46 protein-coding genes, 1 rRNA gene and 1 riboswitch (1 of these 48 running past the window's edge) are annotated in these 57,671 nt (G+C 72.4%); of the genes, 27 read left to right on the plus strand and 20 right to left on the minus strand.

Going from position 1 to position 57,671, the window contains the following annotated elements; genetic code table 11:
* The 4 genes from rrf to HDG69_RS07790 all read left to right on the plus strand — a co-directional run.
* Positions 1 to 85, plus strand: a 5S ribosomal RNA gene (rrf, locus tag HDG69_RS19675); the annotation flags it as partial.
* Between the two features lie 162 nt (positions 86 to 247).
* The gene (locus HDG69_RS07780; protein ID WP_171783246.1) at positions 248 to 706 is read left to right on the plus strand and encodes an Rrf2 family transcriptional regulator; all 459 of its coding nucleotides are present in this window, start codon (positions 248 to 250) and stop codon (positions 704 to 706) included.
* A gap of 94 nt (positions 707 to 800) precedes the next feature.
* The gene (locus HDG69_RS07785) at positions 801 to 1,718 is read left to right on the plus strand and encodes a TSUP family transporter (RefSeq protein WP_171783247.1); all 918 of its coding nucleotides are present in this window, start codon (positions 801 to 803) and stop codon (positions 1,716 to 1,718) included.
* A 90-nt stretch (positions 1,719 to 1,808) separates the two neighbouring features.
* Positions 1,809 to 2,537, plus strand: coding sequence for a PAS domain-containing protein (locus HDG69_RS07790; protein WP_171783248.1), 729 nt, complete (start codon positions 1,809 to 1,811; stop codon positions 2,535 to 2,537).
* 29 nt (positions 2,538 to 2,566) lie between these two features.
* Here the strand turns inward: HDG69_RS07790 and HDG69_RS07795 are convergent, their stop codons facing one another.
* Positions 2,567 to 2,857: a DUF4235 domain-containing protein gene (locus HDG69_RS07795; RefSeq protein WP_343036336.1), complete on the minus strand. Its 291-nt coding sequence runs from the start codon at positions 2,855 to 2,857 to the stop codon at positions 2,567 to 2,569.
* 84 nt (positions 2,858 to 2,941) lie between these two features.
* A riboswitch (TPP riboswitch) is annotated at positions 2,942 to 3,046 on the plus strand.
* A gap of 55 nt (positions 3,047 to 3,101) precedes the next feature.
* On the opposite strand from HDG69_RS07795, the gene HDG69_RS07800 reads away from it, so the two are divergent.
* From HDG69_RS07800 to HDG69_RS07810, 3 genes are all read left to right on the plus strand, one after another.
* Positions 3,102 to 4,193, plus strand: a complete 1,092-nt coding sequence (locus HDG69_RS07800) for a thiamine ABC transporter substrate-binding protein (protein WP_171783249.1) — start codon at positions 3,102 to 3,104, stop codon at positions 4,191 to 4,193.
* A 266-nt stretch (positions 4,194 to 4,459) separates the two neighbouring features.
* A complete protein-coding gene (locus tag HDG69_RS07805) occupies positions 4,460 to 6,160 on the plus strand; it encodes an ABC transporter permease (protein ID WP_343036337.1) in 1,701 nt (566 codons plus the stop codon).
* Positions 6,160 to 7,167: an ABC transporter ATP-binding protein gene (locus tag HDG69_RS07810; protein WP_171783250.1), complete on the plus strand. Its 1,008-nt coding sequence runs from the start codon at positions 6,160 to 6,162 to the stop codon at positions 7,165 to 7,167. The genes HDG69_RS07805 and HDG69_RS07810 overlap by 1 nt, the downstream gene beginning before the upstream one ends.
* Before the next feature lie 25 nt (positions 7,168 to 7,192).
* On the opposite strand, the gene HDG69_RS18950 is transcribed toward HDG69_RS07810, so the two are convergent.
* Positions 7,193 to 8,800: a LuxR C-terminal-related transcriptional regulator gene (locus tag HDG69_RS18950; protein WP_171783251.1), complete on the minus strand. Its 1,608-nt coding sequence runs from the start codon at positions 8,798 to 8,800 to the stop codon at positions 7,193 to 7,195.
* Between the two features lie 214 nt (positions 8,801 to 9,014).
* On the opposite strand from HDG69_RS18950, the gene HDG69_RS19540 reads away from it, so the two are divergent.
* The 3 genes from HDG69_RS19540 to HDG69_RS07830 all read left to right on the plus strand — a co-directional run bounded on the left by HDG69_RS19540 (position 9,015) and on the right by HDG69_RS07830 (position 19,305).
* Complete coding sequence (locus HDG69_RS19540) at positions 9,015 to 11,483, plus strand: LuxR C-terminal-related transcriptional regulator (RefSeq protein WP_171783252.1); 2,469 nt, start codon at positions 9,015 to 9,017, stop codon at positions 11,481 to 11,483.
* Complete coding sequence (locus HDG69_RS07825; RefSeq protein WP_171783253.1) at positions 11,480 to 12,733, plus strand: MFS transporter; 1,254 nt, start codon at positions 11,480 to 11,482, stop codon at positions 12,731 to 12,733. Before HDG69_RS19540 ends, HDG69_RS07825 begins: the two co-directional genes overlap by 4 nt.
* A gap of 275 nt (positions 12,734 to 13,008) precedes the next feature.
* The gene (locus tag HDG69_RS07830; RefSeq protein WP_171783254.1) at positions 13,009 to 19,305 is read left to right on the plus strand and encodes a DUF7507 domain-containing protein; all 6,297 of its coding nucleotides are present in this window, start codon (positions 13,009 to 13,011) and stop codon (positions 19,303 to 19,305) included.
* 63 nt (positions 19,306 to 19,368) lie between these two features.
* Here HDG69_RS07830 and HDG69_RS07835 read toward each other — a convergent pair whose 3' ends face one another.
* The 3 genes from HDG69_RS07835 to HDG69_RS07845 are packed head-to-tail and all read right to left on the minus strand — an operon-like array spanning position 19,369 to position 23,104.
* Positions 19,369 to 20,484, minus strand: a complete 1,116-nt coding sequence (locus HDG69_RS07835; RefSeq protein WP_171783255.1) for a PrsW family intramembrane metalloprotease — start codon at positions 20,482 to 20,484, stop codon at positions 19,369 to 19,371.
* 11 nt (positions 20,485 to 20,495) lie between these two features.
* Positions 20,496 to 22,205, minus strand: a complete 1,710-nt coding sequence (pgi, locus tag HDG69_RS07840; protein ID WP_171783256.1) for a glucose-6-phosphate isomerase — start codon at positions 22,203 to 22,205, stop codon at positions 20,496 to 20,498.
* 59 nt (positions 22,206 to 22,264) lie between these two features.
* Positions 22,265 to 23,104, minus strand: coding sequence for a helix-turn-helix transcriptional regulator (locus HDG69_RS07845; protein ID WP_171783257.1), 840 nt, complete (start codon positions 23,102 to 23,104; stop codon positions 22,265 to 22,267).
* A gap of 115 nt (positions 23,105 to 23,219) precedes the next feature.
* Between HDG69_RS07845 and HDG69_RS07850 the strand changes: the two genes are divergently transcribed.
* The 3 genes from HDG69_RS07850 (at position 23,220) to HDG69_RS07860 (ending at position 26,071) form a co-directional block, all read left to right on the plus strand.
* Positions 23,220 to 24,158 carry an SDR family oxidoreductase gene (locus HDG69_RS07850; RefSeq protein ID WP_171783258.1) on the plus strand — a complete coding sequence of 313 codons (939 nt, stop codon included), beginning with the start codon at positions 23,220 to 23,222 and terminating at the stop codon, positions 24,156 to 24,158.
* Between the two features lie 118 nt (positions 24,159 to 24,276).
* Positions 24,277 to 24,762, plus strand: a complete 486-nt coding sequence (locus HDG69_RS07855; RefSeq protein WP_171783259.1) for a DUF1269 domain-containing protein — start codon at positions 24,277 to 24,279, stop codon at positions 24,760 to 24,762.
* Between the two features lie 76 nt (positions 24,763 to 24,838).
* Positions 24,839 to 26,071, plus strand: a complete 1,233-nt coding sequence (locus tag HDG69_RS07860) for a phosphotransferase (RefSeq protein WP_246256395.1) — start codon at positions 24,839 to 24,841, stop codon at positions 26,069 to 26,071.
* Here HDG69_RS07860 and HDG69_RS07865 read toward each other — a convergent pair.
* The gene (locus tag HDG69_RS07865) at positions 26,052 to 27,161 is read right to left on the minus strand and encodes a GNAT family N-acetyltransferase (RefSeq protein ID WP_171783261.1); all 1,110 of its coding nucleotides are present in this window, start codon (positions 27,159 to 27,161) and stop codon (positions 26,052 to 26,054) included. The two genes, HDG69_RS07860 and HDG69_RS07865, sit on opposite strands and share 20 nt — an antisense overlap.
* Before the next feature lie 4 nt (positions 27,162 to 27,165).
* Positions 27,166 to 28,203: a substrate-binding domain-containing protein gene (locus HDG69_RS07870; RefSeq protein WP_171783262.1), complete on the minus strand. Its 1,038-nt coding sequence runs from the start codon at positions 28,201 to 28,203 to the stop codon at positions 27,166 to 27,168.
* A gap of 252 nt (positions 28,204 to 28,455) precedes the next feature.
* Between HDG69_RS07870 and HDG69_RS07875 the strand changes: the two genes are divergently transcribed.
* From HDG69_RS07875 to HDG69_RS07900, 6 genes are all read left to right on the plus strand, one after another.
* A complete protein-coding gene (locus tag HDG69_RS07875) occupies positions 28,456 to 29,784 on the plus strand; it encodes an ABC transporter substrate-binding protein (RefSeq protein ID WP_171783263.1) in 1,329 nt (442 codons plus the stop codon).
* Positions 29,785 to 29,789: 5 nt separating this feature from the next.
* Positions 29,790 to 30,800 carry a carbohydrate ABC transporter permease gene (locus HDG69_RS07880; protein WP_171783264.1) on the plus strand — a complete coding sequence of 337 codons (1,011 nt, stop codon included), beginning with the start codon at positions 29,790 to 29,792 and terminating at the stop codon, positions 30,798 to 30,800.
* Positions 30,800 to 31,690 carry a carbohydrate ABC transporter permease gene (locus tag HDG69_RS07885; protein WP_171783265.1) on the plus strand — a complete coding sequence of 297 codons (891 nt, stop codon included), beginning with the start codon at positions 30,800 to 30,802 and terminating at the stop codon, positions 31,688 to 31,690. The genes HDG69_RS07880 and HDG69_RS07885 overlap by 1 nt, the downstream gene beginning before the upstream one ends.
* Positions 31,691 to 31,710: 20 nt before the next feature.
* Positions 31,711 to 34,152 (plus strand): beta-xylosidase/alpha-l-arabinosidase, encoded by a 2,442-nt coding sequence (locus HDG69_RS07890; RefSeq protein WP_171783978.1) that lies wholly within the window; start codon positions 31,711 to 31,713, stop codon positions 34,150 to 34,152.
* A 32-nt stretch (positions 34,153 to 34,184) separates the two neighbouring features.
* On the plus strand, positions 34,185 to 34,544 hold the full coding sequence (locus HDG69_RS07895; protein ID WP_171783266.1) for an RNA-binding S4 domain-containing protein: 360 nt from the start codon (positions 34,185 to 34,187) through the stop codon (positions 34,542 to 34,544).
* Between the two features lie 89 nt (positions 34,545 to 34,633).
* On the plus strand, positions 34,634 to 35,770 hold the full coding sequence (locus HDG69_RS07900; protein ID WP_171783267.1) for a dipeptidase: 1,137 nt from the start codon (positions 34,634 to 34,636) through the stop codon (positions 35,768 to 35,770).
* 48 nt (positions 35,771 to 35,818) lie between these two features.
* On the opposite strand, the gene HDG69_RS07905 is transcribed toward HDG69_RS07900, so the two are convergent.
* Positions 35,819 to 36,079, minus strand: coding sequence for a hypothetical protein (locus tag HDG69_RS07905; protein WP_171783268.1), 261 nt, complete (start codon positions 36,077 to 36,079; stop codon positions 35,819 to 35,821).
* Between the two features lie 161 nt (positions 36,080 to 36,240).
* Between HDG69_RS07905 and HDG69_RS07910 the strand changes: the two genes are divergently transcribed.
* The 3 genes from HDG69_RS07910 to HDG69_RS07920 all read left to right on the plus strand — a co-directional run bounded on the left by HDG69_RS07910 (position 36,241) and on the right by HDG69_RS07920 (position 39,630).
* Positions 36,241 to 38,253 carry a hypothetical protein gene (locus HDG69_RS07910; protein ID WP_171783269.1) on the plus strand — a complete coding sequence of 671 codons (2,013 nt, stop codon included), beginning with the start codon at positions 36,241 to 36,243 and terminating at the stop codon, positions 38,251 to 38,253.
* Between the two features lie 171 nt (positions 38,254 to 38,424).
* Complete coding sequence (locus tag HDG69_RS07915; protein ID WP_171783270.1) at positions 38,425 to 38,967, plus strand: hypothetical protein; 543 nt, start codon at positions 38,425 to 38,427, stop codon at positions 38,965 to 38,967.
* A gap of 18 nt (positions 38,968 to 38,985) precedes the next feature.
* The gene (locus tag HDG69_RS07920; RefSeq protein ID WP_171783271.1) at positions 38,986 to 39,630 is read left to right on the plus strand and encodes a response regulator; all 645 of its coding nucleotides are present in this window, start codon (positions 38,986 to 38,988) and stop codon (positions 39,628 to 39,630) included.
* A 41-nt stretch (positions 39,631 to 39,671) separates the two neighbouring features.
* On the opposite strand, the gene HDG69_RS07925 is transcribed toward HDG69_RS07920, so the two are convergent.
* The gene (locus HDG69_RS07925) at positions 39,672 to 41,291 is read right to left on the minus strand and encodes a GAF domain-containing sensor histidine kinase (protein WP_171783272.1); all 1,620 of its coding nucleotides are present in this window, start codon (positions 41,289 to 41,291) and stop codon (positions 39,672 to 39,674) included.
* A 126-nt stretch (positions 41,292 to 41,417) separates the two neighbouring features.
* Here HDG69_RS07925 and HDG69_RS07930 point away from each other — a divergent pair, with 126 nt between their 5' ends.
* Positions 41,418 to 42,341, plus strand: coding sequence for a universal stress protein (locus HDG69_RS07930; RefSeq protein WP_171783273.1), 924 nt, complete (start codon positions 41,418 to 41,420; stop codon positions 42,339 to 42,341).
* 34 nt (positions 42,342 to 42,375) lie between these two features.
* Here the strand turns inward: HDG69_RS07930 and HDG69_RS07935 are convergent, their stop codons facing one another.
* The 5 genes from HDG69_RS07935 to HDG69_RS07955 form a co-directional block, all read right to left on the minus strand.
* On the minus strand, positions 42,376 to 42,936 hold the full coding sequence (locus tag HDG69_RS07935; RefSeq protein WP_171783274.1) for a GNAT family N-acetyltransferase: 561 nt from the start codon (positions 42,934 to 42,936) through the stop codon (positions 42,376 to 42,378).
* A gap of 51 nt (positions 42,937 to 42,987) precedes the next feature.
* Complete coding sequence (locus tag HDG69_RS07940; RefSeq protein ID WP_171783275.1) at positions 42,988 to 43,569, minus strand: 1-acyl-sn-glycerol-3-phosphate acyltransferase; 582 nt, start codon at positions 43,567 to 43,569, stop codon at positions 42,988 to 42,990.
* Positions 43,570 to 43,578: 9 nt separating this feature from the next.
* A complete protein-coding gene (locus HDG69_RS07945; protein ID WP_171783276.1) occupies positions 43,579 to 44,700 on the minus strand; it encodes an AI-2E family transporter in 1,122 nt (373 codons plus the stop codon).
* 62 nt (positions 44,701 to 44,762) lie between these two features.
* Entirely contained in the window at positions 44,763 to 45,257 is a 495-nt protein-coding gene (locus tag HDG69_RS07950) for an SRPBCC family protein (protein WP_171783277.1), read from the minus strand.
* Positions 45,254 to 45,589 carry an ArsR/SmtB family transcription factor gene (locus HDG69_RS07955; RefSeq protein ID WP_171783278.1) on the minus strand — a complete coding sequence of 112 codons (336 nt, stop codon included), beginning with the start codon at positions 45,587 to 45,589 and terminating at the stop codon, positions 45,254 to 45,256. The genes HDG69_RS07950 and HDG69_RS07955 overlap by 4 nt, the downstream gene beginning before the upstream one ends.
* Before the next feature lie 117 nt (positions 45,590 to 45,706).
* On the opposite strand from HDG69_RS07955, the gene HDG69_RS07960 reads away from it, so the two are divergent.
* Positions 45,707 to 46,375, plus strand: a complete 669-nt coding sequence (locus HDG69_RS07960) for an O-methyltransferase (RefSeq protein ID WP_171783279.1) — start codon at positions 45,707 to 45,709, stop codon at positions 46,373 to 46,375.
* Between the two features lie 125 nt (positions 46,376 to 46,500).
* Positions 46,501 to 47,553, plus strand: a complete 1,053-nt coding sequence (locus HDG69_RS07965) for a hypothetical protein (RefSeq protein ID WP_171783280.1) — start codon at positions 46,501 to 46,503, stop codon at positions 47,551 to 47,553.
* Here HDG69_RS07965 and HDG69_RS18955 read toward each other — a convergent pair.
* The 3 genes from HDG69_RS18955 to HDG69_RS07980 form a co-directional block, all read right to left on the minus strand.
* Entirely contained in the window at positions 47,531 to 48,754 is a 1,224-nt protein-coding gene (locus HDG69_RS18955; protein WP_171783281.1) for a glycosyltransferase, read from the minus strand. The genes HDG69_RS07965 and HDG69_RS18955 overlap by 23 nt on opposite strands.
* A 23-nt stretch (positions 48,755 to 48,777) precedes the next feature.
* Positions 48,778 to 50,427 (minus strand): cation:proton antiporter, encoded by a 1,650-nt coding sequence (locus HDG69_RS07975; protein ID WP_171783282.1) that lies wholly within the window; start codon positions 50,425 to 50,427, stop codon positions 48,778 to 48,780.
* A gap of 79 nt (positions 50,428 to 50,506) precedes the next feature.
* The gene (locus HDG69_RS07980; protein WP_171783283.1) at positions 50,507 to 50,941 is read right to left on the minus strand and encodes an SRPBCC family protein; all 435 of its coding nucleotides are present in this window, start codon (positions 50,939 to 50,941) and stop codon (positions 50,507 to 50,509) included.
* Positions 50,942 to 50,978: 37 nt separating this feature from the next.
* Here HDG69_RS07980 and HDG69_RS19345 point away from each other — a divergent pair, with 37 nt between their 5' ends.
* Positions 50,979 to 51,947, plus strand: a complete 969-nt coding sequence (locus HDG69_RS19345) for a cold shock domain-containing protein (RefSeq protein WP_171783284.1) — start codon at positions 50,979 to 50,981, stop codon at positions 51,945 to 51,947.
* A 22-nt stretch (positions 51,948 to 51,969) separates the two neighbouring features.
* Here the strand turns inward: HDG69_RS19345 and HDG69_RS07990 are convergent, their stop codons facing one another.
* The 3 genes from HDG69_RS07990 to HDG69_RS08000 all read right to left on the minus strand — a co-directional run bounded on the left by HDG69_RS07990 (position 51,970) and on the right by HDG69_RS08000 (position 56,380).
* Positions 51,970 to 53,706 carry a tetratricopeptide repeat protein gene (locus HDG69_RS07990; RefSeq protein ID WP_171783285.1) on the minus strand — a complete coding sequence of 579 codons (1,737 nt, stop codon included), beginning with the start codon at positions 53,704 to 53,706 and terminating at the stop codon, positions 51,970 to 51,972.
* Positions 53,703 to 55,052, minus strand: coding sequence for an AAA family ATPase (locus tag HDG69_RS07995; protein WP_343036338.1), 1,350 nt, complete (start codon positions 55,050 to 55,052; stop codon positions 53,703 to 53,705). Before HDG69_RS07995 ends, HDG69_RS07990 begins: the two co-directional genes overlap by 4 nt.
* A 428-nt stretch (positions 55,053 to 55,480) precedes the next feature.
* Positions 55,481 to 56,380 carry a hypothetical protein gene (locus tag HDG69_RS08000; RefSeq protein WP_171783286.1) on the minus strand — a complete coding sequence of 300 codons (900 nt, stop codon included), beginning with the start codon at positions 56,378 to 56,380 and terminating at the stop codon, positions 55,481 to 55,483.
* A 666-nt stretch (positions 56,381 to 57,046) separates the two neighbouring features.
* On the opposite strand from HDG69_RS08000, the gene HDG69_RS08005 reads away from it, so the two are divergent.
* Positions 57,047 to 57,671 carry the 5' portion of a restriction endonuclease gene (locus tag HDG69_RS08005; RefSeq protein WP_171783287.1) on the plus strand. The gene runs 410 nt beyond the window's last position, so the window shows 625 of its 1,035 coding nt (coding positions 1-625); its start codon is at positions 57,047 to 57,049; its stop codon lies beyond the right edge, outside the window.

Here is a 57,671-nt window from a genome sequence, read left to right on the forward strand (position 1 = left end):
TCCCATACCGAACCCGGAAGCTCAGCCCTTCAGCGCCGATGGTACTGCCCTGGAGACGGGGTGGGAGAGTAGGACGCCGCCGGACACCCATTCACAGCCAGGCCCCCCACACCACACGGTGCGGGGGGCCTGACTGCTTTGGTGGAGGTCTTCGCTCGGACGCGATGGCCGGACGCGACGACTAGGATGCTTCGGACCGGGCGACCTGCCCGATCGTGGAGGACGGCGAGGAGACGGGGCAGCAGCGGTGAGGATCTCGGCCAAGGCTGACTATGCGGTGCGGGCGTCGGTCGAGCTCGCCGCGGCGACGGACAGCTCGCCGGTCTCGGCGGAGGCGCTGGCTTCTGCCCAGGACGTCCCCCATCGCTTCCTCGAGGCCATCCTGCGTGACCTGCGGCGAGAGGGCATCGTCGCCAGCCGCCGCGGGGCCGGCGGTGGGTACGTCCTCGCCCGAGCGGCGGACGCCGTGACGGTGGCCGACGTCGTGCGGGCGGTGGACGGTCCGCTCGTCTACGTCCGGGATCAGCGCCCGTCCGATCTCGACTACTCGGGCTCGGCTGCGTCCCTCCTGCACGTGTGGGTGGCCCTGCGAGCGAACGTCCGCGCGGTGCTGGAGCAGGTCACTCTCGCGGACCTGGCCGGCGGCAGCGTGCCGGACGAGGTCCGAGCGTTGGTCTCCGACGACGAGGCGTGGGAGAACCCCTGAGGTGACGGATGCCTGAGACCGGTCGACGAGAAGGCTAGTATCCGACTAAAACGATAGGGTATGTTGGCCACCTCGACCAACACCGGAGGTTCTCGTGAAGACGCTCGTTCTGCTCGCCCTCGTCGGGCTGGGTGCCCAGCTCGTCGACGGCAGTCTCGGCATGGCCTACGGGGTGACGTCCACGACGCTCCTGCTGATGATCGGCACCAACCCGGCCGCGGCGTCGGCCACGGTGCACCTCGCCGAGATCGGGACGACCCTGGCGTCCGGCGCCGCGCACTGGCGTTTCGGGAACGTCGACTGGCGGGTGGTCGCAAGGATCGGTGTGCCCGGTGCCGTCGGTGCGTTCGCTGGTGCGACATTCCTCTCCTGGCTCTCGACCGAGGTCGCGGGGCCGCTGATGTCCGTGCTGCTGCTCGGCCTGGGACTGTACGTCCTGGTGCGGTTCACCTTCCGCGGGCTGCGGACCGACCGGCTCGGCCAGCCGCTGCGCAAGCGGTTCCTGACCCCGCTCGGCCTCGTCGCAGGCTTCATGGACGCCACGGGGGGCGGGGGCTGGGGCCCGGTCGGGACGCCGGCGATCCTGGCGAGCGGTCGACTCGAGCCGCGCAAGGTGATCGGGTCGATCGACACCAGCGAGTTCTTCGTCGCGGTCGCGGCGAGCCTCGGATTTCTTGTCGGGCTGGGCTCCGCCGGCGTCAACCTGGCATGGGCCGGCGCGCTGCTCGTCGGCGGCCTGATCGCGGCGCCGATCGCCGCCTGGATCGTCCGGCTCGTGCCTCCGCGCGTGCTCGGCTCCGCGGTCGGTGGGTTCATCGTCCTGATCAACACGCGCACCCTGCTCGGCACCGACCTGGTCTCGCTCGGCGCGACCGGCAGCGCGGTCGTCTACGCCCTGCTGGTCACGGTGTGGCTCGCGGCCATCGCCTACTCGGTGCGCGCGCTGCGCCGGGAGCGGGCCGCCGTCGCCGCGGCGGACGGCCCGACGGCCGTGAACGCTCCCGTCGCCTGACCGGGTTCCGGTGGCAGTTCGGGCAGGCGGGAGTACGGTGGGCCGCACACCAGTCCTGCCGGGCGTCGCCCGGGAACCGGGGGAGTCGTCATGAGCGGGTCGTCGTCGCGCCGCACCACCGGGGGCATCGGTCTGTCCGGCGCGGCGGAGGCCCTCGCTGCCGGCGTCCAGCTCGTCGTGGGCAGCTACCGGGTCGAGATCGCCTCGGGTCGCACCTGGTGGTCGGACGAGGTGTATCGCATGCACGGCCGGGAGCCGGGTGAGATCGAGCCGACCGTGGACGTCGTGCGGTCGCAGACCCACCCGGACGACCGGGCGCGCCTGTCCCGGACGGCCGTCGTCGCGCTGCGAGCAGGGCGCCCGTTCAGCAGCGCGCACCGCATCGTCGACCCGCACGGGAAGGCGCGCACCGTCGTGGTGACAGGGCAGGCACGGCACGACGACGACGGCGCGGTGACCCACGTCGTGGGCTACGTGCTCGACGTCAGCCCTGTCACCCGCGAAGCGCTGGACCGCGAGTCCCACCGTGCCGTCGGCCGGGCCATGGTGTCCGCCGCGGCCGTCGAGCAGGCCAAGGGTGCGTTCATGGCGGTGCACGGCCTGCCCGAGGACGAGGCAGGCGACCAGCTCGGTGAGGTCGCCGCACGGGCCGGCATCCCCGTCCAGGCGGCGGCCGCACAGATCGTGGCCGCGATGAAGGCGTCAGACGTCGAGCCGCACGAACGCCTCGCGACCGCGCTGGGCGCCGTGCACCCCGTCGACCGTCCTCACGGGCACGAGGCGCAGCTTGCCCGACGGCGCCAGCGCGGTCGGGGCTGAACGCCTGCCGAGGAGCAGCGCCGTCGTCCCTAGGTGACCGAGATGCTCCTGGCGCGGCGGTCCACGGCCTTCGTGACCCCCTGGCGGGCCAGACGGCGCGCGAGCACGGCGACCCCCCCGGTGACCGCGGCGAACGTGATCGCCTGCACGATCGGGATGTCGTCCGCGTCCAGGTCGATGGGGGCGTCGTGGCCGGTGGCCTTCTCCCACACGATCTTGATGAGCTTCTGTGCGACCCACCCCGCCGCGAACGTCGCGGCGACGGTGCCGATCTTGACGCCCAGCGAGGGCTCGGACAGCTCGGACAGCTCGGACTCCACAGATCCTCCAGTACTGGCGGCGGCGTCGGGACGTCCGCCCGACGGACTGCACCACCGTAGCGTGCGCGGGGTGTGTAGGCTCGGGGGGAACGACAGGGGAGCGCCAGCGAGCGCTGAGAGTGCGGATTCCCGCAGACCCTCGAACCTGATCCGGCTAGCACCGGTGGAGGAAGTCGGGCTTCTCGATCCCGTCGACCGTGGCAGCGGACGACGGACCCCCTTCAGATCCGTCTGAGGAGGACGCATGACCATCCGTACCCGCCGCACCCTGGCGACCCTCGCCGTCGTCGGGCTCGTCCCCGCTCTCGCCGCCTGCACGGGGAGCGAGGCACCCGGCGAGGAGGGGAACACGCCGGTGCCGCCGGGGTCGGCCGAGCTGTCCGGGACGGTCACGCTGGTCACCCACGACTCCTTCGCGCTGAGCGACGGCCTGCTCGAGTCCTTCGAGGCCGACACCGGCCTGGAGGTGCAGCACGTGGCCGCCGGCGACGCGGGCACGCTGGTCAACCAGCTGGTCCTCACGCAGGACAGCCCGCTGGGCGATGTCGTCTACGGGGTGGACAACACGTTCGCCTCCCGGGCCGCGCAGGCCGGGGTGTTCGAGCCCTACGCACCGGGCGACCTCGACCCGTCCGTGGCGGACCAGGTCGAGCCGGGTCTGGAGGGCCTCACCCCGATCGACCGGGGTGACGTCTGCCTCAACGTCGACACGGCGTGGTTCGAGGACGCCGACCTCGAGCCGCCGGCCGGCCTCGAGGACCTCATCGACCCGGCCTACGCGGACCTGACGGTGGTGACGAACCCGGCGACGTCGTCGCCCGGTTTCGCGTTCCTCCTGGCCACGATCAGCGCCTTCGGCGAGGACGGTTGGCAGGACTGGTGGGCCGAGCTCGCCGACAACGGCCTGCGGGTCACCGACGGCTGGTCGGACGCGTACTACGTGGACTTCTCCGGCGCCGGAGAGGGCGGTGAGCGACCCGTCGTGCTGTCGTACGCCACGTCACCGGCCTTCACGGTCACCGAGGACGGCAGCGAGTCGACGACGGCGGCGCTGCTGGACACCTGCTTCCGCCAGGTCGAGTACGCCGGTGTCCTCGCCGGCACCGACAACCCAGACGGGGCTCGGGCGCTGGTGGACTTCCTCGCCTCGGCCGAGGTCCAGGCCGACATCCCGGAGAACATGTACATGTACCCGGCGGACGAGTCCGTCGAGCTGCCGGCCGAGTGGGAGCAGTTCGCCCCGCTGGCCGACGAGCCGTACGACGTCCCGGCGCCGGAGATCGCCGAGCACCGTGACGAGTGGATCGAGCAGTGGACGGCCACGGTCATCGGGTGAGCCGGAGGCGACGCGAGGGTGAGGGGCGCAGCGGAGCGAGCCACTCGCCCGCAGCGGAGCCGCAGGGTCACCCGACACCAGCCTCGGTGAGCCGGAGGCGACGCGAGGGTGAGGGGCGCAGCGGAGCGAGCCACTCGCCCGCAGCGGAGCCGCAGGGTCACCTGACGCCAGCCTCGGTGAGCCGGAGGCGACGCGAGGGTGAGGGGCGCAGCGGAGCGAGCCACTCGCCCGCAGCGGAGCCGCAGGGTCACCTGACGCCAGCCTCGGTGAGCCGGGGCCCCCGGCCGCGGTGGGGAGGGCCTGCCTGGGGTGCCGCCGTCGCGGTGCCGCTGGTCTTCCTCGCCGTCTTCTTCGCCTGGCCGGTGGTGGCCCTGGTGGTCCAGGGCTTCTTCGCCGACGACGGCGCGGGCGGGCGCGCGCTCGACCTCTCCGGTTTCGCGGAGGTCCTGGGCCAGCCCCGCACGTGGCGGGTGGTCGGCCAGACGCTCGCCCAGGCGAGCGTGGGCACGGTCCTCAGCGTGCTGCTCGGCCTGCCGGGTGCCTACCTGCTGTACAGATGTCGGTTCCCTGGTCGTACCTTGGCGCGCGGGCTGGTGACGGTGCCGTTCGTGCTGCCCACCGTCGTCGTCGGTGTCGCGTTCCGCAACCTGTTCACCCCGTCCGGTCCGCTCGGCTGGCTCGGGTGGGAGGAGAGCTTCGCGGGCGTCGTGGTCGCGTTGGTCTTCTTCAACTATGCGGTGGTGGTGCGCACGGTGGGCGGGCTGTGGGAGCGGCTCGACCCACGGGCCGAGCAGGCGGCGCGGGCGCTGGGGGCGACGCCGTGGCGGGCCTTCCGCACGGTGACGCTGCCCGCGCTGGGACCGGCGATCGCCTCCGCGGCGTCCGTGGTGTTCCTGTTCTGCTCGACGGCCTTCGGCGTCGTCCTCGTGCTCGGCGGGATGCGGTACGGCACCATCGAGACGGAGATCTGGATCCGCACCACGCAGTTCCTCGACCTGCGCGCCGCCGCGGTGCTCAGCGTGCTGCAGCTCGTCGTGGTGGTCGCGGCGCTGCTGGTCAGCGCCCGCCTGCGCACCCGGCGGGAACGTGCGCTGCACCTGACCTCCGAGCGTTCCGGTGCGCACCTGCTGGACCTGCGGACCGCCCGCGACGCGGTGCCCGCCGCGGTGACCGTCGCCGTCGTCGTCGGGTTGGTGGTCTTCCCGCTCGCCGGGCTCGTGGCCCGGTCGTTCCGGGGGCCCGACGGTGGCTGGTCGTTCGCGAACTACGCCGCGCTCGGGACCACGGGCGGGCGCAACGCCCTCAGCGTGACGGTGTGGGAGGCGACCGCGAACTCCCTGCGGATCGCTGCGACCGCGACGCTGATCGCCGTGGTGGTCGGAGGGCTCGTGGTGCTGGTGGTCTCGCGGCGGCCGCGTGCGCCGGGCCTGCGGCGGGCCGTCGCCGGGCTGGACGCGGTGTTCATGCTGCCGCTCGGGGTGTCCGCCGTGACCGTCGGATTCGGGTTCCTCATCACGCTCGACCGCCCGCTGGGCTTCGACGTCGACCTGCGCACCTCCGGCCTGCTGGTGCCGATCGCCCAGGCGGTGGTGGCGATCCCGCTGGTGGTCCGCACCATGCTGCCCGTGCTCCGTGCGATCGACCCCCGGCTGCGGGAGGCGGCGGCCGTGCTCGGCGCGTCGCCCGGACGTGTCCTGGCGAGCGTGGACCTGTCGTTGGCCGCACGGTCGCTGGGGCTGGCCGTCGGGTTCGCGTTCGCGGTGTCGCTCGGGGAGTTCGGCGCGACGTCGTTCCTCGCACGGCCCGACGCGGCGACGCTGCCGGTGGTCATCTTCCGGCTCATCGGGCAGCCGGGGGCGGAGAACTACGGGATGGCGCTCGCGGCGTCCGTGGTGCTGGCCGTGCTCACCGCGACGGTCATGATGGTGGCGGAACGGATGCGCGGAGACGTCGGAGGGGAGTTCTGATGGGCGGGCCACGGGGCCTCGAGGTGCGCGACGTCGTCGTGCGCTACGGGCAGCGGCGCGGACGGACCGGCACGACGGCGGTCGACGGCGTCTCGCTCGACGTCGCCGCCGGGGAGGTGCTCGCCCTCCTGGGCCCGAGCGGGTGCGGGAAGTCCTCGCTGCTGCGGGCCGTGGCGGGCCTGGAACCCGTGGCGGGCGGCGCCGTCACCTTCGACGGGTCCGACCTGGACGGCGTCCCCGTGCACCGGCGCGGCTTCGGGCTGCTCTTCCAGGACGGGCAGCTGTTCCCGCACCGGGACGTCGCCGGGAACGTGGGCTACGGGCTGGCCGACCGCCCGCGGGCCGAGCGCACCGAGCGGGTGACCGAGCTCCTGTCGCTCGTCGGGCTGGACGGGTTCGGTGCGCGCCCGGTGGCCGAGCTGTCCGGCGGGGAGAAGCAGCGGGTGGCGCTGGCCCGGTCCCTGGCACCGCGGCCCCGGCTGCTGCTCCTCGACGAGCCGCTCTCCGCCCTGGACCGGGGGCTGCGCGAACGGCTCGCCGTCGAGATCCGCGCCGTGCTGCACGCCACGGGGACCACTGCGGTGTTCGTCACTCACGACCACGACGAGGCCTTCACCGTGGCCGACCGGGTCGCCGTGATGTCCGCGGGCCGGCTGCTGCAGGTTGCGCCGCCGGAGGAGCTGTGGCGTGCACCGGCCTCGCGCACGGTCGCCGAGTTCCTCGGGTACCAGGCGTTCGTCCCTGCCCCTGACGGGCTGCTCGCCGTCGGGCCGGCCGGTCTGCGGGTGGAGCCGGGCGCGGCGATCGACGACGGTGGCGAACAGAGATGGCCCGCCGTCGTCGTCGCCACCACGTTCCGACGCGGTCGCAGCGAGGTGACGGTGGACGTCGACCTCGGTGCGGGCGAGCAGCGACTCGTGGCGCTCGCTGACGGCTCGGTGCCGGCGGTGGACGACAAGGTCGCCGTGGTGCTGGACCGGCGCGGCTGTGCCGTCGTCCCGGCCTGAGGGGCGTGGCCGGGAGGTCGAGGAGTCAGGCACCCTCGGAGCGGTCGCGGGATGCGAGCAGACCCAGGTGCTCGGCGCGCGCGATCGCGTCGGCCCGGCTCGAGGCACCGAGCTTGGCGTACAGGCTGCTGCTCTGGCTGCGCACCGTGTGGACCGAGACGCCCAGTCGGTCGGCGACGGCGGACAGCGTGCCGCCGTCGACGAGCTCGTGCAGGACGACGGTCTCGCGTCGCGTGAGACGGACCAGCGGCAGCGGACGGTGGTTGCCGTCGAGGTCGGGCAGGGTGTCCTCGGGCGCGAGCGCGCCGAGGTCGGCCAGGGCGACGCGGTCCTCCAGCGGCACCGAGACCAGCGTGCTCCGCATCGAGGTGCCGAGGCGGCGTGCGGCGGCACCCGACTCCCGGGCGGCGTCGGCGTCCCCGAGCCGGTGCTGCGCGGCGGCGAGCACGAGCCGGAGCCCGACGGCGTCGCGCGGTGAGGTCGCCGGGTCGCGGATCGCGCGGGCGGCGATGCGGCCGGCCTCGCGCGCGTCGTCGGCGCGCAGGTAGACCTGCGCCACCGGCAGGGACAGGTCGGCGGGCACCGCCTGGGCGAGGTGCAGCACCTGCGAGCCCTCGCCGGCCTGGGTGAGGAGGTCCGCCCGGGCCCGGACGACGACGTGCCCGCCCGGCGCGTAGCGGTCTGCCCGGGCCCCGTGGGCGAAGCACGCCTCGTCGAGCTGGAGCAGCCCCTTGAGCGGGTCGCCGAAGAGCCGGGCGTGCTCGGCACGGACCGCCGCGAGGAACGGCCACAGCTCCCCGGCGTCCGCCGTGTCGCCGGCCTCGGTCAGCCATCGTTCGGCGCCGACCCGGTCCAGGGCGTCGAGCGCCGTGCGTGCCCGGGCGACTCGCGCCGGCAGGGTGAGCGCGGGCCGCAGGGCACCGGGCACCTCGCCGAGCTCTTCGTGGCGCCGCAACCACGTCTGCGCCAGGTCGGGATGGCCGCGGAATGTCGCGAGCATCGCCAGCACGGCGGCTGCCTCGGCACCTGCGAAGTGCTGGAACGGGCCAGGGCCGGACTCAGCGTACGAGCGACTCAGGTGGTTGACGGCGATCTCCGGCGTCCCCGCCAGGACGGCGGTCACGCCCTGCTGGAGCTCGAGCAGTCCTGGACGCGTGGAGGTCCTGGACGCGTTCCACGGCCCCGGGGCCGGAGCGTCGGTCTCGAGGTGCCGCGCCACCTTCTCCGCGAGGCGCTGGGCCTCGGCGTGGGCACCGTGCATGCGGGCGGACACCACCGCGCAGACGCCCGCCGCGAGCACGTCGGCCCGCTCCCGGAAGCTCCGCGCCGTGCGTGCGTACCGCCTGCCGTGCGTGACGACGGCCTGCTTGACCACGGGCAGAGCGGCGGTGTGCTCCCCGTGCTCCACCTGATGGGCGACCAGACCGGCGAGCAGGAGCCGTGGGCGAGCCTCGACCACGGTGTCGGGCAGGTCGGCCAGCAGACCGAGCAGCTCGGGTGCGTAGGCAGCGGGCAGGTGGTGCCACAGCCGGTCGGACAGGGTCGCGAGCGTGTCCAGGTCCCGGCCTGCGATCGCGGTGCGGACCTGCTCGTCGCACTCGGGGTCGATCGGGGAACGGGCGTCCAGGTCCATGGGAACAAGTCAAGCCGGGCGCGGGCGGCGTCGAGCCGCCGCCGAGGATGAGACACGGTATGAAATCGGTCCACGCCCTTCGGCGCTGTGACCTGCGGAGGTGCCCGCCCGTCGATAACATCATCGGGTGCATCGGGGGCGGAGCGCGCAGGGGCAGACACGTGCGGGCGCACGGACAAGTCGTGCAGAGCGGGATCGTCCACCGCTGCGCCTCGTGCCGGACGACGACGATCGGCCACCGCGACCCCTGCCGTGGCACCTGCCACGGCCGGAGCTGGAGCGACGCCTGCTGGCGTCCGACCCCCTCGTCGTGGTGCGTGCACCGGCCGGCACGGGCAAGTCTCTGCTGGCCGCGAACGCCCTGCGTGCGCATGCGGCGTCGGGCGGACGCGCCACCTGGGTCGGCGTGCGGCGCCACACGGGGCGCGACGAGATCGTGGGAACGGTGCACGACGCTGGGGCCGCGGGCCGCTCCCTCCTCGTCCTCGACTCCTACGACCTTCGTGAGGACCCCGGCACCGACGAGGACGTCCTGGACGTGCTCGAGCACGCGCCGGACCTGCAGGTCGTGGCGACGTGCCGCGCCGTGACCGCCCTCGAGTCGCCCACGGCGGAGGTCCGGCTCGGCGTGCAGGTGCTCGAGGGGGACGCGCTGGCGCTCGACGGGGAGGCGGTCCGCGCGATGGCAGCACTCGCCGGCGTCGCGCTCGACGACCGTGCGACCGCACGGGTGCTCCGTGTGACCGGCGGGACGGCGGCCACCGTCCGGGCGCTCCTGGTCGCCGAGACGCGCGGGATCGTCCGTCTGAACGCCGCGGTGGACCGGACGATGCTCGAGATCGCGGCCAGGGTGGCCTCCGACCTTGCCGATCCCGCCGCGCTGGCCGACGGTCCACAGGTCCTTCGTTCCTGGGAGGCGCTGGCCGTGCCCGACACGGTGCCACGCGAGCTCCTGCCACAGCTGGTCGGCGCCGACGCCCTGGCGGCGACGGACTCCGCGCAGCAGGTGGGTATCGGCACCTGGTCGGTGGCGCGTGACGTCTTCGTCCTGACTCCTGTCACACGGCACGTGCTGCGCGAGCGGTTGCACCGCGACGATCCACTCCGGGAGGCCGAGCTTCTCGAGAAGGTCGTCGACTGGGCACTGCAGCGGGGTGACTACTTCGAGGGGTTGCGGGCCGCGGTCCACCGCCGCGACTTCGATGCCGCGAGCCGGATCGTCCTCGTGCACTGGTCGCAGATGGCGCGGCTGGACCCGGAGCGGACCTTGCAGGCCCTCGCCGACGTGCCACGCGGTGAGCTCCTGCGTCATCCCTACCTCGCGCTGGCCGCCGCGATCTGCTCCAACGCGCTGCCGGGGCGGCGGGCACGCACCGCCGAGTACCTCGCCCTGCTGATCGCCTCGATCGCGAGGCGCCTGCCCAGGGCGGAGACCGGTGAACGTGCCGTGCTGCTGGCGATCGAGTCGGTCGGGCTACGGCTGCTCGGCCAGACCGGTCGGTCGGCGGCCGTCGCGCGTCGCGCGGTCACCGCTCTCGAGGCGGCCGAGCGCGGTGCGGAGCCGGACGTCGACCTCGTCCGGCCCGTCGTCTCGATCCAGCTCGCCTCGTCGTTGTTCGCGGACGGCGACGTGGTGGCAGCCCTGGACCTCGCCCGCGCGACCGACGTCGACGATCACGACCCCACCGACGTGTCGGCCCTGCGCAGGACCCGCGTGGCGCTTTTCGCGGCGGTCGCTGGTCGTGTCGCCGACGCGGCGGCCGAGCTGTCCGAGCTGCCGTCCGACGACGAAGTGGAGCACTCCCTGGGGCCCTACCGTGCGTCGACGGCCCGGCTGGCCCGTGCCGTCGTCGCCCTGGAGGACCAGCAGCCCGACCACGCGGACGAGCTGCTGCGCAGCCTCGACACCGAGATGGAGACCAACGAGTTCTGGCCGGTGCACGTCCTCGTCGACGCGACGGTCGACCTCGTGCGCGGCAACGCCACCGGGGCCCTGGTGACCCTGGCGCGCGCGCACGACCGCCGAGGGAAGGGACCGGCGTCGTACTGGCCGCAGACGCTCGGCGCGCTCGAGGCCACCGCCCTCCTCGCGACCGACCAGCCGGACGCAGCGATGCTGCGACTGAGACGGCTGGACGCGGACCACCCGGCGGTACGAGCCGCCACCGCCAGGGCGCGCCTCGCTGCGGGCGACGTCGCTACGGCTCTGGAGAGGGCTGGTGTGCCGACGGCGATGCCAGCGGGGTGCTTCGTCGAGACGGACCTGCGGCTCGTGCTCGCGTCGGCGGCGGCACGACGGGGGCACGACGACGTCGCTCGGCGCGCGCTGGCGGGCGCGTTCCGGCCCGGGACGACGAGGCTGCCGTGGTTGTTCGTCCCCGCCGAGGATCGTGCGCGCCTCGTGTCCCTCGCCGCTCACGACCCAGACCTGAGCCAGGAGATCGCGGCCCTGCCCGACCTGCCTGCGATCGTGCCCGCGCGCACAGCCGTGGTTCAGCTCACCGAGCGTGAGCAGGTCGTCCTGCAGGGGCTCGCGGAAGGACTCGGTGGCCCCCAGCTCGCGGCACGGCTGCACGTCACGTTGCACACGATCAAGTCGCAGACCCGCACCCTGTACCGCAAGCTCGGCGTCAGGTCGCGGGCGGACGCGCTCGTCGTCGCACGGCGCCGCGGACTGCTGTGACCGCTCCGTCTGCCCCGGCATCGGTGCGCCGCACCCTCGGCTGGATCTTCGCCGGCCAGCTCTCGGTGTACGTGGCGCTCGCGGCGGTGGTCGCCGTGCTGCTGCCCCTCCAGCTCGCCGACCTCGCCCCCGACGGCAAGGAGCGGGCGCTCGCCGTGGTCTCCTTCGCCTCCTCGGCCCTGACGGCGCTCACCCTGCCGGTGGTCGGTGCGTTGTCCGACCGCACCCGCAGCCGCTGGGGCCGGCGCGCCCCCTGGGCCGCGGCGGGCGGCACTCTCGGGGGGATCGCGGTGGCGCTGATGCCGAGCGCGACGACGGTCCTCGCCCTCGGCCTCCTGTGGGTGGTCGGGCAGGTGACGCTCAACATGGTCGACGCCGCGATGGCCGCCGCGGTCGCCGACGACGTCCCGCGGCACCGTCGCGGCACCGGGTCCGCCGCGCTCGCTCTGGGGACCGGGCTGGGCAGCGCCGTCGGCGCGGTGCTCGCCGGGCGACTGGTCGGCGACCCCACGGCTGCGGCGGTGGTGGCCGGTGCTGTCGCCGCGGGCGGCGCCTGGGCCTTCCTCGCCGCGGCGCGGCGTGCGCGCCCGGCCACCTGGACCCAGCCGCCCGATCGGCTGCCGGACGCCCCCCGGTGGTCCGCGCTGCGCCGGGCACTCGCTCGGCCCACCCTCCGCAGCGCCCTGCTGTCGCGGTGCCTCCTGGTCGGCGGCACCCAGATGGTCGTCGCCTACCAGCTCTACGTGCTGGTCGACCGGACCGGTCTGACCATGCCGGAGGCGGCGAGGCTCTCCGGCCTCCTCGTGGTGATCCACCTCGTGGCCGCGACGACGGGTGCGGTGGTCGCGGGCCGGTGGTCCGACGCCGTCGGGTCACGCCGCCCCTTCCTCGTTGCCGGATGCCTGCTGCTGTGCGTCGCCGCCCTGCTCCCGGCGCTGTCGACCGATACGGGCGCCGTCGTCGCCTACGCGGCGCTCGCGGGGATCGCTACCGGGACCTTCTTCACCGTGCAGCTCGCGGACCTCGTCGACCGCATGCCGTCGCTGCGGGACGCCGGGCACGACCTGGGGCTCCTGGGCGCGGCCACGACGCTGCCGCAGGCGTTCGCACCGTTGCTCGGGTACGCCGTCTTCCGGCTCACCGGTGGCTACGGCGGGCTCTTCGCCACCGTCGCGGTCCTGGCGGCCGCGGCGGCGGTCGTGACGCTCCGTCCGCGGGCCGGGACGCGCGACGTCGTCGAGCGCCCATAGCAGAGCGAGCGGGTGAAAAGTCACTCGCAGTGCATGAAGTGGTGCACCAAATTCTCGGGTTCGCCGCGCACGGTCCGAGCCGCCCCGGTCTCATGACTGGTGATGCACGCGACGGGCGTGCGGCCGTAGCCAGAGGGGGAACCATGAGGATGGACCGACCAGGTGGTGACAGCGCAGGACGTCACGAGGGCTCCGCGCCGCCGAGTGCTCGACACCGTCCGGCCCTGCGCCCCTCGGTCTGGCGCCGGGCCGCGGGCGCGGGAACGGCGCTCGTCATGGTTGGCGCTGGTCTCGTGGGCCTCGCGGCACCGGTCGCGGCAGATCCCGTGTACGAGATCACCGCACGCTGGGCCGACGACACGCCGGACACCGTGGCTTCGGGCGACGTGGTCAACGCGGAGTGGCGGGTGAACGTCAACGACGACGCTCCTGCCCCGTCGAACGACCCGGTCGACGACGTGAACTTCACGCTGACGCTCGACAACGGGTTCTTCAGCGAGCTGCCCGACGCCTGTCTCACGGAGGGGGTCGACCCGGTCTCGGAGATCTCCGAGGACGGGCGGACCCTGGTGTGCAACATCGGCACCCAGGACCAGGGCACGGCGTACGTGCTGCAGACCGCGATCGTCGCGGACGGCGAGACGGGCAGCCAGCTCGAGGCCTCGGGGGAGATCGACGGGCAGGCGGTGGAGCTTCCTCCGATCACGATCGAGAACCCGTTCCTGATGGACATCGCCTGGCAGTCCTCGGTCACCGGTGTGACCAGGGAAGCGTCGAGTGTCGACGTCGCCTTCCAGTGGACGCTCTTCCTCGGTGCGGGCAGCGACCCCGGCCCGGACACGGTGTCGTACACGCTCGACGTGGCTGCGGGCTCGGGCGCCGCGGTGGCGGTCGCGCCGGACGCCTGCTCGGCGTTCACGGAGGGTCGCGCGTCCGGGCACCCGTGGTCCGGTGGGGACCACCCCGACGAGCAGCTGACCTCCTTCGTCGACTCGTGCACCCTCACTGAGACAGGAACGCCGGGCAGCTTCCTGCTGACACTCTCCGGGATCGACTACTCGCGCCTGCAGGTCCCGTCGCTCGACTCGGTCGGGCTGGCGCTGCCCACGGATCGGGACGCGATCGCCAGCGGCAGCGTGACCTTCCGTGTCGACGGCACGCAGAACGACACGTTGGCACTGTCGTCGACTGCGCCGACGTACACGTCGCCGGGCGGAGCGGAGAGCACGGACGACCCGGCCAACAACACGTCGTCGAAGACATGGACGACCGGCGCCTGGAGCAGCGCCTGGCAGCCCGAATCGACCGGATACCCGGTACCCAGCTGGTGGAGCGACCAGTTCCGCGTCGCTCCGGGGGCAGAGGTCCAGTCCGTGACGAACGTCTCCTATGGGCAAGGTTCCTACCCCGCGACGGACACGTTCTCCCAGTGCGCAGTGCTCGACACCCGCTACGTGAGCTACGAGTTCGCCGAGCACCGGTACGGGTGGGCCGGTGATCCGGTCGACTCGACCATGGAGTGGTACGTCGGCGGAGCAGCCACGCTTGATCCGGACAGCGCGTCGTACGACCCGAACGCCTTCCGGTGCGCGAACGATCCCGGTGGCTGGACCACTGTCGAGCCGGCCGACCCGTCCGCGGTCAAGGCGGTGCGCGTGACCTACCCGTTCTCCGCGATCCAGGGGGCACAGAACGCCCCCCTGACCGTCCGCCAGACGGTCAACGACGACGTCGCCGTCGGCCAGGACATCTGGATGTTCGGCGAGGTCGCCCGCAACGGGACGTGGGTGAACGTGAACCGGGGCACGACCCCGGACGATGCCGGCGGCTCGCTCCTCACCCCGGACGCCCGCTACCCCTTCACGGCCAACGGCCGCGACATCGTACGCATCGTCGGGATCACCCCGGCGGTGAGCAAGACCGTCGACCGGGCTGTCGTCCAGCCGGGCGAGCCCGCGAGCTTCACCCTGACCTACTCGGCGAACGGTACCGGGCCGGTGGAGGAGACCGTCGACGGCTTCGAGCTCGTCGACACCTTGCCGGCGGGGATGACCTACGTTCCCGGGTCGGCATCGCCGGCGCCGGTGGTGTCCACCGACGACGAAGGGCATGAGGTCCTGACGTGGGTCCTCGACGGAGTACTCACGAACACCCAGGTCCCGCTCACCTACCAGGCCGTCGCCGACTCCTCGGTCGACCCCGGGCAGACGCTGACGAACAGTGTCACGGCTTCCGCCGAAGGAGCCACGTCGCTGGCTGCCACGGCACAGGTGACGGTGTCGACCGCCGGGTACACGACGATCGGGAAGTCGGCGGACACGCCGTTCATCCCGAACCCCGACGGCGACGGTGTGGGTGAGGGCTCGTGGACGGTGACGCTGCGGTCCTTCGACCCGCTGGCGCAGGACTACACCGACACGATCGACATCCTGCCGTTCAACGGTGACGAGCGCGGCACCGACTTCGCGGGCTCCTACGCGCTGACGGGAGTGGACGCCGTGGGCGGCGCCACCGTCTACTACACGACGGCCGACCCGGCGACGCTCAGCGACGACCCGGCGGACGCCTCCAACGGTGCCGCGGGCGACGTGGCGGGCAACACGGTCGGGTGGTCGACGACGTTCACCACCGACGCGACCGCGGTGCGCGTCATCGGGCCGGAGCTCGCTCCGGGCGCGACGCAGCAGTTCACGCTGAACGTGGCCACGGACGGTGTGGAGGGCGGGGACGTGCTGGTCAACCGCGCTCAGGCGCGGGACGGCCACACCGAGCTGGTGATGCGCACGTCCGCGCCGATCACGGTGGCGAACTACTACTCGGCGTCGCTGAAGAAGTACGTGCAGGACCTCGACGGGGAGTGGCGTGACGCGAACACCGTCGAGGACTACCCGTCGTTCAAGGTCGGCGACACGATCCGGTACCGGATCGTGGTGGAGAACACCGGTCAGGGGACGCTGACGGGTATCGAGGTCTCGGACGACCTGCAGCCCGAGCTGGGGTCGTTCACGATCGACGAGCTGGCCCCGGGCGAGGAGGAGGTCCACGAGTTCGAGATCGTGGCGGACGAGTCCGTGGGCGACGGCGTGGTGAACACGGCGTGCGCGGCGGCGGACGTCCCCGAGGACTCGCAGGTCCCGCCGTCGATCAACTGCGACCCGGCCGGGTTCGAGGTGGACGGCGACCCGACCCACGCCAAGGAGCTGGTCTCGGCCACGCCGATCGGTGACGGGCAGTGGGAGGTCGTCTACGGCATCGAGGTGTCCAACACCTCGACGGCGTCGACGTCGTACTCGCTGGACGACACGCTGCGGTTCACCGACCAGGCCACGATCGTCTCGGCCGAGGTGACCGGTTCTCCGGACGGCGTGACGTTGGCCGACCCGGCCTGGGACGGTCAGGACGACGTGCTGATCGCGTCGGACGTGCCGCTGGCCGGCAACGACGACGACGGGTACGCCCCGCACGAGTACGTGCTGACCGTGATCGCGGACGTGCCGCTGCAGCTCGAGGGCGCGGGTGCGGACCCGGACTCGACGGACTGCCCGGCCGAGGGCGACGCCGAGCAGGGGTTCAACAACACCTCGGAGCTGACCAAGAGCAACGGCGAGGTGGAACCCGACCAGGCGTGCGCACGGGTCCCGTCGATCGACGTCGACAAGACCGTGTCCGCGGGCCCGACCCCGAACGGTGACGCGACCTGGACGGTGACCTACGACGTCGTCGCCACCAACGGGGGCGCCGTCGACGGCACCTACGAGGTGACGGACCGCATGACCGCCGACGGTGACCTCGAGGTCGTCTCGGGCGCGGTGGTCTCGGCGCCGGACGGTGTGACGCCGAACGCATCGTGGACGGGTCTGGGTGCCGAGGGTGACGCGCAGAACGTCATCGCCTCGGACGTCAGCCTGCCTGCGGGCGAGAGCCACACGTACCAGGTGGAGGTCGTGGTCGGTCTGGTCGAGGGTACCGAGGGGCAACCGGTGATCACGCCGTGCTCCGCTCTCGGCGAGGGCGGTCCGGGTGGCCTGTCGAACACCGCGGAGATCGAGCACAACGACCTGACCGACGACGCTAGCGCCTGCGTCGGCGTGGGCGTGGTGCTCGTGGACAAGACGGTCGGTGCCGGCCCGACGCCGAACGGCGACGGGACCTGGACGGTGGTCTACGACATCGTCGCCGAGCACGTGGGTGGCGACCCGGCGGACTACGACGTGACCGACCGGCTGCACTTCGGTGAGGGCATCGAGATCGTCGAGGCCGGGGTGATCACGGCGCCGGACGGGGTCGAGACCAACCCGGGGTGGACGGGTCTGGGGGCCGAGGAATCCGACCCGGAGAACCTGGTCGCCGCCGAGGTGACCATGCCGGTGGGTGGGACCCACACCTACCAGGTCGAGGTCACTGTCCAGATGGACGAGGCCACGATCGACCCGTCCGTGCTGGAGTGCCCGCCGCCGGGCAGTGGTGAGGCCGGTGGTCTGGCGAACTCGACCAGCCTGACCAGCAACGGCATCGTCGCGCTCGACGACGTGTGCCCGAGCGTGCCGCTGATCATCATGGACAAGGAGCTGTCCGAGGACAGCCCGGTGGCCAACGGCGACGGTACCTGGACGATCACGTACGACGTGACCGCGTCGAACGTGGGTCAGGCTGCGGGTGACTACGACCTGTCCGACGAGCTGCGGTACGGCGAGGGCATCGACGTGGTCGAGTCCGCTATCGTCTCGGCACCCGCAGGGGTGACGCCGAACACCGGATGGACCGGGCAGGGCACCACCGGCTCGGCGGAGAACGTGATCGTCACTGGTCAGATGCTCGATGCTGGTGCGTCGCACACGTTCCAGGTCGAGGTCGTGGCCTCGTTGGACCTCGAGGTGGTCACACCGGAGACGCTGGAGTGCCCTGAGCCGGGGTCGGGGGAGCCGGGTGGCTTCGCCAACACTGCGGCGCTGGTCCACAACGGCGAGCCGCAGACTGACGACGCGTGCACCGAACCGCCGCTTGTCGACGTCACCAAGTCGATCTCGGGTGCGGTGAGCCCGGTCGACGGCGTCGACGGTCAGTACGACGTGACGTACGAGCTCGTCGTGACCAACCGTGGTCCGGGTGCCGGTGACTACGACCTGACCGACAGCCTCGCGTGGGGCACGGGCATCTCCGTCGTCGGCATCCAGGACGTGACCACCGACGTCGAGGACTCGGTCGGGATCAACGGCGGGTTCGACGGGATCGAGGACACGCTGATCGTGACCGATCAGCCGATCGCGGGCGCGACCGGTGCGTCGGTGGTGCACACCTACACGGTGACGGTGCGGTATGCGGCGGACCTGTCCGACGTCGTCCTGCCGGACACCGACGAGTGCACCAGTGGCGGCGACGCCGTCGACGGGGCGCTGGTCAACGTCGCGGACGTCACCTGGAACGGCATCGAAGGCTCCGACGCCGAGTGCGTGCGTTCGGGCAAGCCGACGCTGGACAAGGCGTTGGTCTCTGCGGAGCCTGTGGGTGACGGGCAGTGGGAGGTCGTCTACGACCTGACGGTGGGCAACGTCGGTCGTGAGGCCACGACGTACGACCTGGACGACGAGCTCCTCTTCGCTCCGGTGATCACGGTGGACTCCGTCTCGGTGACCGGCCCCGAGGGTGTGACCCTCGACGGCGGGTTCGACGGCGCCGGCCAGCAGCGCATCGCCACGGACGTGTCGATCGCCGGGCTGGACGACGACGGGTACGCCCCGCACGTCTACACGGTCACGGTGGTCGCGGACGTGCCGCTGACGTTCGACAGCTCGGACGTGGGTGCGGACGGGACCGGTTCGCCGGCCTGCACCGAACCCACCGGGTCGAACCTGGTCTCCCAGGGGCTCAACAACGCGGCGACCCTGACCGACGAGAACGGCAACCAGGTCACTGACACCGACTGCGCGGAGCTGCCCTCGATCGACATCACCAAGTCGGTCGTCGGTGAGCCGGGCGTGGACGACGGGGTGTGGACCATCACCTACGACATCGTCGCGATCAACGACGGTGCCGCCCGGGGGGTCTACACCTTGACCGACCGGCTGCGGTTCGGTGCCGGGATCGAGGTGACCTCGGCGACGGTGACGGACGCTCCGGACGCTGCTGAGGTCTCACCGTCGTGGACGGGTCTGGGGGCCGAGGGTTCCGAGTCGACCGTGATCTCCACCGACGTGCCCCTGCGGGCCGGTGGTGGTCACACCTACCGGGTGCAGGTCACCGCGACGCTGGACGAGTCCGCGGCGGACGCCTCGACCTTCACCTGCCCCGAGCCGGGGTCCGGTGAGCCGGGCGGCTTCGTCAACGTCGCGGGGATCGGTCACAACGACCTGACCGGCACCGCCGAGGCATGCGCCACCCCGCCCGGGGACAACCCACCGGGGTCGACCCCGCCGGGTGAGACGGGCAAGGAGGGACCGGACACGATCAACACCCCGATCGGGTCGCTGCCCCGCACCGGCGCCACGATCGCCGGCATCCTCGCCCTGGCCGTGCTCCTGACCCTCGCAGGGGCCTACGGGGTGCGCGCGGCCCGCCGGAACGCGGCGGGCTGATCGGCCGGTACTGCCCTCCCACCGGCGCGCGGTGGGAGGGCAGCACTGCGTCCGGGGCCGGCCTCAGCGTGTGAACGCGTGCCGGGCGTGGTGCATGAGCAGCAGCAGCGGGTCGCGGCGCGCCACGAACTCGGTGTCGGGCACCAGGCCGAGGGCTCGACGCCGGTGCAGCATGGCGAGCTCCGTGGCCGCCTGCTGGTAGTCCGCCAGCGCCCGGGCCGGGCCACGTCCGCGGGTCGATCGGACGTGTGCCCGGGCCTGCTGGCGGCGGTGCAGGGACGACAGCATCCAGACGTCGGGCGGCGTCACCACGCCGGTCTCCTGGTACTGCGGCAGGTGGGTCCGGATGAGTCCGACGATCCGCTTCCGGTCGCGGTGCAGCACGATGCCCAGGGCGACGAGCACTCCGACGCCGACGAGGTACGCCACGCCCAGACCGAACAGCCCGAACGCCGACGACGCGTTCCACAGCGAGTGCAGCGCGATCGCGCCGAGGAGGCCGCCCAGGACCGGCGCGACCCGGCTCCGGCCGGCCGGGCGCAGGGCGGCCGCCGCGACCCCGATCCCGGTCAGGGCCGTGCACAGCGGGTGCAGGAGCGGCGAGGCGATGCCCCGCACCGTGAAGGTCAGTGCCAGCGTGCCCGGCGGGGCGAAGGTGTAGTAGCTGATGTTCTCCACGACGGCGAAGCCGAGGGCCACCATCGACCCGTAGATGATCCCGTCGGTGGGGCCGTTGAGCTCGTTGCGGCGGAACCACAGCAGGCCCACCAGCACGGCACCCTTGAGCACCTCCTCCACCACCGGTGCGGTGATCGCCGCGGTGGCGTACATGCCGAGCTCGGCGCCCAGCATCGGCCCCCACACCAGGTCCAGGCCCGCGGTGTTGAGCAGCATGGCGATCAGCACCGCGACGCCCGCTCCCCACCCGAACGCGGCGACGAGCGCGTCGGGTGGTTCCGGCTCCAGACGGTCCAGGGCCAGGATGCCGGCGAGCAGCAGGGGCAGCGGGGCGACCGCGAGGACGACGGCCGCGCCGACGCCCGTCGCGCCGTCGTGCAGCATGATCCTCAGCGCCACGACCAGGCACACCGAGGACACGGCGATCGTGATGATCGTGCCCACCGACGGGCGCGCTGTCGGGCGGCCGGCCAGGACCGCCCGCGGATCGAGTGGAGGCATGGGGCCGCGGGTCAGGACCGGTGCGACCGGTAGTACGCGATGAGCGCCCGGGTCGAGGAGTCCTGTGCGTCGAGGGTGGCGTCGTCGCCCGACACGGCCGGGGCGATCTCCAGGGCGAGCTTCTTGCCGAGCTCCACCCCCCACTGGTCGAACGAGTCGATGCCCCACACGACACCCTGGACGAACGTGATGTGCTCGTACAGGGCGATCAGCTGGCCCAGCACGGACGGGGTGAGGGCCGGGGCGATGACGGAGGTCGTCGGTCGGTTCCCGGAGAAGACGCGGGCGGGGACGATCGACTCGTCGGTGCCCTCGGCGCGGACCTCGTCGGCCGTCTTGCCGAACGCGAGCGCCTTGGTCTGGGCGAAGAAGTTCGCCAGGAACAGCTCGTGGACGTCGGCACCGGGCTGCACCGCCTTGCCATCACCATCGTGGTCGGTGAGCGGGTAGGCCGGCGTCGCGAAGGCGAGGAAGTCCGCCGGGATCGTCCGGGTGCCCTGGTGGATGAGCTGGTAGAACGCGTGCTGGCCGTTGGTGCCCGGCTCGCCCCAGAAGACCTCACCGGTCTGGGTGGTCACGTCCGAGCCGTCCCAGCGCACGGACTTGCCGTTCGACTCCATGGTGAGCTGCTGCAGGTAGGCCGGGAAGCGGTGCAGCTGCTGGGCGTAGGGCAGCACGGCGTGCGTGTGCGCGTCGTGGAAGTTGGTGTACCAGACGTTGAGCAGGCCCATCAGCACGGGCACGTTCTGCTCGAGCGGCGCGGTGCGGAAGTGCTCGTCCATCGTGCGGAACCCGGCGAGCAGCTCGCGGAACCGTTCGGGGCCGAACGCGATCGCCAGGGACAGGCCGATCGCGGAGTCCACCGAGTAGCGGCCGCCGACCCAGTCCCAGAACCCGAAGGCGTTGTCCGGGTCGATCCCGAACGCGGCGACCTTGTCGAGCGCGGTGGAGACCGCGACGAAGTGCTGCCCGACGGCGGCCTGCCGCGCGGAGTCGGTGTCCTCGATGGCCCCGGCGGCGACCAGGGCGTCCCAGAGCCAGGCGCGGGCGAGCCGGGCGTTGGTCAGGGTCTCGAGCGTGCCGAAGGTCTTGGAGGCGACGATGAACAGCGTCGTCTCCGGGTCCAGGCCGGCGGTGGTCTGCGCGACGTCCGTGGGGTCGATGTTGGAGACGAACCGGGCTTCCAGCCCGTCCCGGAGGTAGGGCGCGAGCGCCTCGTAGACCATCACCGGGCCGAGGTCGGAGCCTCCGATGCCGATGTTCACGATCGTGGTGACGGGCTTGCCGGTGACGCCGGTCCACTCGCCGGACCGCACCTTGTCCGCGAAGGCGCTGAGCCGGTCGAGCTCGCGGGCGACGTCGGCGTCGACGTCCTGGCCGTCGACGACGAGCGGCGGCTGCGTGCCGGGCGCGCGACGCAGCGCCGTGTGCAGGACGGCGCGGTCCTCGGTGACGTTGATGCGCTCGCCGGTGAACATGGCCTCCACACGCTCGGGCAGCCGCACCTCGCGGGCCAGGGAGACGAGGAGGTCGTAGGTCTCGTCGGTCGCGAGGTTCTTCGACAGGTCGACGAACAGGTCGCCGGCGGCGTGGCTGTGCCGCTCGGCGCGCCCCGGGTCGGCGGCGAACCAGCCCCGCAGGTCGGCCCGGAGCTCGTCGCGGTGCCGCTGGAGGCCGGCCCAGGCGGACGTGGTGGTGGCGTCGACAGGAGAGGTCGTCATGGACCCTACGGTAGTGACTGCACGGCTCCTGTGCGTAGCCGTCTCGGTCCTCCGGGGTCTCACGGCGTCGCCGATGCTCCGACCACCGAGAGCAGGCGCAGCTTCTCGGAGCTCTCGCTTCCCGGCTCGGCGGTGTAGACGAGCAGCGAGTGGGCCTGCTCGGGGTCCAGCATGACCTGGCAGCTCAGCTCGACGAGCCCGACGGTGGGGTGCAGATAGCGCTTGACGTCCCTGGGCCTGACCCCGATCTCGTGCGCCGCCCACAGGTCGCGGAACTCCTCGCTGCGGTCGGTGAGCAGCCGGGCGAGCTCCGCGGCCCGCGAACCGGGCCCGCGGAGGGTCAGCACGCGCCGCAGCCCCGAGGCGTACATCCGGGAGGTGAAGGCGTGGTCCTCGGGCGGGACGAGATCACGAGCGACCGGGTCGGTGAACCACCGGTACCCGATACTCCGCGACGGGCCGCTGTACCGGCCGTTGTCGCCGAGGAGCGCGACGCCGAGCGAGGTCTGGCGCAGCGTCTCGCCCAGCTCCGTGACGATCTCCGCCGGGGTGTCGGTGAGCCGGTCGAAGATCCGCAGCACGCCGGGACTGAGGTGATCACCGCCGGGACCCGTCGACGGCGGCTCGTGGCCGGCGAGCCGGAAGAGGTGGTCGCGCTCCTCGAGGGTCAGGTGGAGACCCTGGGCGATCGACGCGATCATCTGGGCCGACGGGTGCGGACCGCGCTGACGTTCGAGCCGGGCGTAGTAGTCGGTCGACATGTGGCACAGGACGGCGACCTCCTCGCGCCGGAGACCGCCGGTGCGTCGTCGTCGCCCGCGGGGGAGGCCGACGTCCTCCGGCTGCAGCGCCTCGCGCCGTCGTCGGAGGAACTCCGCCAGGCCCGTCCGGTCGATCATGCAGGCATCCTCTCGCGGAGGTGTCCGCTCAGCCACGGATCGTCAGGCCGTGGATGAGCAGCGTGGCTCGGGGGAGCCTGGTCCTGCCGTCGACCCGAGCAGAACGGAAGAGCCCATGCCACGCAGCACGCACGACCTGGCCGTCCCCGACCTCACCACCCGTCGCACGGTGGTGACGGGCGCCAGCGACGGTCTGGGGCTGCGCATCACGACCCGACTGGCTGCCGCCGGTGCCGAGGTGGTCATGCCGGTCCGCAACATGGACAAGGGGGACCGTGCGGCCGCGGCCGTCCGCGAGCAGCATCCGGGGGCCAGACTGGTCCTGGAAGAGCTCGACCTGTCCTCCTTGGCCTCGATCGAGGCGTTCGGCGACCGGCTGCGTGACGACGGCGCGCCGATCCATCTGCTCGTCAACAACGCCGGGGTGATGACACCCCCGGAGCGGCGGACCACCACCGACGGGTTCGAGCTGCAGCTCGGCACGAACCACCTCGGGCACTTCGCCCTCACCGGCCGCCTCCTGCCGCTGCTCCGCGCAGGGCGTGCGAGGGTGACCTCGCAGACCAGCATCGCCGCCCGCCGCGGCTCGATCGGCTGGGACGACCTCAACGCCGTGCAGGACTACGACGGCATGCGGTCCTACCGGCAGTCGAAGATCGCGTGCGGGCTGTTCGGCCTGGAGCTCGACCGCCGCAGCAGGGCCGCGGGATGGGGGATCACGAGCAACCTCGCCCATCCCGGGGTCGCGCCGACCAGTCTGCTCGCGGCGCGTCCCGAGGTGGGTCGCGCGGCGGACACCCGGGACGTGCGGATGATCCGGTGGCTCTCGGAGCGCGGGCTCGCCGTCGGGACCGTGGAGAGCGCCGCCCTGCCGGCGCTGATGGCCGCGACGTCCCCGACGGCGCAGGACGGCGAGCTCTACGGGCCGCAGTGGCCGGGGAACCTCGGCGGCCCCCCGGGGTCCCAGCGGCTGTGGGCTCCGCTGCGTCGGGCCGAGGACGCGTCGCGTCTGTGGGACGTCTCCCAGGAGCTGACCGGCGTCACGTTCGGGTAGGGCACGTCGTCCGCACACGACACCCGTCCTCGTCCTGTGGCGCACCGGTACCACCGGTGCCAGGATCGAAGCGGCCGGGGACGGACCCGGCCACCTCGGACGGAGAGAGGACCCGCTCATGGCCATGTTCACGGTCTGGAAGTTCGACGACCCCGAGGGTGCGGCCCGGGCTGCCGCGATCGTCAAGGACGCAGCCGCGGAGGGCCTGGTCACGCTGGTCGACCACGCCGTCGTCGAGTGGCCGGAGGGCGAGAAGCACCCCACCACGCACGGGGTCAACGACGACGCCGCGAAGTCCGGTGGTTGGGGCGCGCTGTGGGGGCTGCTCATCGGTGCCCTGTTCTTCATCCCCGTCGTGGGAGCGGTGGCCGGTGCGGCCATCGGCGGGCTGAGCCGGGTGCTGTCCGACGTCGGCATCAAGAAGGAGGACCTGGAGAAGATCAAGGCGGAGGTCGTGCCGGGGACGTCGGGGCTGTTCCTCATCACGGAGCAGGGCGACCCGGACCGGTTCCGGGAGCGTCTGCACGGCATCAAGGCCACCCTGGTCAGCAGCAACCTCTCCGACGTGGAGACCCGGGACCTCAAGGAGATGTTCGGAGGCTGAGCCGATGCTCCGCGACCTCGTCACGCTGTCGGGCCGATCTCGCGCGCCGAGGGCCGATCGTGGCGAGGATGGGGTGATGGGAACCAGCAACCTCGAGCTCCTCACCGGTGACGACGCGACCGAGCTGCTCGCCACGGCCGTCTCGACCGCCGGTGGGGAGCTCGTGGACTGGGCGGTACGCCAGGTCGACCATCGTCCGGGACGCTCCACCACCGTCGCCTACAAGGCCCGGGTGCGTTGGGCGGTCCAGGGGGCGGCCGGGACGCACGGCGCGGGGTCCCAGGTGCGCACGGAGACCCTCGGGGCGTCCCTGGGCCGGCCGGGAGACCAGCAGGTGCCCGGTGTGCTGACGCTGGACGACGGCGAGCACGAGGTCGCCGTGTGGCGGTTCCCGGGCGACCCGGGCCTGCCCGCGCTGGCCACCGCCTACGACGCGGACGCGGTGAGCACCCTGCTGGGGGACCTCGGTGTCCCGGAGGTGGCCCGGGGACCGGTGACCCTGCGGGTGCGCGCCTACCGTCCGACCCGGCGGGCCGTCATCGAGGCCAGCACGCCGGGCGCCCGGGTGTTCCTCAAGGTGGTCCGCCCGGAGAAGGGCGACGAGCTCTACACACGGCACGCGCTGCTCGCCGGCGCGGGCCTCCCGGTGCCGAAGCCGCTGGGTCGGAACGCGGACGGTCTGCTGGTCATCGCCCCGCTGACCGGCGAGTCGATGCGTCACGCGGTGCGCGACGACGGCCCTCTGCCGCCGCCCGGCGACGTCGTGGACCTCCTCGAGCGGCTGCCCGACGGCGTGATGCAGCTCCCGTACCGTGCGTCGTGGAGCGAGAACGCGGCCCACTACGCCTCGGTCATCGGCGCGGCCCTCCCGGCCGAGGCAGACCGCGCGGCGCAGCTCGCCGCCGTCGTCGCCGGGCGGATCGCCGGGCAGGGACCGGCGGAGCCGACGCACGGCGACCTGTACGAGTCGCAGGTCATGCTCGGTGACGACGGTCGGATCACGGGGCTCCTCGACGTGGACTCGGCAGGTCCGGGGCGCCGGGCGGACGACCTGGCGTGCCTGGTCGCGCACGTCGAGACGCTGTCCCTGCTGCGAGGCTGGGACACCGAGCGGCTGCACGACCTGGCGATGCGCTACGCGAACGGGTTCGCCGGGGTGGTCGACCCGGCCGAGCTCTTCACCCGGACAGCCGGGGTGCTGCTGTCCCTGGCCACCGGCCCGCACCGGGTCCAGGAGGCCGACTGGCCGGGGCAGACCTCGCGCCGCCTCGACACCGTGGAGAGCTGGCTCAGCGCGCGGCCCGCGTGACGCGGAGCGTCGCCGCACCGCCCTCGGGGCGGAAGCCGAGGGCGACGTTGATCGCGAGCATGTGGTCGTTCTCCTCGGCGTTCCAGGTGTGGACCCGGCGGGTCTGCGGGCGGGAACGGGCCAGGGCCTGGAGGTTGACGGCCTTGACGAGCAGGCCGAGGCGGTGGCCGCGGTGGTGCCGCAGCACGATCGTGTCCTCCTGGTCGGCGGACGGACCGGGGCCGGCACGGTGGGCGAGCATCGTCATGGCGACGAGCTCACCGGTGCCGACGTGCTCGGCGGCCGTGACGAGGATCTCCTGGCGGCCCTGGTGGAAGCGGGCGACGAGGTCGCCGACCCGGTCGGCGTCCCAGACCTCCTCGGCCCAGTCCATCTCACCGCTGGGTACGTCGGTGGACATGCGCGTCTCCAGGACCGCGAACCCCTCGGCCCACCGGTCGGGGATCTCGTCGTGCCAGGTGTGCAGCCGGTAGTCGCGGGAGCGGGCCCGGGCGGCGGTGACGTGGCCCTCCAGGACGACGGGGTCGAGGGGGACGGTGAGCACCGACCGTCGTTCGACCTGTTCCAGCCGGTAGCCCCGGCCCCGGGCGAAGGTGATCCCGGGGTGGTCCGCCGGTGCCCGTCCCGTCCCGGTGGGCGGCACCAGCGTGGCCTGGTGCGGTGCGGGCTCGGGGTACATGACCTCGGTGACCAGCACGGGTCGGCCGTCGGCGGCGGCCTCCGCCTCGATCCGGTCGGCGAGGGCGGTGCCGAGGCCCTGGCGTCGGTGGTCCGGGTGCACGACGACATCGAGGTCGGCCCAGTCGGGGTTGTCGCGCAGGTCCCCGCGGAGCGTCGCGGCGCCGATGACGTGGCGGCCGTCGTCGTCGGGGGACACGGCGACCAGGCGGACGGTGCGTTCGTGCTCCTGGTGGTGGAGGTCGGCGAGGACGGCGGCGGCGGTCGGTGCGGTGTCCGCGTCGCCGAGGTCGGCGCGCTGCGCCGCGGCCTCGAGCGCGGCGATGCCGTGGTGGGCCCAGGCCTCCGGCGCCTCGAGAGTGTCGGGGCAGGGGACGCCGAGGATGCGCCACGCCGTCGTGCCGGTGCTCATGAGCTCAGCGTGCGCCGTCTGCTCCGCGGTCGCGAACGTTCTTCTCCGAGGGAGCGGGCCCGGTGCTCCCTCGGACCACGAGGGACGTGGGCAGGCGCAGGTGCTGCTCGCGAGCCGATCCCTCCAGGAGGTCGAGCACCATCCGCAGCGCCTCGGCGCCCATCTCGTGCAGGGGCTGCGCCACGGTGGTCAGCGCGGGCGTGGTCGTCAGCGACTCGGGCACGTTGTCGAAGCCGACCACGGACAGGTCCTCGGGCACGCGCAGGCCGAGGTCCTGGGCGACCTCGACGACGTGGATGGCGGACTGGTCGTTCGCAGCGAAGACCGCCGTGGGCCGCTCTCCCCGGCTCGGCGCGAGCAGCTCACGGGCCGGGGTGTCGGCGGTGTTGGGCCGGTAGCCGCCGACCCGGATCAGGGATTGGTCGACCGTGATGCCGGCGGCCTCGAGGGCCTGGCGGTAGCCGAGCTCGCGCAGCCTGGCGGACTCGAGGTCGGGGCGTCCACCCAGGTGGGCGATGCGGCGGTGGCCGAGCCCGAGGAGGTGCTCGACCGCTTCACGGGACCCCGTGGTGTTGTCGGAGTCGACCGTGTGGGTGCCCTCGGGCCCGGTGTGCGGGTCGATGGCGACCACCGGGATGCCGTTCGCCTCCGACAGCACCATGGTCGGGGTGACGACGATCGCGGCGTCGATCAGGGTGCCGGCGAGCCGTGACAGGGAGCGACGCTCCCAGCCGGTGATGGCACCGCCGTCGGTGCCCCCGGAGTAGGCGAGGAGCTCGTAGCCGGTGCCGTCGACGGCCGACGAGATGCCCTTGAGCAGCTCGGTGGAGTAGGGCTCGAACTCGGCGACCAGGACGCCGACCACGTTGGTGGACTGCCGGCGCAGGCTCCGCGCGACCAGGGAGGACTCGTAGCCGAGATCCGCGACGACGCCGAGCACGCGCTCGGCGGTGGCGGGTGCGACGCCGTAGCGGTTGTTGACGACCTTGGAGACCGTGGCGACGGAGACGCCGGCGACGCGCGCGACGTCGGAGATCGTCACGCGGCCCACGATGGGTCCGACGGGGGTTCCAGCGCGAGGCTGTTCGGCGGCGGTGCTCACAGGACGACAGTATCCGGCAACACCGGATCGCGACGAACGGGGGCGGGATGTATCGAAACCGTTATCGAAAACGATTGACGGATCCCGCCGGCGGCTGCGAGGGTAGGTCTCGGACGGGCAGCGGAGCACCGCTCGGCCGCCCGGAGAGCACCACCGAAGTACCACTGTCGACGACGACCAAGGGGTTCCACGATGACGAGGAAGATGAGAGGCGCGAGCGCTGTCGCGCTCGGCGCGACCGTCGCCCTGCTGGCCGGTGCCTGCGCTGGGCAGGGCACGGCCGACCAGGACACCGACGACACCACCACCGAGGCCGCCGAGGGCGGGGACGTCACCATCGAGTGGTGGCACAACTCCGACACCGGTGAGGGCAAGGAGTACTACGACCAGGTCGCCGCCGACTTCGAGGCGGCGAACCCCGGGGTCACGATCAACGTCCAGGCGCAGGACCACGAGGACATGCTCACGCGCCTGCAGGCCGCGTTCCAGGCCGGCGACGGCATCCCGGACGTCTACATGAGCCGTGGCGGCGGCGAGCTCCTGCGTGAGGTCGAGGGTGGGTTGGTCCGTGACCTCACCGACGACGCCGCCGACACCATCGGGACGCTCGACGCCTTCGTGGGCCAGTACACCGTCGAGGACCGCGTCTACGCGCTGCCCTTCTCCATGGGTCTGGTCGGTTTCTGGTACAACACGGACCTCTTCGCCGAGGCCGGGATCGACGAGGTCTCGGAGAACCCGACCATCGAGGAGTTCAACGGCTACGTCGAGGCGCTGAAGGCTGCGGACATCGACCCCGTCTCCGTCGGTGCCGGCGACGGCTGGCCCGCTGCGCACTACTGGTACTACAACGTCGTGCGCGAGTGCCCCTTCGACACCGTCGAGGCCGCGGTCGAGACCGGTGACTACTCGGACGGCTGCTTCATCACGGCCGGGGAGAACCTCGAGGACCTTCTCGAGACCGAGCCGTTCAACCCGGGCTTCCTTGCCACGGGTGCGCAGGCCGGCCCGACGTCGGCCTCCGGCCTGCTCGCCACCGAGCGCGTCGGCATGGAGCTCGCCGGACACTGGGAGCCCGGTGTCGTGGGCGGGCTGCGCGAGGACGGCGAGGTGCCCGACTGGCTGGGCTGGTTCGCCTACCCGACGTTCCCCGGCCAGGCCGGTGACCCTGCCGACCAGATGGGTGGCGGGGACGCGTGGTCGGTGTCTGCCGATGCGCCCGACGCCTCGGTCGACTTCGCCGAGTACCTGCTGACCGAAGAGGTCCAGACCGGCTTCGCCGAGCTGGACATGGGTCTGCCCACCTACCCGGGCACCGGCGAGAACCTCTCCAACGAGGGCCTGCGCCAGCTGATCGAGGTCCGTGACGGTGGCGGCCAGGCTCAGCTGTACCTCGACACCCGTCTCGGCCAGTCCGTCGGCGGTGCGATGAACGACGCGATCGCCCTCATGTTCGCCGGCCAGGCGGGTCCGCAGGACATCGTCGACGCGATCGAGGACGCTGCGGCGCAGGAGCAGTGACCGAGATGGCAGACAACGTGACCGCCAGCGCGGACGCCTCGTCTGCCACCTCCTCCGGCCCGGCTGCCGGTGCGACCCGCCAGGGTCGCCCGGCAGCCGGGCAGTCGGCTGGGGGGCGGCGGGCGGCGCACTCAGATCTACGCAAGCGCCTGGAGATCGCGTTCTTCGTGGCGCCGGCCCTCGGGCTGTTCGTCCTCTTCGTGGTCTGGCCGGTCATCACGGCCGTCCAGATGTCGATGTTCCGGTGGAACGGCATCGGACCCCTGGAGAACTTCGTCGGGCTCGACAACTACGCGCGGGTCCTCAACAGCGACGTCTTCATCGGCTCGCTGGTCAACAACCTCATCATCGTGGCGTCCTCCATCGCCATCCAGCTGCCGCTGGGCCTCGCCATCGCCCTTCTGCTCAACCGCAGGATGTGGGGCCAAGGGCTGCTGCGGACCATCATCTTCATGCCGTACGTCCTCGCCGAGGTCGTGGCCGGTGTGATCTGGTTCCAGCTGCTGCAGCCGCAGTACGGCGTGATCGACACGCTCCTGGAGGCGATCGGCCTCACCCCGCCGCCCCAGGGCTGGCTCGGGGACATGGACCTGGCGCTGTGGACCATCATCGTCATCCTGACGTGGAAGTACATCGGCCTGGCGGTGATCCTCTTCCTCGCCGGCCTGCAGGGCGTGCCGGACGAGCTCTACGAGGCGGCCCAGCTCGACGGGGCCTCCTGGTGGCAGGTGCAGCGCAAGATCACGATCCCGCTGCTCGGCCCGACGATCCGGACCTGGGCGTTCCTGTCCATGATCGGGTCGCTCCAGCTGTTCGACATGGTCTGGATCATGACCCGCGGCGGCCCCGCCAACGCGACGAGCACGATGGCGATCTTCCTCGTCAACGAGGGCACCAACCGCGCCAACTTCGGCATCGCCGGCGCCGCCTCCGTGGTGCTGTTCTTCATCGCACTGGTCTTCGCGGTGCTCTACCAGCAACTCATCATGAAGCGTGACACCAAGGGAGGTGCGTGATGACCACGCAGACGCAGTCTCCCGAGACCGCGCCCCAGCAGACCGAGCGCCGTCGTCGAGGCAGCTCGGGCAAGTTCCAAGGCGGCAGCCCGGCGGTCTACGCCGCCGCCTTCGTCGTCGTCGTCGCGACGCTCGGGCCGGTCGTCTACGGCGCGCTCGGCGGGTTCCGGAGCAACTTCCAGCTCGCCGACTCCCCCGCCGGCCTGCCGAGCCCGTGGATCTTCGACAACTACATCGGGGTCCTGCAGAACCCCGACTTCTGGACCTTCAACCTCAACTCCATCGCGGTCGCCGTCATCACGACGGCCATCGTCGTGGTCTTCGGGGTGATGGCGGCCTACCCGCTGGCCCGGTACCAGTTCAAGGGTCGCGAGGCGCTGTTCATGGTGTTCGTGGCCGGGCTGCTGTTCCCCGCCACGGTGGCGGTGATCCCGCTGTTCATCCTCATCACCCAGAACCTGGGTCTGGGGAACACGTGGTGGGGCGTCGCCCTGCCGCAGGCCGCGTTCGCGCTGCCCATCACGGTGGTCATCCTGCGACCGTTCCTCATGGCGCTGCCCAAGGAGCTCGAGGAGGCGGCCCAGCTGGACGGCACCAGCCGGATCGGCTTCTTCTGGCGGATCCTGCTGCCCCTGTCCGGGCCCGGGATGGTCACGGTCGGCGTGCTCGCGTTCGTCGGCTCGTGGAACGCCTACCTCCTGCCGCTGCTGCTGCTGCGCGGCGACATGCGGACCCTGCCGCTCGGCGTCGCGGACTTCTCGACGGAGTACTCGGTCGACACCGCCGGCGTGTTCGCCTTCACCACGCTCGCCATGATCCCGGCGCTCGTGTTCTTCCTGGCCATGCAGAAGCGCATCGTCAACGGACTGCAGGGCGCGGTGAAGGGATGACCGCGCAGAGAGAGGACCGCATGTCGACCGAGGCTGCGCAGCAGACCCCGCCCGCCTGGCCCCAGGTCTCCGACCGGGTCGCCGCGCTCCACGCGGAGATGACGCTGGAGGAGAAGCTCGCCCAGATCGTGGGCTACTGGCTCGACCAGGGCGGCGAGGTCGTCGCCCCGATGCAGGGCGAGATGGCCGCCGGCCAGGCAGGGTCCGACCGGCTGGGCGAGGTCACGCGGCACGGGATCGGTCACTACACGCGTGTGTACGGCACACGTCCCGTCGACCCTGTCGAGCGGGCCCGCTGGCTGTGGGAGGAGCAACGCCGCCTCAAGGCGTCGACCCGGCTCGGCATCCCGGCGCTCGTCCACGAGGAGTGCCTCACCGGGCTCGCCGCCTGGAAGGCCGCGACGTTCCCGACGCCGCTGGCCTGGGGCGCCTCGTTCGACCCGGCGCTCGTCGAGGAGATGGGTGCCGCGATCGGCGAGTCGATGCGCACCCTCGGCATCCACCAGGGCCTCGCGCCGGTGCTCGACGTCGTGCAGGACCCCCGGTGGGGCCGCGTCGACGAGTGCATCGCGGAGGACCCCTACGTGGTGGGCACCGTGGGGACGGCGTACGTGAAGGGGCTGCAGGCGGCCGGGGTGCACGCCACCCTCAAGCACTTCGTCGGCTACTCCGGCTCGCAGGCCGGGCGCAACCACGCCCCGGTCTCCGCCGGTCCGCGCGAGGTCGCCGACACGTACCTGCCGCCCTTCGAGATGGCGGTCCGGGACGGTGGTGCGCGGTCCGTCATGGCCTCCTACAACGACCTCGACGGGGTGCCGAACCACGCGGCCCAGGCGTACCTCACCGATGTCCTGCGTGACCGGTGGGGGTTCGACGGCGTGGTGGTCGCCGACTACTTCGGCGTCGCGTTCCTGCAGGTCATGCACGCGGTCGCCGCCGATCGCGGTGACGCGGCCGGGCAGGCGCTCGAGGCCGGTCTCGACATCGAGCTGCCCACGGGTGACGCCTTCCTCGCCCCGCTCGCCGCAGCGGTCCGCGACGGTCGGGTCGACGAGTCGCTCGTCGACCGGGCGGTGCTGCGCGCGCTCGTGCAGAAGGAAGACCTCGGGCTGCTCGACCTCGACGTCTTCTCCGACGAGCCGCCCACCGTCGTGGACCTCGACTCGCCACGGCACCGGGCGATCGCCCGGCGGCTGGCGGAGGAGTCCGTGGTGCTGCTGTCCAACGACGGGGTGCTCCCGCTGCGCGGGTGGCCCACGGCGCCCGGTCGGGTCGCCGTCGTCGGGCCCAACGCCCACCGCGCCGACGCGCTCATGGGCTGCTACTCGTTCGCCAACCACGTGCTCGCCCACCATCCCGAGCACCCGCTCGGCTTCGAGATCCCCACGGTCTTCGAGGCGTTGGGCGGAGCGTTCGCCGACGCGGGCGTCCGCCAGCCCACGCTGGTGCACGCCCGGGGCTGCGCGGTGGACGGCGACGACACCTCCGGCTTCGGCGAGGCGGTCGCGGCGGCACGTTCCGCGGACGTCGCCGTCGTCGTCGTCGGCGACCAGGCCGGCCTCTTCGGGCGCGGGACCGTCGGCGAGGGGAACGACGTCGAGTCGCTCGACCTGCCGGGCGTGCAGCGTCATCTCGTCGAGGCGCTCGTGGACACCGGCACCCCCGTAGTGATGGCGGTCGTCTCGGGACGCCCGTACGCGATCGACTGGGCGCTCGACGGCGACCGCCGTCCCGCCGCGGTGCTGCAGGCGTTCTTCCCCGGCGAGGAGGGTGGCACCGCGATCGGTGGGGTGCTCACCGGCTCGGTCAACCCCTCCGGCCGCCTGCCCGTCTCGTTGCCGCGGTCCGCCGGCGCCCAGCCGTACACCTACCTGCACCCGGTCCTCGGCGGCCCGAGCGACGTCACCTCGACCGACTCGACGCCGACGCGGCCCTTCGGTTTCGGGCTGTCGTACACGCGGTTCGAGCACGGAGAGCTGGACGTCGACGCCACGGCGCCGACCGACGGGTCGATCACCGCGTCCGTCCGCGTGACCAACACCGGCGACACGGAGGGTGCCGAGGTCGTGCAGCTCTACGGGCGCGACGTCGTCGGCTCGCTGCCGCGCCCCGTGGTGCAGCTGCTGGCCTACGAGCGGGTCGTGCTGGCACCGGGGGAGTCGGCGGTCGTCGCCTTCTCCGTGCCGACCGCGCGGTTCGCCTTCACCGACCGTCTGCTCGAGAAGGTCGTCGAGCCGGGCGAGGTCGAGGTGTGGGTCGGCGCGCACGCCGCCGCGACCGACGGCGACGGGTCGCAGGGCGTCGAGGACTCGACCGGCGGGGCCATCTCGAACGAGAAGGCGGCAGCCCGGCGAGACCTGCCCGGGACGGCGACCCCGCGTGCGACGGTCGTGCTGACCGGGGAGCGGCACGTGGTCACCGCGGACGACCCCCGCCTGGCCACGGCAGCCGTCGCGAGGTAGGGGCCGACGGCGGCCCGTGGCAGAGTGGTCGGATGCGGGTCGACATCTGGTTGTGGGCGGTGCGGCTCTTCAAGAGCCGCTCCGTCGCCGCCTCCACGCTGCGTGCGGGCCGGGTCCGGGTCAACGGCAAGGTCGCCAAGCCGGCGACCACGGTCGCGGTCGGCGACCGCATCACGTGGCGGGACCTGCTGCGCGAGCGCGTCGTCGTCGTGCGTGAGCTGCTCCCCAAGCGGGTCGGTGCGCCGATCGCCGTCAAGGCCTACCTCGACCAGAGCCCACCCGTGCCGACGCGGGAGGAGCGTGCCGCCGTCGGGCTGCGGGAGCGCGGTGCGGGGCGGCCCACCAAGCGGGAGCGCCGCGAGATCGACAAGCTCCGCGGGCGGCGCTCCTAGCGTCCCGGCGCCGGCACCGCGGCTGCGGCGGCCGGGACGAGCACTCTACCCGTCCGGTGCGGGACTTTGACGGGGGCTACTGTCGCCTCATGGTGAGCGAAAGAGTCCGGGACCTCCTGGCCGACCAACCGGTGTGGGACGGGCACAACGACCTCGCGTGGGAGGCTCGTGAGCAGGTCGGGTACGACTGGGACCGGCTCGACATCTCCGGCTCCACCAAGGGCCGCACGCACACCGACATCCCGCGGCTGCGCGCCGGGGGAGTCGGCGCGCAGTTCTGGTCGGTCTACGTGCCGACCACCCTGCCCGGTGCGGAGGCGGTGGTCGCGACGATGGAGCAGATCGACGCCGTCCACCGCATGGTGGCGCGCAACACCGACCAGCTCCAGCTCGCGGTGAGCGCCGACGACGTCGAGGAGGCCTGGGCGCACGGCCGGATCGCGAGCCTGCTCGGCGCCGAGGGCGGGCACTCCATCGACGGCTCGCTCGGGGTGCTGCGCATGTTCTGCTCCCTGGGCGTGTCCTACATGACCCTCACGCACAACGACAGCACCGCCTGGGCGGACTCCGCCACCGACGTGCCGAGCGACCACGGCGGGCTCAGCGGTTTCGGCCGCGAGGTCGTGCGCGAGATGAACAAGCTGGGGATGCTCGTCGACCTCTCCCACGTCGCCGTCGGCACCATGCACGCCGCGCTCGACGTCAGCGAGGCGCCCGTGATCTTCTCGCACTCCAGCGCACGCGCCGTCTGCGACGTGTCCCGCAACGTGCCCGACGACGTCCTGTCACGCCTCGCGGACAACGGGGGTGTCTGCATGGTCACCTTCGTGCCGCACTTCGTCACGCCCGAGGTCGCACGGTGGAAGGCCGCAGCCGACGAAGCGGCGACGGCGGAGGGGATCCGCGGTGGCGACTACCCGCGGTTCAGCGCCTTCCTCTCCCGGTGGCGCGAGCGCTACCCGGCCCCGCCCACCCGGCTCGACGACGTCGTCGCCCACGTGGAGCACGTGCGGGAGGTCGCCGGTATCGAGCACGTCGGCCTCGGCGGCGACTACGACGGCGCGGACGGGTTCGCGCCCGAGCTGGCGGACGTCTCCGGGTACCCCGCCCTGCTGGAGGCGCTCGCGGACCGTGGCTGGTCCGACGAGGACCTCGGTCAGCTCACCAGCCGCAACATGCTGCGGGTCATGCGCAACGCCGAGGCGGTGGCGACCCGGCTGCACTGACGATGCCGGCCGTCGGACCGTCGTGAGCGCGGCCGGGCGGCGGCGCCGTCAGACGCCCAGCGTGCGGGCGGACCAGGACAGGCCGAGCGCCTGCAGCACCTCGGCGGGGTCCCGCTCGGCCGCGTCGGAGTAGGCGCGCAGCGACATCACGGACGCCGTGAGCATGGTCGTCATGACCTGACGGGCGAGCTGCGGGTCCTGCCCGGCCTCGTCGAGAAGCTCCTGGACGATCCGTGAGCGGATGCCCAGGTCCGGGTCGGTGCACGCCGTCAAGAGTGCGATGGTGGTCGCCCCAGCCTCGTTCTGCATGCCATCCCCCGATGTCAAGACCCGATGTCTCCGGTCTACCGCACCGGCGAGGGCCGCGCGACCCGAGGAGACGGTTCAGATACCGATCGGTCAATGCGGTCCCGCTACCATCACTCGCGGTGGCCACCGGGTCGCCGCAGGATCAACACGACGGAGCAGACGTGGCGCGCGCGGACCGGACGAGACGATCGGGGCGCCTGCTCCACCGCACGACGATCGGTGTGCTCACGCTCGCCCTGGCGATCTGCGGGCTGGTCGTCGCCCCCGGCGCCGTGGCGCCGGCGTCGGCCGTGGACGGCCTCACCGAGGAGTCCCGCGCCCGGTACGTCGTCACGGCGAAGGGCGGGGTGAGCGCAGAGGTCACCACCACCATCACCAACGTCACCCCGAACCGCGGCGGGTACACGTACTACTTCGAGGGCTATGCCGTCGCGGTGCCCGCCAGCGCGGAGAACGTGCGGGCCACCAGCGGCGGCACCGCGCTGACCGTCCGGCTCGAGGACGTCCCCGAGGACCCCGACACCCGGCGGGCCACCGCGAGGTTCCCCGCACTGAACTACGGCCGGACGCGCACGATCGAGTGGACCTACGAGATCGGCGGGTCGCCGATCCGCTCCGAGCGGTGGACGCGCGTCGGACCCGGCTATGCCACCTTCGCCGCCCAGGCGGCCGGAGACCCGGGCAGGACCAGCGTCGAGGTGGTGGTGCCGAGATCGATGACGTTCGACGCCACCACCGACTTCACCACCGAGCGGCGGGGCAAGCGGAGCGTCTACTCCCTCGACCGGCACACCGACGAGTGGGGCATCTGGGCCGCGGTGTCGGTGCGTGACCCGGGGCAGGCCGACGAGGAGGAGGTCGCCGTGGGGGACGCCACCCTGACGCTGCAGAGCTTCCCCGGCGACGACGCCTGGCGGGAGTTCGCCGCCGACCGCATCACGGTGGGCCTGCCGGTGCTGGAGGGCTACCTCGGTGCACCGTGGCCCGGACGCATCGACGTCGTCCGCGAGGACGTCTCCCCGATGGTCCTCGGCTACGCCTGGTTCGACGACGCCGGCAACGAGATCGTGCTGGGCGAGGAGCTCGACGAGGCCACGCTCTTCCACGAGCTCGGTCACGCCTGGATCGACGACACCCGGTTCGAGGGACGCTGGCTCTACGAGGGGCTGACCGAGACGACCGCGCACCGGGTGATCGACGCCGTCGGCGGCGAGGGCGAACCGCGCAAGGCCCCCAAGCGCGGGTCCAAGGCTGCCCTGCCGCTGCTGGAGTGGACCGAGTCGGAGCGCGAGCCGGACACCGAGACGTACGCCTACGCGGCCTCGTACGTCGCGGTGCACACCATGCTCGGAGACCTCGACGACGACGTGTTCACCGAGGTCCTGTCCGCCGCCTACGCGGGCGAGGGCGCCTACGAGCTGCCCGCTTCGCGGGAGAACCGTGGTCGGGTGGACTGGCAGCGGTTCCTCGACCTCGTCGCCGAGCGCGGCGGGGTGGACGGCACGGAGGTCTACGAGAAGTGGGTCGTCGACGGTCGCGAGAAGGACGTGCTCGCCGAGCGCACCGACGCCCGCGCGGCCTACGCCGACCTCGACGAGGCCGACGGCGCGTGGCAGCCGCCGCGCGGGCTGCGGCGCGCCATGACCGACTGGGACTTCGCCGAGGCGGCCACCGCCGTCGAGACGCTGGAACCGGTCGCGGCGGCCGCCGTCGAGGTGCAGGACGCCGCAGAGACCACCGGGCTCGACGTGCCGCAGACCGTCCGCGCCGCCTATGAGGACGCCACCGACTACCGAGCTCTCGCGACCCTGCTGCCGCAGGCCGCCGCCACGATCGAGCAGGTCAGCGACGTCTCCGACGCGGTCGCCGCCCAGGGCGACCCCGTCACCGAGCTCGGCGAGACGCTGCTCGACGTCGAGGAGCTGGCGGCCGAGTCGCGTGCCGCCCTCGACGCCGGAGAGCTCGACCGGGCGTCGGCTCTCGCGGACGAGGCCACCACGCAGGCGGACCGGGCGCTGTGGGTCGGGCTCGGCGTCGTCGTCGGCGGGCTGCTCCTGCTCGCCCTGCTGGTGCTCGTGCCGGTGCTGCTGGTGCGGCGGCGCCGTCGCCGGCCGGTGGTCCTCACCGCACCGCAGGTGGTGGCCGTGATCCCCGCACCGTCCGCCCGGGGGTAGGGAGGGCGGTGCCCGGATCGGGACCTTGGTCCCTGCTCCGTGGGCCGACGTACCCCCAGGTCAGGGCCGTTCCACCCTGCCGCCACCCGGTGCCCGACGGCGACGCTGGTCTCGTCGCACGGGATCGACCCGCGTGACGGGAGCCGGGTCGTCCGGCCAGAGGAGGACATCATGACCACCGCCGTCCGGGGTCCGCAGTCGATCCCCACCACGCCGGAGCACACCGGGCTCTCGCCCGCCGCCGCGTACACCTTCGCGGTGCTCCGCCTGCTCATCGCCTTCCAGTTCCTGTGGGCCTTCGCGGACAAGACGTTCGGTCTGGGGCTGGCGACGCCGGCCGAGAACGCCTGGGTCGCCGGCGGCTCGCCGACGATGGGGTTCCTCAGCAACGTCGAGGGCCCGTTCGCCGGGTTCTTCGGGGCGCTCGCCGGCGTCGCCGTCGTCGACTGGCTGTTCATGCTCGGCCTGCTCGGCATCGGCCTGGCCTTCGCGCTGGGGATCGGGATGCGCGTCGCCGCCGTCTCGGGTGCCGTCATGCTGGTCATGATGTGGATGGCCGCGCTGCCCATCGAGGTCAACCCGTTCCTGGACGACCACCTCATCGAGGCCGTCCTCCTGATCGGCCTGGCCGCCGTCGCCGCGGGCGACACGCTCGGCCTGGGGCGTCGCTGGGCCGCGACGGACCTGGTCCAGCGCTACCCGATCCTGCGCTGAGTGCGTAGCGTGGTCGCCATGAGCGAGCAGCCCGTGCGGGTCTTCCTCGTGGACGACCACGAGATCGTCCGCCGTGGTGTCGCCGACCTCCTCGAGGCCGAACCCGACCTCGAGGTCGTCGGCGAGGCAGGGTCCGCCTCCGCAGCGCTGGCCCGCATCCCGGCGCTGCGGCCGGACGTCGCCGTGCTGGACGTCCGGCTCCCCGACGGCGACGGCGTCAGCGTGTGCCGCGAGCTGCGGTCCACCACCGACGTCGCCTGCCTCATGCTCACGTCGTTCGACGACGACGAGGCGCTGTTCGACGCGATCCTCGCCGGCGCGGCGGGGTACGTCCTCAAGCAGGTGCGCGGCAACGACCTGCTGTCGGCGATCCGCACGGTCGCGGCCGGCGGGTCCACCCTGGACCCGCGGGCGGCCCGGTTGGTGATGGAGCGCATGCGCGCCCAGGACCAGCCGGACGCCGACCCGCTGGCGGACCTGACGGACCAGGAGCGCCGGGTGCTGGCGCTCATCGGGCAGGGCCTCACCAACCGCCAGATCGGTGCCGAGCTGTACCTGGCGGAGAAGACCGTCAAGAACTACGTGTCCAGCGTCCTGGCGAAGCTGGGCCTGGAGCGGCGGGTGCAGGCGGCCGTGCTCGCCACCCGCCTCGAACGGCCCTGAGCCGGCGCCGCCGAGCAGGCAGCCCTCGGCCCCCGCCGCTGCTACGAGCGCAGCGGGACGCTCCAGCGCAGCAGCGTCCCGGGTCCGGCGGCCTCGACGCCGAAGGACCCTTCCAGCTCCTGCGCGCGACGCTCGAGGTTCGCCAGTCCGCTGCGCTGCGCCCCGTCCGGCAGGCCGCGCCCGTCGTCGCGCACCGTGAGGGTGACGTCGTCCCCGGCCAGAAGGTCCACGCTCACGCGACGAGCCCCGGCGTGGCGGGCGACGTTCGACAGCGCCTCGCGCAGCACCGCCACCAGGTGGTCCGCCACGTCCGCGGGCACGAGGGTGTCCACGGGGCCGGCCATGTGCAGCGCCGGCGTGAAGCCGAGGGTGCGGGAGGCGGCGTCCGTCTCGGCGACGAGCCGGGCCCGGACCCCGACGCGACGCCCGCTGCCGGTGGAAGGTCGCAGCCCGCGGATGGTGGTGCGGATGAGGCTGATCGTCTCGTCCAGGTCGTCGACCGCCCGGTCGACCCGTTCGGCGTCGGCGGGAGCGTCGTCCTGCAGCCGTCGGCCGACGCCCTCCAACGACAGCCCCGTGGCGTACAGGCGTTGGATCGCCAGGTCGTGCAGGTCGCGGGCGATCCGGTCCCGGTCGCGCACGACCGCGAGCCGTTCGGCGTCGCGCCGACGTTCGGCGAGCTCGAGCGCGACCGCCGCCTGGGCGGCGAACGCCGCCAGCGCGTCGACGACCACCCGCGGGAACGGCGGGGTGCCGAGCCGACGCCCGACCGTGAGGACGCCGATCGTCCGGCCCGGGCCCCCGAGCGGGAGCGCGGCGAGCGGCCCGACGACGCTGGGCGGGTTGAACGAGATCATCTGACGCTGGTCCGAGGCGGCGTCGTGCGTGACGACCGGCCGCCCGGAGGTGTAGGCCTCCGCGGCGAAGGTGCCCTCCAGGGTGACCTCGGTGCCGACGAGCCCGCCGGTGCCCGGCCCGAGCGCGGAGCGGACACCCAAGCGGTCGGGTGCCTCGTCGTCGATGGTGGCGAGCACGGCGACGTCCGCGGCGGCGACCTGCAGCGCCTCGCGAGCGACGGCGTCGAGCACCTCCCGGGGTGCGTCGCCCTCCAGGACCCGGCGCGAGATCTCGTCGTTGCCGTGCGCCCACCGTTCGCGCAGGCGGGCCTCGTCGTAGAGGCGGGCGTTCTCGACGGCGACGCTGGCCGCCGAGGCCAGGGCCTCCACGAGCCGTTGGTCCTCGGCGGTGAACTCGTGCCCGCCGCGCTTGTCGGTGAGGTAGAGGTTGCCGAACGCACTGTCTCGGACCTGCAGCGGCACGCCCAGGAAGGTGCGCATCGGCGGGTGGTGGTCGGGGAACCCGACCGAGCGGTGGTCCGCGGCCATGTCGGGCAGGCGCAGCGGGACGGGGTGCCGGATCAGCTCGCCGAGCAGCCCGCGCCCCCGCGGGTACGGGCCGATGGCGCGGATCTCGTCCTCGGTGAGGCCGACGGTGAGGAACTGCGCGATCTGCCCGTCCTCGCCGAGGATCCCGAGGGCGGCGTAGCGCGCGTCCGCGACGTCGGCCGCCGCCTGGACGACCCGGTGCAGGGTGGTCTCCAGGTCGAGACCACGCCCGACCGACAGCACCGCTCCCAGCAGGAGGTCCGCGTCGTCGGTCATGCCCTCACGCTAGCGGTGCCTCGGCTGTCCGGCCCGGGACCTTGGTCCCGCACGTCCGGGCCGAGGGCCCCTTCTGCCGGTGCCCGCCCACGTGGCGTACTGGAGTCCTCAGAGAGGGAGGACGCCATGAACACGCAGAGGTACGGAGTGGTGGTCGGGGTCGACGGTTCGTCGGCCGGGGTCCAGGCGCTCGAGTGGGCCGCCGCGGAGGCGGTCCGTCGCCGGGCACGGCTGACGGTGCTGACCGCCTACGAGGTGACCACGACGCCTCTGGTGGACGGCTACGGCTTCGGGCCCGAGGCGCTGCGGGCCGGCGCCGACGAGGTCCTCGACCACGCGAGGCAACACCTGGCCGACCTGCGGCGCCAACGGCCGGGCGCGGTGCCGGAGGCGGACGACGTCGACGGCGAGATCGTCGAGGGCGCTGCCGCCGGTGTGCTGGTCGAACGGTCTGCTGCCAGCGACCTGGTCGTCGTCGGGCGGCGCGGTCTGAACGCGCTGGACCGTATCGTGCTCGGCTCGGTGTCCGCGGCGGTGCTCGCGATGTCTCGCGGTGCTGTCGCCGTCGTGCCGAACGACCCCGTCGCGCTGCAGTCGTCGTCCGCGGCCGACGTCGTGGGACCGGTGTGGCGGGTGGTCGCCGCGGTGGAGTTCGACGACCACCTGGGTCGCGTGCTCGACCGTGCCTTCGACGAGGCGCGCAGCGCGGGAGCGCCCCTGGTCGCCGTCCACGCGCTCACCGAGGAGTTCCTCGCCGGTCCGTACGCGATGGCCGGCGGGTGGGTGCACGAGTACCGCGACGAGGCGTTCGCCAGCCTGCACGACGAGATGAGGCGCTGGGAGGAGAAGTACCCGACGGTGCAGTGGACCGTCGAGGTCGAGCACGGCTCCAGCGGCGACGTCGTGGCCTCGCGGCTCGGCCGGCACGACCTGGTCGTGGTCGGCGGCCGTCGGCACTCCGCCGTGATGGGTCGCGTCCTGCGGTCCGTCGCCGACAAGCTCGGGCGAGAAGCACCCTGCCCGGTGATCGTGGCGCACGCCCAGTCGTGATGTCCACGGGTCCCGCCTGACCACTTCCCCGAGGTCAGGCGGGACCTTCGCCGTCCCCGGTCAGGATCCGCTGGAAGAGCAGGTGGTCCTGCCAGCTCCCGGCGATGTGCAGGTACTGCGGGGCCAGGCCGATGCGTGCGAACCCGGCCTGCTCCAGCACCCGCTGGGACGCCGTGTTGTGGACGAGGGTCGCCGCCTGGAGGCGATGGAGCCCCAGGTCGTCGCGGGCCAGGCCGACGGTCGCCCGCACGGCCGCGGTCATGATCCCCCGGCCGGCCAGCACGCCGTCGACCCAGTAGCCGAGGTGCCCGTTCTGGAAGGCGCCGCCGACGACGTCGGTGACGTTCACCCGGCCGACGATCTCGCCGCTGCGGTCCAGCACCAGGGGCCACTGGCGTCCGGCCTCGTGCTCGCCGAGCGCGGCGAGGACCTGAGCCTCCTGGCGCGGGGGCGTGAAGAACGCCTCCTTGCGCTCCGGCTCCCACGGGGCGAGGTGGGCACGGTTGCGGAGGTAGGCCCGGGCGAGCGCGGCCCCGTCACCGCGCCGCAGCAGACGCAGGCTGACGCCGTCGGGCAGCGTGAGGGGGAGCGGCACGGCGGCGAGCCTAGCGTCAGGTGCCGCGCGGGGCCCGCCGCCGTGCAGGCGTCACGCGTCGCCGGGCTCCGAGCGCAGCCGGGGCTCGGTGCGCAGCGCCGGGTTGTACCCGGACTTGTCGGCGTAGAAGGCGCGCACGCGGTCCATGTCGGCGGTGACGTCCCCGGTGAGCTCCAGGGTGGGGCCGAGGCCCGTCGTCAGGGTGGTGCGGTCCACGTACCCGAGGGTCACGGGCAGGTGCGCCTCGCGCGCGATCCGGTAGAAGCCGGACTTCCAGCCGTCGCCCGAGCGGGTACCCTCCGGGGTGACCACCAGGTGGAAGACCTCGCCGCGGCCCACCCGCTCCAGGACGTCGTTCACCACGCGGGACGGGTCGCGCCGGTCCACGGGGATGCCGCCGAGGGCGCGCATCAGCGGACCCTTCCAGCCGTTGAACAGCGTGTGCTTGCCCAGCCAGCGGATGTCCATGTCGAGGCGCCACGAGATGGCGAGCATCAGCACGAAGTCCCAGTTGGAGGTGTGCGGGGCGCCGATGAGGATGCCGGAGCGCTCCGGCACGGGCTCGCTGCGCAGGGACCATCGGCTGAGCCGCCAGAAGAGACCGGCGAGGGCGCGGCGCAGCGAGGAGAGCATCGCCCGAGTTTAGTCGTGCGCCGCCGTGCCCGGTGCGACGCGGTCGGGGGCGGGATCGGCGTCGTCGACGGGGCCCGCAGCGGAACGTTCGAGCGTGCGGAACCTCTCGGCGATCTTGATGAGGATCGCCACCACGGGGGTGGACAGCGCCGCCCCGAGCAGGCCGAACAGCGCCCCGCCGGCGATCGTCGAGCCCAGGATGACGATGGGGTGCATCTTCAGGGCGCCCTGGGTCATGAAGGTCTGGATGATCGTCTGGACCGCGTTCTGGGCGATGAGGATCACGGCGAGCATCACCAGCGCCGGCACGACGCCGCCGGAGCCGAGCGCGATGAGGACGGCGAACGCGCCTGAGACGATCGCGCCGAGGAACGGCACGTAGGACGTGATGAACGTGACGACCGCGATCGTGAACGCCAGCGGCAGGTCCAGCAGCCAGGCGGCCGCGCCGACGAGGATCGACACGACGACGCTCGACACCGTCAGCGCCAGGAAGTAGCGACGCATCGCCCACGTGCCGTCGCCGATGATCCCGGCGCCGACGTCCTCCGCGACGCCCACGTTGCGCGCGGTCCAGCGCATGAGCTGGTCCCAGTCGGCGAGGATGAAGTAGAGCAGGAAGAGCCCCACGAAGGTCCCCATCGCGAGCGCGGCGGTGCCGGAGAAGACGTTGCCGAGCTGTGCCGTGAAGCCGGACAGCAGCATGGTGCCCCACTCGGGGAGCCCGGCGGTCTCCCCGTCGGAGACGTCCGGCAGCGCGACGCCGAGGTCTCCGGCCCAGGCCCGGACGGCCTCGAAGCCCTCGGTGAGCTGGCTGCCGATCTCGGTGGCCTGCTGCACGACGCCGTGGACCGCCATGCCGACCGTCCCGACGGCCACGGCGAGCAGGCCGAGCAGGACGACGACGGCGGCGAGCGGCCGGGGCATCCAGCGGGCGAGCCGCGAGCACAGCGGGGCGAACAGCGCCCCGACGACGAGGGCGACGATCAGCGGGATGACGAGCCCGGAGATCATCGAGGTGCCGAGGTAGACCGCGATGGCGGCGAGGGCCAGGCCCACGAAGGCCCAGGCGCGGCGTCCCCAGCGCTCGAGCGTGGACCGGCCCTGCCCGGCCAGGGTGTCAGCAGTCATGCGCCGAACCTACCGTTCGCGCACCGCCGCCGGCCTCGCCGTCCGGGTCGCCCGCCGCCCCGTCAGGCGTTGTAGAAGGGGACGACCTGCTCGAGCCGGGACCACGCGGCCCCGACGGGGTCGTCCGCGCCGTCGGTGGCCAGACCGAGGGCGTCCAGCATCACGTGCCAGCCGACGGCGAACTCCGGTGCCGGGCCCGAGGCCACGTCCGCATGGGTCAGCGTGAGCCGCGTGCCGCCGTCGTCGGCCTGCAGCTCCCAGCGCACCAGCGAGTCCGGCACGCCCTCCCAGACCCAGGTGTGCTCGAGCAGCCCGGGCTCGTCGACGGCGGTCACCTCGCCGGTGGCCGTGCCCTCCTCCCCGAAGTCGAAGAGGGCGGTGCCGCCGACGCGCGGCTCGATGCGGCAGCCCGGCAGCCATCGCTGCAGGAGGTCCGGGTCGGTGAGCCAGGCCCAGGCGCGCTCGGGCGGCACGGGCAGGTGCCGGACGAACTGGATCTGCGCGGTCCCGGACGGGTCGAGACCCAGGGTGCCGCGGGCGGTGTCGAGCGTGGTCATGGTGTGCCTCTCTGGTCGGGTGCTGCGCCGAGATCCTCGGCGGCGATCTCGCGCTCGAGCCGGTCGAGCGCGTCGTTCCAGCGGACTCGTTGTGCCTCGAGCCAGGAGCCCGCCTCGGCGAGAGCGTCGGCGTGCAGGGAGTAGCGGCGCTCGCGGCCGGTCCTGCGGACGATGAGGACACCGGCCGAGACCAGGGCGGTCAGGTGCTGGGACACGCCGGGGCGGGAGATGTCGAAGTGCGCGGCGATCTCGCCGGCGGTGCGTTCCTCGGAGGACACCAGCTCCACGATGCGGCGCCGGTGCGGTGCGCCGAGGGCCTCGAAGACGTCCATGGGTATATGTAAGCAGATTCTTACGCGTTGTCGCGCCGGCTCGTCGGTCCGGTGCGATCAGCAGCGAGCCGGGCCGGGCGACCGGTGCGCCCGGGGCCGGCGTGCCAGGATCAAGGCATGGACAACGAGGCACGGTGGCGCGACGTCGACTCCCATCTCGTGGGCGAGCTCGTGGAGGAGGACGACGCGCTCGTCGGTGCCCGCGAGCTCGGGCGGGAACGAGGCCTGCCGGCCATCGAGGTCGCACCGAACCAGGGCGCGTTCCTCGCGCTCGTGGCGCAGATGACCGGCGCGCGACGGGTCCTGGAGCTGGGCACGCTCGCCGGGTACAGCACCATCTGGCTCGCGCGGGCCGTCGGACCCGAGGGCCGGGTGACCACCGTCGAGCTCGACCCGCGGCACGCAGCGGTGGCGCGGGAGAACCTCGACCGCGCCGGCCTGGCCTACCGGGTCGACGTCGAGGTCGGCCCGGCGCTCGACGTCCTGTCAGACCTGGTCGACGCGGGCAGCGACCCGTACGACCTCGTGTTCATCGACGCCGACAAGGTGAACATGGCCGCCTACCTCGAGCTCGCGTTGCGGCTCACGCGGTCCGGGAGCGTGATCGTGGGTGACAACGTGGTGCGCCGCGGCGCCGTCGTCGACCCCACGAGCGACGACCCGAGCGTCTTGGGAGCGCGAGCGTTCCTGCACGCCCTCGGCAACGATCCTCGGCTGGAGGCGACGGCGCTGCAGACCGTCGGCTCGAAGGGTTGGGACGGGTTCGCGATCGCCCGCGTGTGCTGAGTCCACGCGACGCCCGTGCCAGATCTTCATCAGCTCTGATGCCAGAACTGCACCGGCCACGACAGGTCTTCGTGCTGCGCGCTCCGACCGCCTCGACCTGTTGAACCGGTCCGTAGGCTGTGTCCGTGGTGACGAGCGAGTGGACCCTGGCTGAGGCACGCCCGTTGTTCAGCATGCTCGAGCACCCACGCCCCGGTCACGGGATCCTCGGCGTCAGCGACCCCGACGTCCACCTGCGCTCCGGGCGGTGGTCGATGTTCCTCGGCGCGTTCACGACCCGGTTCGTGGTCCGCATCGTCGAAGCCCGGCTTCCAGCGGGTGCCAAGGTCTCGGACGACTCCTGGCACTTGGTGACCGGACGCCGTCGCCGTGCGGTCGAGCTCGGTGCGCCACCTGACCGGCGTGCCTGGGACGCCGCGGGGATGCACACGCCGAGCTACGCCGTCGGCCGGGCAGAAGGCGAGACGGTGGAGCGGATCTACTACGCCGGGAGGCGCTCGCAGAAGATCACGGGTCCCGAGAGCCGCTACGCGATCGGTTGCCTCGAACACCGCGACGGCGCCTGGCGACGGCGCCCCGGCCCGGTCCTCACCGGCGACGCGGCACGGCCGAGCGTGCTGGAACCGTTCGTCGTCCACACCGACGGCCGGTGGCGGATGTGGTTCCTGTCGGCGATCGGCGAGACCGGACGCGGTGAGTGGCCGGACTACGAGCTGCGGTACACCGAGAGCGACGACGGCGTCCGCTGGGAGGCTCCGGAACGGTTCGCGTCGGTCGAGGAGGGGTTCTTCGACAACACGGTCGTCCGGGACGGCGCGTCGTGGCGCATGGTGCTCGCCCGCGGGACGAACCTGTACGGCACCGAGCCCTTCCCTCCCCAGGGTCTGTGGTCGACCGAGGCGGCCGCCAGCCCGGCCGGACGTCCCTCCTGGTCACCCGTGCAGCGGCTGTTGGATACCGACGCCGCTGCCGAGGACTGGTACGCGGCCGGTGTGTGCGGCCCGGCTGTGGTCACCGATGGCGACGCCCTGCACGTGTTTGCCACCGGTACACACGCTCAGACCTCGTGGTGGAGGGCAACGGCACGCGGCCTGCGCCACGGCAGGCGGCCACCCGCGCCGGCCCCCTACTTCCTGACCACCGGGAGATTCACGTTCAGGCGAGCCCGCGCTCGATGATGCGCGCGGTGGCCGCAGCGCCGTCCGCGCCCGCGTAGGCCTCCCGCACCTCGGCGGCGGCCGTCCGCACGGCGGGGTCGAACAGCGCGCGGTGCACCGCCGTGCGGAAGGCCTGGGTGCTCACGCGTCGGGGCGGGACCGCGACGGCGTTGCCGCGCTCGGCGCACCGGCGCACGTTCCACGTCTGTTCCGGCTGCAGGCCCATGCCGACGAACGGCACCCCGGTGGCGCACGCCGTCTGGACGGTGCCCTGCCCGCCGTGCAGGACGGCAGCGCCGACCAGGCCGCCGAGGCGGTGAGCGGGCAGCAGGTCCGTGACGTGCACGTTCGGGGGCAGGACGTCGTCGTCCTCGAGGTAGTGCCGCACGGGCGCGACGACGTTGACCGGCAGCCGACCGAGGGCCCGTGCTGCCTTGAGCACCAGGTCCCGGCTCGCGGACGACCCGAGCCCGAGGTAGACCAGCGGCTCCGGCGCAGCGGCCAGCTCCTCGACGACCGGCGGCAGTGGTGCGTCGAGGTGGGCGAAGATCGGGCCGACCCGCTCGAAGTCGTGCGGCAGGTCGAACCCGTCGAGCTCCCAGTCCATCTCGGTGAGCAGGTTGTGGTCCGCGCGCAGCAGCGAGGCCGCGGTCCGCAGCTCGGGCACGTCGTTCTCCCGGGCGACTGTCGTGAACGCCCGCGGCGCGAGCGGCGCGGCGGTGTATACCCAGCGGAAGGCCGACGTCGCCGCTCGATCAGCACGACGGGCCGCACCGCTCGTGCCGTCGACGAACCTCATCCGCGGCGTCTGCTCGACCTGCGGAGCCGTCAGCGCGAACGGGACGGGGTAGAACAGCGGGACGCCCTCCGCCCGCGCCGAGAGGAAGGACGTGAGGTTGGAACCGGTCACGACGGCGCGGGCGCCGGTCCTGCGGATCACCAGGCGCTCGACCGCCACGCGCTCACGCACCAGCTCCGTGGTGAACGGGCTGCGGAACGCTCGCCCCTGGTCGAAGGCCAGCGCCTGGTCGCGCTGCGCCCGGTCCCAGGCGGGCAGGCACGCACGGTAGGGGAAGCCGGCGTCGCGGACCAGGTCGACGTAGTCGTGCTCGTACCCCATGAAGACCGGTGAGTGCGCAGGGTCCAGGGCGCGGGCGACCTGGATCATCCGGGTGGTCTCGGCCAGGTTGAACATCACCGGGCAGAACAGGACGGTGCTCACAGGTGCCTCCTTCGGGTGGTGCCTCAGGGAGTGTCGCGCTCGTCGTCCGCCCCGAGGCGGTCGGTGATGCGGTCCAGCACCGCGGCGGTGGCCGCGGCGTACGGCTCGATGACGACGTCGGCGTCGGTCGCCTCCAGGCGCCGCGCGTCGCGGGCCGACAGCGCGGTCAGGGCGACGTGCCCCGGGTAGCCGTGGTGGCGCAGGGCGTGCAGCAGGGTGAGGTTCGCGTCGGACGACGGGACGGTGCACACCACCCAGCGCGCCTGGGCGAGGGGCAGCGACTCCAGGAGGTCGATGTCCTCCGCGCTGCCGAAGACCGCCGTGACACCGCGACGGTTCCAGGCGTTGACGATGTCGGGGTCGAAGTCCACCGCGACGACGGACGTCCCGGTGGTCGTGAGCCGGTCCACGAGCTGCCCGCCGAGCCGGCCGAGGCCGTAGACGAGGATGTCGGCGTCCGGCGTCTCGTCGGGGACCGTGTGCCGGCGGGCGGAGTCACGCTGGAAGATCCCCAGCACCGGTTGCAGCTTCTCGAACAGCGGTTGGGAGTACAGGATCATGTAGGTCGAGGCACCGATGGTGATCAGCCCGACGACGGTGATGAGGCTCACCGTCACGGAGGTGATGTGCCCCAGGCTGAGCCCGAGCGCCGCGAGGATCAAGGAGAACTCGCTGATCTGGGCGACGGTCAGCCCGGCCTTGAACGACACCCGCACCGGGTATCCCATGAACCCCATGATGACCAGCACGATGAGCGGGTTCCCCACGAGGACGAACGCCGACAGCACGGCGGCCTCGCCGAGCTGTCGCGAGGCGTCGGCGAACTCCAGCTGCGCACCGAGCGCCAGGAAGAAGAACAGCAGGAGGAAGTCGCGCAGGCTCACCAGCCGTGCACCGATGGCCTCACGGAACGGGGTGGAGGCCAGGGACATCCCGGCGAGGAACGCGCCGACCTCGGTGCTGAACCCGAGCCAGGCGCTCGTCGCGGCGATCGAGACCGCCCAGGCGATCGCGAAGAGCACGAGCAGCTCCTGGGAGCGGGCCACGTGGGGGAGCAGGCGGGGGATCACGTACCGCATGGTCAGGGCGACCCCGGCCAGCAGCGCGACACCCTTGCCGATCACGAGGACGACGTCGAGCGCGACGTTGTCGCTGGTCTCCTGCCCGAAGGCGGTCAGGGCGATCATCACGAGGACCACGACGAGGTCCTGCACGATGAGGAAGCCGACGGCGATGCGCCCGTGCAGCTCGTCGATCTCGCGCTTGTCCGACAGCAGCTTGACGATGATGATCGTCGAGGAGAACGTCAGGGCCACCGCGACGTAGATCGCCGTGACGTGGTCCATGCCGAGCGCCAGGGCGATGCCGTACCCGATCGCCGCGGTGAAGGCCACCTGTCCGAGGCCGGTGGCGAGGGCGACCGGACCGGTGGTGCGGATGAGGTGGAGGTCGAGCTTCAGGCCCACCAGGAACAGCAGGATCGTGATCCCGAGGTGCCCCAGCAGCTCGATCTCCTCGATGTCGGTGGCCCACCCCGTGCCCACCGGGCCGACCAGGATCCCGACGCCGATGAACGAGACGATCAGCGGCTGACGCAGCCGTGTCGCGACCAGGCCCACGAGTGCCGCCACCGCGAGGATCGCGGCCAGCAGCGAGAGGTCCTGCCCGGTCATCGGGCGACACCTCCCTCTGCAGCCGACCGTCGTGGAACCACCGTCCCATCACTGCGGTGACTCGGCAGGCCGAGGAGGTTCAGCCCTGCTCGTGCCCGAGCACGACGGCGCGCCAGGCGCCGTCACGGTCGGCGCCCGTCGCGGTGACCCGGACCTCGGTGACCTCGGTCACCGAGAGCGACTCCTCGTGCGCGTCCGGGCCGCCGGGGACATCGGTGACCGTGCGCGAAGAGCCGCTCCCCGTCCCGTCCATGTGCACGGTGAACTCCAAGGTCCCCTCGCCCAGGCAGGTCAGCCGGACTCCCGTGATCGTGGCCGGTGCGTCGTACGCCAGGGAGATGCCGTCGGTGTCGGCCGGTGCCGGATCCGACCTGCCGACCAGCGACGACAGGGACCCGAGCTCGTCGTCCGCCGCCTCGGGCCCCTGGGACATCCACCGGGCGATCTCGTCGGGGTCGTTGTCGGCGGGTGGTGAGCAGGCGGGTGAACCGGGTGCGCTTGGCGTCAGGGACACTGGGGGCAGCAGCTTTTTCCGAGACAAGGAGTTCACAGTGCCCCAGGGAACCGTCCGATGGTTCGACACCGACCGAGGGTTCGGTTTCATCGATCTCGGCAACGAGGCCGAGGACCTGTTCGTGCATGCGTCCGAGATCGTCGGCGACGACGGGCCGAAGGTGCTCCGCGAGGGGCAGGCCGTCGAGTTCGAGGTGGGCGAGGGTGATCGTGGTCCGCAGGCGCGCCGCGTCCGTGTCACGGGCGACCGGGCCGCCGACGCCGCCGCGGGCGTGCTCGGGACCGTCTCCTGGTACGAGCCGGCCAAGGGGTACGGCTTCGTCACGCCCGACGACGGTCGCGGCGAGATCTTCGTGCACAGCTCCGCCATCGTCGGGGGCGGGGTGATCATCGAGGGGCAGCGGGTGGCGTTCCTCGTCGTCGACGGCGAGAAGGGCCCGCAGGCGGACCACCTGCTGCCGCTCGCGGCGCAAGCGGCCCGGGGTGCCGTGCCCTCGGATGGTGCCGACGGCACCGTGACCTGGTACGACGAGGTCAAGGGCTTCGGCTTCATCGCTCCCGAGGCGGGTGGCGGCGACATCTTCGTCCACGTCAAGGCACTGAGCGGCGGACTGACCGAGCTCGCCGAGGGTGCCCGCGTGACGTACGACGTCGTCGAGGGCGACAAGGGGCCGAACGCCCGCAACGTGCGGCTCGTGCGCGGCTCCGGTGCCCGCGGTGGCACTGACCGCGGCGCGGGCCGAGGTGCTGACCGCGGCACGGACAGGGGCCGGTCGGGCCGTCCCGCGGCCTCCGGCCGCCCGGTGCGTGGCGGCGAGGGCACCATCGCGCGTTACGACGCGGACCGCGGGTTCGGCTTCATCAGCCCGGACGCCGGGGGCGAGGACCTGTTCGTGCACGTGTCGGTCGTGAAGGGCTCCGAGGTCCTGGAGGAGGGCGACCGGGTCCGCTACAAGGTGCGTCAGAGCGACCGGGGGCCGCAGGCCGACGGCGTCGAGCTGCTCTGAGCCGGTCGGCCCGCCACGGCGGTCAGCCGCCGTCCGGGCCCTCCAGCTCGGGAGCCTCGAAGTCAGGGACATCGGGCATCTCGATGTCCGGGATGTCCAGGTCGAGGGTGGGGACGTCGAACGTCGGGATGTCGACGGGTTCGCGATCCTCCCACTGCTCCGTCCGCTCCCGGTTCTCCCGCAGGACGCAGGAGATCCGGGTGTAGCGCGAGCCTGCGCACGAGGTCGACCCACCGGACCCCGGTGTCGCGACGTATCTCCCGTCGGCGTCGTGCTCGTTCGGCAGGACGGGAACGTGCACGACGGCGAGCAGGCCGACGGCGCCGAGGGCCGCGGTCGTCAGGGTAAGGGACACGAGACCGACCGTGCCGCGGCCGCGACGTCCGGCCCCCTCGGTGGCGGCAGGCTCGGCGCCCTCCCCTCGCAGGGCGGCGTCGAGCCCGCGGAGCTGCCAGAGGCACAGCAGGAGCGGGAGCACCCACACGACCCCGCCGAGAGCGGCGACGGGCAGCGCGTCCGGGCGGGCAGCGCCCGGCGCGGACGCCGCACCGACGAGGGCGACGAGCACGACCAGCAGACACCGGGCGGCCGAGGCCTTCCCGTACCCGCCGCGCATCGCGGCGGCGCGCGCGAGCCCGACCTCCGACGCCCCGAGGTAGCCGGACTCCCGGCCGTGCCGCAGCATGGTGCGCCGCAGCATGACCGAGCCCGTCCCTGCCAGGAGCAGGGAGAGCGCGAGGAGGACGAGGAGCCACCGGACGGCGACGGCATCGCGCACCACGAGAAGGGCGACCGGCGCGAGGACCGCGGCCGTCCACGCCACGACCAGCCCGACCGTGCCGAGTCGACCGGCCCAGGTGCCGTCGAGCAGGCTGCGGCGCACCAGCGCGCGGGGCACGTGCCGCAGCACCGACCAGGATCGCAGGGCGGAGACGACGAGCACCACGGCGAGGACCGCGGCCCAGATCACGAAGAATCCGAGCATGCTGTTCCGCATGGTCCACGCCACCAGGAGCGCGGCGGCGGCCAGGACGGCGATCGCGGTGTCCATCGGCGCGAGCAGCCGTTGCCAGACGCGCAGGAACAGCACGTAGCCGGCCTCGGCGTGCTCGGGGTTCTGCGAGAGGACCCCGACGAGCGCCCGGGAGTGCTGCCCGTCGTCCGCCGCGAGCTGGGCGTCCGCGTAGAGCAGCCCTTCGTGCTCCGGGGAGGTCGCCAGGCCCTGCCGCACGAGCTCACGGGCGCGGTCGCGCTCCCCGAGCTTGGCGTGGATCGACGCCGCGCCCAGCAGGCGGCTCGGGTTCTCCGGCTCGAGCTCGAGCGCCCGGCCGATCCGGTCCATCGCCAGCGCGCGGTCCGCGCGCCGCACCCGACCGCTCGTCAGCACGTCGGCGTGCTGCACGAGGGTCGCGGCGTCGTCGGGCTGGAGCTCGACCGCGCGTTCGACGGCGGTGCGCGCCTCGGTCAGCCGACCGCGGTTCTGCAGGGCGACGGACAGCAGCACGTGCCCCTGCCCGTAGTCCGGGGCGCCCGCCACGACCTGCTCGAGGATGCGTTGCGCGTCCGCGGAGCGCTGCAGCCGCAGGTGCAGCCACCCCGACGTCAGGTGGAGGCGGAGGTCGTCCGGGTGCTCGGCCAGCGCGGCCTCGATCCCCTCGAGCGCCTGCTCCGGCCGGCCGGCGTCGACCAGCATCTCGGCGCGCGTGACGTGGCCGCCGACCGGGTCCTGCGCCGGGCGGGGCGTGGGACCGGTGCTCACAGCATCCGGCGCGACCGCAGGTAGGCCCCCAGCTCGTCGTAGCGCCCGTCGTTGTTGGCGAACGACACGACGTTGCGCGCGGAGTGGAGCCACGCCGTCGTCGACGGGCGCACCTCGGACAACGCGGCGCGCACGTCGTCCATGGTGATCGGGCGGACCTCGCCCGAGGCGATCGAGTCCATCATCGCCTTCTCGGCGGCCGACGCGCACAGGTGCTCCAGGTCGGCGCCGGAGAACCCGTCGGTCTGGTCCACGATCGACGACAGCGAGATGCCCGCGACGGGCCGCCCCTCGAGGTAGTGGCGCAGGATCGACTCGCGCGCCGGCGCGTCCGGCGGGAGCACCAGGACCATGCGGTCGAACCGGCCGGGGCGCAGCAGGGCGCTGTCGACGTCCCAGGGGTGGTTGGTCGCGCCGAGCACGAAGAGGCCGTCGTTGTCGGACCCCATGCCGTCCATCTCCTGCAGGAGCTGGTTGACGACCGTCCGCATGCCCGACGACCCCGTGTACTGGGTCCGCTTGCCCCCGATCGCGTCGACCTCGTCGAGGAAGAGGACCGCGGGCGCCAGCTGGCGGGCGCGCTGGAAGAGCTGGTGCAGGTTCTGCTCGCTCTCCCCGATGTACTTGTCGAGGATGTCCGCGAGCGTCACGGTGAGGAAGCGCGCGCCGAGCTCGCCGGCGACCGCGCGCGCCATGAAGGTCTTGCCCGTCCCCGGCGGTCCGTACAGCAGGAGCCCGCCGCGCAGGGACTTGCCGAACGCCTTGGCGATCGCCTGGTTGCGCATCGGTTCGAGGAACGCCTCGCGGATGCGCTTCTTCACCGGTTCCAGGCCACCCACGTCGTCCAGCGTGATCGTCTCGTGGGAGACCTCGAGCAGGCCCTCGGCCGACGGCGTCTCGTCGTGGACGGGGACAGGGGACGGCTCGCCGGGTGGTCCCGCGGGGGCGTCCACGAAGGGCTGCGGGACGTCGACGCCCAGCTCCGCCTCCACGCGCTCCCAGTCGAAGCCGGGACCGTCCGACGACGTCGCGTCCTGGGTCCCGCTGTCCGGGGCGCCGCTCGGGCTGGCCTCCGCAGCGCTGTCCGGGGTGCCGTCCGGGGCGGCCTGAGGCACCGACGGCTGCGGGGCCGCCGGCCCTCGGGTCGTCAGCGCGGTCGCGGCCTCGGTGACGAGGGCCAGGGCGTCGCCCTGCGTCGGGTCGAGACGCAGGGCGGTGCTGGCGTGCTCGAGCGCCTCGGCGTGGCGCTCGTGCAAGAGCAGGAGGCGGGCGTACTGGACGCGCAGGGGCGCGTCGTCGGGGGCGGCCTGCACGGCGACCGCCATGTGCTCCAGGACGTTCGACACAGAGGGGCTCCTCGACTGGCTGCGGGACACGGCGCACCGGACAGGTCTGGATGCTACAACCCGCGTGTTTCCGCGGGCCCGTTTGTAGGCTCTCGCGGAAACGGTCGGATCTGCGGAGCTGTGACCTGCGGGTTCGCATGAGCTTGTCATGGTCGGATTCTCACTAAGGTGGCGGAATCCTCGGCCCAGCATTGCGACCCCCGAGCTCGCTGTCGGTGGTCCCGAGCAGCGCGCCGGCCCTCGAACCGGTTTTCGCCGGTCGCCAAGAGCATCACGAGCTCCAGAGCGTGCTCGCGGTCTGCCGGTGTCACTCAGCACCAAGGTGAGAAAGGGCATTTGCGCTGGAGTAGGGGCCAGCCAAGTCGACGAAGTTCGTCCATGCAGGCAACGTCGCCGTGGCGCATCCGCTCTATGCCAACCGCACGGTCCTACACCGGTGTCGGCCCCAACTCCATCGGGGACCACTCGGCCTCTGGTTCGTCAGGAGCAGCCATCCCCGACAACAGGATGTCCATACACCGCCTCGTCTCGAGGAGGAACTGTTGGAGCAACGGCATGACGTCGTAGGTCGTGTCCCGATGGGTGAGTTGCACCTTCATGGCCGGACGCAGGATGAGCTGACCCGCCATACGGATCGACGCTCCGGTGTGAATCGTGCCCAGTACCACGCCGTCACCGAACTTCGCGTCGTCATTCATCTCCAAACGGGGGAACGCGAGGGTGCCCTCGTCTTCGTACTCGAATGACCCGCTGAGGTCGATGCCCTGCACGTCCGCCGAGACCATCAGGATGTCACGGTGCTTATCCTGGATGTCGAGGTCGTGGAGCATCGACAACACTGACACGCCACCGGGCGGCATGAAGATGAACGGTTGCATGATCCGGAGCCGCTCTTGGAACTCCGGTGGAATCTCGCTCACCCAGTCGTGGAGTGCCTTCGTCCACTGCTTCTCTTCAGTGCAGATCGGGAAGCAGACCGATCGGGGCCGCGCGGGCTCGGCGTCCCTGAAATGGGCCATGCCCCAGGCCACGGCGTCGAATGCACTTCGAAGGTTGTGGAGGGCGTCTCCGAGGTCCAGCGACCAGTCGTGCTTCGGAACTCCCTTGGGCACACGGGCCACGAGGTCGATCGCGAGACGGTCCTCACGCAACACCGCGTCTATCGAGACCGGGGCGCTGGCGTCCCATTCTCCGAACTTGGCTTGAAGAAGGGCAACGTGTGAGTTCCCCCGGCTCCACTTCAGGTTGGGCCATGTCGGGAAGTTGACCCCACCGACGAGGAGCGTGGGCCGGGCGGAAGGGGTTTCGGCGTTGACATCCTCGGACATAGGGCCAGCATGACAGCGGGCACCGACACGCTGCGGGAGACCACGAGACGAGAGGTGCTCTCACCAGCCTGACCGCCGGTTCCTCGTTGAAGGTGGAACGGGACGAGGGCGGCGGCGGTGATCTCGGTGAGGCGGTAGGGGTCGAGGGTGACCATCTGCAGGACGGACCAGGTCCTCTCGAGCAGGGCGTTGTCGCGTTCGGCCACGGACTGCAGCAAGGATCACTGTGGCCTAGGTTCCAGCAACCTGACTCCACGAAAGCCGGGGCAGACCACCGACTCCACAGAAGCCGGGGCGCAGCAGTGCGTGAACTCCGCGAAGGGACGGGCGTCGCGGTCCTGGCGAGGGGTCTCGAGATCGTGGGCCGATTCGCCGAGTCCTCGGTACTGCTCGACATGTACCTCGCCGTCGTGCCTGACGCTCCGGTGGTGACCCCCGACCGTGTTGGAGTCGACGCTGCTGCGGGCCGCGATCGGTGACGTTGAGGCTCGTCTTGCTGCCGTGCTGATGGCCGATCCGTGGGTCGATCGACTGGAGGCCTTCTGGCCGACCATCAGAGCCATGGCCCGTCCGCGGCGACGGGTCGCGACACGGTGATGGAAGATCGTCACGACGGCGAGCGGTCGAGCGCCGCCCCTTGTGTCATGGTGTCCACGGAGGTGCGCAATGACGACGGCGTGGGTAGTGCGTGAGGGCAAGTACGGCGAGCGAGAGGCGTGGTCGCTCGCCAACGGCCTCTCCGGCGGCGGCTGGCACGAGGTCCCCGACCTGACATCGTGCAAGACCCGAGCTGACGTGGGCGAGCAGGTTGCCGAGGCGTTCGGGGACGCAAAGCCGGGAACGGTCGCGAACTACACAGGCCAGCTCCACGCGCTACGACATCGCATCGCCACCGGGGACTTGATGGTGCTGCCGGCGAAAGACGGCACGATCGCTCTCGGATGGGTGACAAGCGGCTACGAGTACCTGGAGAACCAGGAGCTGGACCGCCGCCACGTCGTGCGTGTGGACTGGAAGGTCACCGACCTGCCACGCAGCGCGGTCAAGCAGGACCTGCTGTACACCTTGGGCAGCGTGCTCACGGTGTTCGCGCCGTCGCGACACAATGCCGTGGCACGTCTCGAATCGCTCCTGGCGACCGGCACGGACCCAGGGCAGTTGACGACCGGAACTGGTGCCGCTGCGGCCTCCGCCCAGGCCGATGACTCGGTCGACGACCCGGAGACGCAGACCGACATTGTGCAGGTGGCCCGAGACCGCATCATGACGCGCATCTCCGAAGAGTTCGTCG

Origin of the sequence: Isoptericola halotolerans (assembly GCF_013149785.1) — a bacterium.
GTDB classification, from domain to species: Bacteria; Actinomycetota; Actinomycetes; order Actinomycetales; family Cellulomonadaceae; genus Isoptericola; species Isoptericola halotolerans.

Bases quoted from the DNA above. Each gene is read 5' to 3' on its own strand.
- HDG69_RS07790 (WP_171783248.1), top strand. From the start codon at position 1,809: ATGAGCGGGTCGTCGTCGCGCCGCACCACCGGGGGCATCGGTCTGTCC.
- HDG69_RS07800 (WP_171783249.1), top strand. From the start codon at position 3,102: ATGACCATCCGTACCCGCCGCACCCTGGCGACCCTCGCCGTCGTCGGG.
- HDG69_RS07810 (WP_171783250.1), top strand. From the start codon at position 6,160: ATGGGCGGGCCACGGGGCCTCGAGGTGCGCGACGTCGTCGTGCGCTAC.
- HDG69_RS18950 (WP_171783251.1), bottom strand. From the start codon at position 8,800: ATGGACCTGGACGCCCGTTCCCCGATCGACCCCGAGTGCGACGAGCAG.
- HDG69_RS07830 (WP_171783254.1), top strand. From the start codon at position 13,009: ATGGTTGGCGCTGGTCTCGTGGGCCTCGCGGCACCGGTCGCGGCAGAT.
- HDG69_RS07835 (WP_171783255.1), bottom strand. From the start codon at position 20,484: ATGCCTCCACTCGATCCGCGGGCGGTCCTGGCCGGCCGCCCGACAGCG.
- pgi (WP_171783256.1), bottom strand. From the start codon at position 22,205: ATGACGACCTCTCCTGTCGACGCCACCACCACGTCCGCCTGGGCCGGC.
- HDG69_RS07845 (WP_171783257.1), bottom strand. From the start codon at position 23,104: ATGATCGACCGGACGGGCCTGGCGGAGTTCCTCCGACGACGGCGCGAG.
- HDG69_RS07850 (WP_171783258.1), top strand. From the start codon at position 23,220: ATGCCACGCAGCACGCACGACCTGGCCGTCCCCGACCTCACCACCCGT.
- HDG69_RS07855 (WP_171783259.1), top strand. From the start codon at position 24,277: ATGGCCATGTTCACGGTCTGGAAGTTCGACGACCCCGAGGGTGCGGCC.
- HDG69_RS07860 (WP_246256395.1), top strand. From the start codon at position 24,839: ATGGGAACCAGCAACCTCGAGCTCCTCACCGGTGACGACGCGACCGAG.
- HDG69_RS07865 (WP_171783261.1), bottom strand. From the start codon at position 27,161: ATGAGCACCGGCACGACGGCGTGGCGCATCCTCGGCGTCCCCTGCCCC.
- HDG69_RS07875 (WP_171783263.1), top strand. From the start codon at position 28,456: ATGACGAGGAAGATGAGAGGCGCGAGCGCTGTCGCGCTCGGCGCGACC.
- HDG69_RS07880 (WP_171783264.1), top strand. From the start codon at position 29,790: ATGGCAGACAACGTGACCGCCAGCGCGGACGCCTCGTCTGCCACCTCC.
- HDG69_RS07885 (WP_171783265.1), top strand. From the start codon at position 30,800: ATGACCACGCAGACGCAGTCTCCCGAGACCGCGCCCCAGCAGACCGAG.
- HDG69_RS07890 (WP_171783978.1), top strand. From the start codon at position 31,711: ATGTCGACCGAGGCTGCGCAGCAGACCCCGCCCGCCTGGCCCCAGGTC.
- HDG69_RS07895 (WP_171783266.1), top strand. From the start codon at position 34,185: ATGCGGGTCGACATCTGGTTGTGGGCGGTGCGGCTCTTCAAGAGCCGC.
- HDG69_RS07900 (WP_171783267.1), top strand. From the start codon at position 34,634: ATGGTGAGCGAAAGAGTCCGGGACCTCCTGGCCGACCAACCGGTGTGG.
- HDG69_RS07905 (WP_171783268.1), bottom strand. From the start codon at position 36,079: ATGCAGAACGAGGCTGGGGCGACCACCATCGCACTCTTGACGGCGTGC.
- HDG69_RS07915 (WP_171783270.1), top strand. From the start codon at position 38,425: ATGACCACCGCCGTCCGGGGTCCGCAGTCGATCCCCACCACGCCGGAG.
- HDG69_RS07920 (WP_171783271.1), top strand. From the start codon at position 38,986: ATGAGCGAGCAGCCCGTGCGGGTCTTCCTCGTGGACGACCACGAGATC.
- HDG69_RS07925 (WP_171783272.1), bottom strand. From the start codon at position 41,291: ATGACCGACGACGCGGACCTCCTGCTGGGAGCGGTGCTGTCGGTCGGG.
- HDG69_RS07930 (WP_171783273.1), top strand. From the start codon at position 41,418: ATGAACACGCAGAGGTACGGAGTGGTGGTCGGGGTCGACGGTTCGTCG.
- HDG69_RS07940 (WP_171783275.1), bottom strand. From the start codon at position 43,569: ATGCTCTCCTCGCTGCGCCGCGCCCTCGCCGGTCTCTTCTGGCGGCTC.
- HDG69_RS07945 (WP_171783276.1), bottom strand. From the start codon at position 44,700: ATGACTGCTGACACCCTGGCCGGGCAGGGCCGGTCCACGCTCGAGCGC.
- HDG69_RS07950 (WP_171783277.1), bottom strand. From the start codon at position 45,257: ATGACCACGCTCGACACCGCCCGCGGCACCCTGGGTCTCGACCCGTCC.
- HDG69_RS07955 (WP_171783278.1), bottom strand. From the start codon at position 45,589: ATGGACGTCTTCGAGGCCCTCGGCGCACCGCACCGGCGCCGCATCGTG.
- HDG69_RS07960 (WP_171783279.1), top strand. From the start codon at position 45,707: ATGGACAACGAGGCACGGTGGCGCGACGTCGACTCCCATCTCGTGGGC.
- HDG69_RS07975 (WP_171783282.1), bottom strand. From the start codon at position 50,427: ATGACCGGGCAGGACCTCTCGCTGCTGGCCGCGATCCTCGCGGTGGCG.
- HDG69_RS08000 (WP_171783286.1), bottom strand. From the start codon at position 56,380: ATGTCCGAGGATGTCAACGCCGAAACCCCTTCCGCCCGGCCCACGCTC.